53 protein-coding genes and 3 tRNA genes (2 of these 56 cut by a window edge) are annotated in these 57,090 nt (G+C 69.0%); 13 read left to right on the top strand and 43 right to left on the bottom strand.

Translation table 11 applies throughout. The features are described from left to right. The 4 genes in view from HMPREF9056_RS01530 to HMPREF9056_RS01515 are tightly spaced (at most 59 nt apart) and all read right to left on the bottom strand, a layout consistent with a single transcriptional unit that may run on beyond the window. A protein-coding gene (locus HMPREF9056_RS01530) for a lipopolysaccharide biosynthesis protein (protein ID WP_009402200.1) crosses the window boundary here: on the bottom strand, positions 1-867 show its 5' portion. 402 nt of this gene lie to the left of the window's left edge; the window shows 867 of its 1,269 coding nt (coding positions 1-867); its start codon is at positions 865-867; its stop codon lies off the left edge, out of view. A gap of 59 nt (positions 868-926) precedes the next feature. After that, positions 927-1,997: a Gfo/Idh/MocA family protein gene (locus HMPREF9056_RS01525; RefSeq protein ID WP_034513297.1), complete on the bottom strand. Its 1,071-nt coding sequence runs from the start codon at positions 1,995-1,997 to the stop codon at positions 927-929. A gap of 1 nt (position 1,998) precedes the next feature. Further along, positions 1,999-3,132 (bottom strand): DegT/DnrJ/EryC1/StrS aminotransferase family protein, encoded by a 1,134-nt coding sequence (locus HMPREF9056_RS01520; protein WP_009402197.1) that lies wholly within the window; start codon positions 3,130-3,132, stop codon positions 1,999-2,001. Further along, positions 3,132-3,755 carry an acyltransferase gene (locus tag HMPREF9056_RS01515; RefSeq protein ID WP_009402196.1) on the bottom strand — a complete coding sequence of 208 codons (624 nt, stop codon included), beginning with the start codon at positions 3,753-3,755 and terminating at the stop codon, positions 3,132-3,134. The genes HMPREF9056_RS01520 and HMPREF9056_RS01515 overlap by 1 nt, the downstream gene beginning before the upstream one ends. Before the next feature lie 255 nt (positions 3,756-4,010). On the opposite strand from HMPREF9056_RS01515, the gene HMPREF9056_RS01510 reads away from it, so the two are divergent. Together HMPREF9056_RS01510 and HMPREF9056_RS01505 are read left to right on the top strand one after the other, a co-directional pair. Further along, the gene (locus tag HMPREF9056_RS01510) at positions 4,011-4,727 is read left to right on the top strand and encodes a glycosyltransferase family 2 protein (RefSeq protein WP_009402195.1); all 717 of its coding nucleotides are present in this window, start codon (positions 4,011-4,013) and stop codon (positions 4,725-4,727) included. Between the two features lie 46 nt (positions 4,728-4,773). Next, positions 4,774-5,205 (top strand): DUF2304 domain-containing protein, encoded by a 432-nt coding sequence (locus HMPREF9056_RS01505; protein WP_009402193.1) that lies wholly within the window; start codon positions 4,774-4,776, stop codon positions 5,203-5,205. Positions 5,206-5,229: 24 nt separating this feature from the next. Here the strand turns inward: HMPREF9056_RS01505 and HMPREF9056_RS01500 are convergent, their stop codons facing one another. Further along, the gene (locus tag HMPREF9056_RS01500) at positions 5,230-6,123 is read right to left on the bottom strand and encodes a glycosyltransferase family 2 protein (protein ID WP_009402192.1); all 894 of its coding nucleotides are present in this window, start codon (positions 6,121-6,123) and stop codon (positions 5,230-5,232) included. Between the two features lie 277 nt (positions 6,124-6,400). Here HMPREF9056_RS01500 and HMPREF9056_RS01495 point away from each other — a divergent pair, with 277 nt between their 5' ends. Then, entirely contained in the window at positions 6,401-7,660 is a 1,260-nt protein-coding gene (locus HMPREF9056_RS01495) for an LCP family protein (RefSeq protein ID WP_034513294.1), read from the top strand. A gap of 15 nt (positions 7,661-7,675) precedes the next feature. Then, positions 7,676-9,193, top strand: coding sequence for an LCP family protein (locus HMPREF9056_RS01490; RefSeq protein WP_157184975.1), 1,518 nt, complete (start codon positions 7,676-7,678; stop codon positions 9,191-9,193). 83 nt (positions 9,194-9,276) lie between these two features. Here HMPREF9056_RS01490 and galE read toward each other — a convergent pair whose 3' ends face one another. The 3 genes from galE to HMPREF9056_RS01475 form a co-directional block, all read right to left on the bottom strand. Continuing rightward, entirely contained in the window at positions 9,277-10,266 is a 990-nt protein-coding gene (gene galE, locus HMPREF9056_RS01485) for a UDP-glucose 4-epimerase GalE (protein WP_009402185.1), read from the bottom strand. Between the two features lie 69 nt (positions 10,267-10,335). Further along, positions 10,336-10,887 carry a 5-(carboxyamino)imidazole ribonucleotide mutase gene (gene purE / locus HMPREF9056_RS01480; RefSeq protein WP_009402183.1) on the bottom strand — a complete coding sequence of 184 codons (552 nt, stop codon included), beginning with the start codon at positions 10,885-10,887 and terminating at the stop codon, positions 10,336-10,338. 62 nt (positions 10,888-10,949) lie between these two features. Continuing rightward, entirely contained in the window at positions 10,950-12,245 is a 1,296-nt protein-coding gene (locus HMPREF9056_RS01475) for a 5-(carboxyamino)imidazole ribonucleotide synthase (protein WP_034513292.1), read from the bottom strand. A 69-nt stretch (positions 12,246-12,314) separates the two neighbouring features. Here HMPREF9056_RS01475 and HMPREF9056_RS01470 point away from each other — a divergent pair, with 69 nt between their 5' ends. From HMPREF9056_RS01470 to HMPREF9056_RS01460, 3 genes are all read left to right on the top strand, one after another. After that, positions 12,315-13,598, top strand: coding sequence for a hypothetical protein (locus HMPREF9056_RS01470; protein ID WP_034513290.1), 1,284 nt, complete (start codon positions 12,315-12,317; stop codon positions 13,596-13,598). A 40-nt stretch (positions 13,599-13,638) separates the two neighbouring features. Further along, entirely contained in the window at positions 13,639-14,214 is a 576-nt protein-coding gene (locus tag HMPREF9056_RS01465) for a GtrA family protein (protein ID WP_009402178.1), read from the top strand. Between the two features lie 112 nt (positions 14,215-14,326). Next, the gene (locus tag HMPREF9056_RS01460; RefSeq protein WP_009402177.1) at positions 14,327-15,070 is read left to right on the top strand and encodes a VTT domain-containing protein; all 744 of its coding nucleotides are present in this window, start codon (positions 14,327-14,329) and stop codon (positions 15,068-15,070) included. Positions 15,071-15,189: 119 nt separating this feature from the next. Here the strand turns inward: HMPREF9056_RS01460 and HMPREF9056_RS01455 are convergent, their stop codons facing one another. From HMPREF9056_RS01455 to HMPREF9056_RS01440, 4 genes are all read right to left on the bottom strand, one after another. After that, positions 15,190-16,266, bottom strand: a complete 1,077-nt coding sequence (locus HMPREF9056_RS01455) for a sensor histidine kinase KdpD (protein WP_009402176.1) — start codon at positions 16,264-16,266, stop codon at positions 15,190-15,192. 83 nt (positions 16,267-16,349) lie between these two features. After that, the gene (locus HMPREF9056_RS01450; RefSeq protein ID WP_009402174.1) at positions 16,350-17,021 is read right to left on the bottom strand and encodes a response regulator transcription factor; all 672 of its coding nucleotides are present in this window, start codon (positions 17,019-17,021) and stop codon (positions 16,350-16,352) included. 227 nt (positions 17,022-17,248) lie between these two features. Beyond that, complete coding sequence (locus HMPREF9056_RS01445; protein WP_034513287.1) at positions 17,249-18,307, bottom strand: adenylate/guanylate cyclase domain-containing protein; 1,059 nt, start codon at positions 18,305-18,307, stop codon at positions 17,249-17,251. Between the two features lie 192 nt (positions 18,308-18,499). Beyond that, the gene (locus HMPREF9056_RS01440; RefSeq protein WP_009402171.1) at positions 18,500-19,414 is read right to left on the bottom strand and encodes a biotin--[acetyl-CoA-carboxylase] ligase; all 915 of its coding nucleotides are present in this window, start codon (positions 19,412-19,414) and stop codon (positions 18,500-18,502) included. A 34-nt stretch (positions 19,415-19,448) separates the two neighbouring features. Between HMPREF9056_RS01440 and HMPREF9056_RS01435 the strand changes: the two genes are divergently transcribed. Beyond that, complete coding sequence (locus tag HMPREF9056_RS01435) at positions 19,449-20,102, top strand: nucleoside triphosphate pyrophosphatase (RefSeq protein WP_009402170.1); 654 nt, start codon at positions 19,449-19,451, stop codon at positions 20,100-20,102. Between the two features lie 36 nt (positions 20,103-20,138). Here HMPREF9056_RS01435 and HMPREF9056_RS01430 read toward each other — a convergent pair whose 3' ends face one another. The 6 genes from HMPREF9056_RS01430 to HMPREF9056_RS01410 form a co-directional block, all read right to left on the bottom strand. Then, positions 20,139-20,843 carry a MarR family winged helix-turn-helix transcriptional regulator gene (locus HMPREF9056_RS01430; protein ID WP_157184974.1) on the bottom strand — a complete coding sequence of 235 codons (705 nt, stop codon included), beginning with the start codon at positions 20,841-20,843 and terminating at the stop codon, positions 20,139-20,141. A 503-nt stretch (positions 20,844-21,346) separates the two neighbouring features. Further along, positions 21,347-22,177: a MaoC/PaaZ C-terminal domain-containing protein gene (locus tag HMPREF9056_RS13355; protein ID WP_087942153.1), complete on the bottom strand. Its 831-nt coding sequence runs from the start codon at positions 22,175-22,177 to the stop codon at positions 21,347-21,349. Between the two features lie 106 nt (positions 22,178-22,283). Further along, positions 22,284-22,484 carry a 50S ribosomal protein L33 gene (gene rpmG, locus HMPREF9056_RS01425; protein WP_009395479.1) on the bottom strand — a complete coding sequence of 67 codons (201 nt, stop codon included), beginning with the start codon at positions 22,482-22,484 and terminating at the stop codon, positions 22,284-22,286. A 31-nt stretch (positions 22,485-22,515) separates the two neighbouring features. Next, positions 22,516-22,589, bottom strand: a tRNA-Met gene (locus HMPREF9056_RS01420). Positions 22,590-22,627: 38 nt separating this feature from the next. Then, positions 22,628-22,700: transfer RNA gene (locus tag HMPREF9056_RS01415), tRNA-Thr, on the bottom strand. 111 nt (positions 22,701-22,811) lie between these two features. Then, positions 22,812-22,893 (bottom strand) — tRNA-Tyr (locus tag HMPREF9056_RS01410). Positions 22,894-23,052: 159 nt separating this feature from the next. Between HMPREF9056_RS01410 and HMPREF9056_RS01405 the strand changes: the two genes are divergently transcribed. The 4 genes from HMPREF9056_RS01405 (at position 23,053) to HMPREF9056_RS01390 (ending at position 26,695) form a co-directional block, all read left to right on the top strand. Then, entirely contained in the window at positions 23,053-23,550 is a 498-nt protein-coding gene (locus HMPREF9056_RS01405; protein ID WP_009402166.1) for a YajQ family cyclic di-GMP-binding protein, read from the top strand. A 9-nt stretch (positions 23,551-23,559) separates the two neighbouring features. Continuing rightward, on the top strand, positions 23,560-24,612 hold the full coding sequence (locus HMPREF9056_RS01400; RefSeq protein ID WP_009402165.1) for an iron ABC transporter permease: 1,053 nt from the start codon (positions 23,560-23,562) through the stop codon (positions 24,610-24,612). Next, positions 24,609-25,454, top strand: coding sequence for an ABC transporter ATP-binding protein (locus HMPREF9056_RS01395; protein WP_050792963.1), 846 nt, complete (start codon positions 24,609-24,611; stop codon positions 25,452-25,454). Before HMPREF9056_RS01400 ends, HMPREF9056_RS01395 begins: the two co-directional genes overlap by 4 nt. Before the next feature lie 122 nt (positions 25,455-25,576). Next, positions 25,577-26,695 (top strand): ABC transporter substrate-binding protein, encoded by a 1,119-nt coding sequence (locus HMPREF9056_RS01390; RefSeq protein WP_050792962.1) that lies wholly within the window; start codon positions 25,577-25,579, stop codon positions 26,693-26,695. 93 nt (positions 26,696-26,788) lie between these two features. Here the strand turns inward: HMPREF9056_RS01390 and HMPREF9056_RS01385 are convergent, their stop codons facing one another. The 25 genes from HMPREF9056_RS01385 to HMPREF9056_RS01265 form a co-directional block, all read right to left on the bottom strand. After that, positions 26,789-27,433 (bottom strand): response regulator transcription factor, encoded by a 645-nt coding sequence (locus tag HMPREF9056_RS01385; RefSeq protein WP_009402161.1) that lies wholly within the window; start codon positions 27,431-27,433, stop codon positions 26,789-26,791. Then, the gene (locus HMPREF9056_RS01380) at positions 27,421-28,683 is read right to left on the bottom strand and encodes a sensor domain-containing protein (RefSeq protein WP_034513285.1); all 1,263 of its coding nucleotides are present in this window, start codon (positions 28,681-28,683) and stop codon (positions 27,421-27,423) included. Before HMPREF9056_RS01380 ends, HMPREF9056_RS01385 begins: the two co-directional genes overlap by 13 nt. 78 nt (positions 28,684-28,761) lie before the next feature. Continuing rightward, entirely contained in the window at positions 28,762-29,748 is a 987-nt protein-coding gene (locus tag HMPREF9056_RS01375) for a phosphotransferase family protein (protein ID WP_157184973.1), read from the bottom strand. A 24-nt stretch (positions 29,749-29,772) separates the two neighbouring features. Then, positions 29,773-30,315 carry an ATPase AAA gene (locus HMPREF9056_RS01370; protein WP_009402158.1) on the bottom strand — a complete coding sequence of 181 codons (543 nt, stop codon included), beginning with the start codon at positions 30,313-30,315 and terminating at the stop codon, positions 29,773-29,775. Between the two features lie 2 nt (positions 30,316-30,317). Then, positions 30,318-31,187 (bottom strand): zinc metalloprotease HtpX, encoded by an 870-nt coding sequence (gene htpX, locus HMPREF9056_RS01365; protein WP_009402157.1) that lies wholly within the window; start codon positions 31,185-31,187, stop codon positions 30,318-30,320. A 113-nt stretch (positions 31,188-31,300) separates the two neighbouring features. After that, positions 31,301-31,879, bottom strand: a complete 579-nt coding sequence (locus HMPREF9056_RS01360; protein ID WP_009402156.1) for a GNAT family N-acetyltransferase — start codon at positions 31,877-31,879, stop codon at positions 31,301-31,303. A gap of 112 nt (positions 31,880-31,991) precedes the next feature. Then, positions 31,992-33,479 carry an FAD-dependent oxidoreductase gene (locus HMPREF9056_RS01355; protein ID WP_034513283.1) on the bottom strand — a complete coding sequence of 496 codons (1,488 nt, stop codon included), beginning with the start codon at positions 33,477-33,479 and terminating at the stop codon, positions 31,992-31,994. A gap of 470 nt (positions 33,480-33,949) precedes the next feature. Beyond that, positions 33,950-35,527 carry an OmpA family protein gene (locus HMPREF9056_RS01350; RefSeq protein ID WP_253269889.1) on the bottom strand — a complete coding sequence of 526 codons (1,578 nt, stop codon included), beginning with the start codon at positions 35,525-35,527 and terminating at the stop codon, positions 33,950-33,952. A 13-nt stretch (positions 35,528-35,540) separates the two neighbouring features. After that, positions 35,541-36,899 (bottom strand): OmpA family protein, encoded by a 1,359-nt coding sequence (locus tag HMPREF9056_RS01345; protein WP_253269888.1) that lies wholly within the window; start codon positions 36,897-36,899, stop codon positions 35,541-35,543. Positions 36,900-37,303: 404 nt separating this feature from the next. Further along, the gene (locus tag HMPREF9056_RS01340) at positions 37,304-38,410 is read right to left on the bottom strand and encodes a polyprenyl synthetase family protein (protein ID WP_009402150.1); all 1,107 of its coding nucleotides are present in this window, start codon (positions 38,408-38,410) and stop codon (positions 37,304-37,306) included. Beyond that, positions 38,407-40,014: an NADH-quinone oxidoreductase subunit NuoN gene (gene nuoN / locus HMPREF9056_RS01335; RefSeq protein WP_009402149.1), complete on the bottom strand. Its 1,608-nt coding sequence runs from the start codon at positions 40,012-40,014 to the stop codon at positions 38,407-38,409. The genes HMPREF9056_RS01340 and nuoN overlap by 4 nt, the downstream gene beginning before the upstream one ends. Then, positions 40,011-41,615, bottom strand: coding sequence for a NuoM family protein (locus tag HMPREF9056_RS01330; protein ID WP_009402148.1), 1,605 nt, complete (start codon positions 41,613-41,615; stop codon positions 40,011-40,013). The genes nuoN and HMPREF9056_RS01330 overlap by 4 nt, the downstream gene beginning before the upstream one ends. A gap of 13 nt (positions 41,616-41,628) precedes the next feature. Continuing rightward, positions 41,629-43,629: an NADH-quinone oxidoreductase subunit L gene (nuoL, locus tag HMPREF9056_RS01325; protein WP_009402147.1), complete on the bottom strand. Its 2,001-nt coding sequence runs from the start codon at positions 43,627-43,629 to the stop codon at positions 41,629-41,631. Positions 43,630-43,646: 17 nt separating this feature from the next. Next, a complete protein-coding gene (gene nuoK, locus HMPREF9056_RS01320) occupies positions 43,647-43,952 on the bottom strand; it encodes an NADH-quinone oxidoreductase subunit NuoK (protein ID WP_009402146.1) in 306 nt (101 codons plus the stop codon). Next, entirely contained in the window at positions 43,949-44,944 is a 996-nt protein-coding gene (locus HMPREF9056_RS01315; RefSeq protein ID WP_009402145.1) for an NADH-quinone oxidoreductase subunit J, read from the bottom strand. Before HMPREF9056_RS01315 ends, nuoK begins: the two co-directional genes overlap by 4 nt. Then, the gene (nuoI, locus tag HMPREF9056_RS01310) at positions 44,941-45,654 is read right to left on the bottom strand and encodes an NADH-quinone oxidoreductase subunit NuoI (protein ID WP_009402144.1); all 714 of its coding nucleotides are present in this window, start codon (positions 45,652-45,654) and stop codon (positions 44,941-44,943) included. Before nuoI ends, HMPREF9056_RS01315 begins: the two co-directional genes overlap by 4 nt. Beyond that, positions 45,647-47,284 (bottom strand): NADH-quinone oxidoreductase subunit NuoH, encoded by a 1,638-nt coding sequence (gene nuoH, locus HMPREF9056_RS01305; protein WP_009402143.1) that lies wholly within the window; start codon positions 47,282-47,284, stop codon positions 45,647-45,649. The genes nuoI and nuoH overlap by 8 nt, the downstream gene beginning before the upstream one ends. Continuing rightward, on the bottom strand, positions 47,281-50,025 hold the full coding sequence (locus HMPREF9056_RS01300; RefSeq protein ID WP_009402142.1) for an NADH-quinone oxidoreductase subunit G: 2,745 nt from the start codon (positions 50,023-50,025) through the stop codon (positions 47,281-47,283). The genes nuoH and HMPREF9056_RS01300 overlap by 4 nt, the downstream gene beginning before the upstream one ends. Positions 50,026-50,028: 3 nt before the next feature. Continuing rightward, entirely contained in the window at positions 50,029-51,360 is a 1,332-nt protein-coding gene (nuoF, locus tag HMPREF9056_RS01295) for an NADH-quinone oxidoreductase subunit NuoF (protein WP_009402141.1), read from the bottom strand. Continuing rightward, entirely contained in the window at positions 51,357-52,127 is a 771-nt protein-coding gene (nuoE, locus tag HMPREF9056_RS01290; protein WP_009402140.1) for an NADH-quinone oxidoreductase subunit NuoE, read from the bottom strand. Before nuoE ends, nuoF begins: the two co-directional genes overlap by 4 nt. Then, positions 52,127-53,515 (bottom strand): NADH-quinone oxidoreductase subunit D, encoded by a 1,389-nt coding sequence (locus tag HMPREF9056_RS01285; protein WP_009402139.1) that lies wholly within the window; start codon positions 53,513-53,515, stop codon positions 52,127-52,129. Before HMPREF9056_RS01285 ends, nuoE begins: the two co-directional genes overlap by 1 nt. Further along, on the bottom strand, positions 53,515-54,300 hold the full coding sequence (locus tag HMPREF9056_RS01280; protein ID WP_009402138.1) for an NADH-quinone oxidoreductase subunit C: 786 nt from the start codon (positions 54,298-54,300) through the stop codon (positions 53,515-53,517). The genes HMPREF9056_RS01285 and HMPREF9056_RS01280 overlap by 1 nt, the downstream gene beginning before the upstream one ends. Further along, complete coding sequence (locus tag HMPREF9056_RS01275) at positions 54,297-54,911, bottom strand: NADH-quinone oxidoreductase subunit B (RefSeq protein ID WP_009402135.1); 615 nt, start codon at positions 54,909-54,911, stop codon at positions 54,297-54,299. The genes HMPREF9056_RS01280 and HMPREF9056_RS01275 overlap by 4 nt, the downstream gene beginning before the upstream one ends. A 62-nt stretch (positions 54,912-54,973) precedes the next feature. Then, positions 54,974-55,333 (bottom strand): NADH-quinone oxidoreductase subunit A, encoded by a 360-nt coding sequence (ndhC, locus tag HMPREF9056_RS01270; RefSeq protein WP_009402133.1) that lies wholly within the window; start codon positions 55,331-55,333, stop codon positions 54,974-54,976. Further along, positions 55,330-56,631, bottom strand: a complete 1,302-nt coding sequence (locus tag HMPREF9056_RS01265; RefSeq protein ID WP_009402131.1) for a geranylgeranyl reductase family protein — start codon at positions 56,629-56,631, stop codon at positions 55,330-55,332. Before HMPREF9056_RS01265 ends, ndhC begins: the two co-directional genes overlap by 4 nt. Before the next feature lie 327 nt (positions 56,632-56,958). On the opposite strand from HMPREF9056_RS01265, the gene HMPREF9056_RS01260 reads away from it, so the two are divergent. Next, positions 56,959-57,090 carry the beginning of a demethylmenaquinone methyltransferase gene (locus tag HMPREF9056_RS01260; RefSeq protein ID WP_009402129.1) on the top strand. 597 nt of this gene lie beyond the right edge of the window, so 132 of the gene's 729 nt are visible here — the first part of the coding sequence; it begins with the start codon at positions 56,959-56,961; the stop codon falls past the right edge of the window.

Below are 57,090 nucleotides of genomic sequence, written 5' to 3'. Positions count from 1 at the left end.
GACCCGGACCAGCGGACGCATCTGCCCGGGCTCGATCGTGGAGAGCTTCTGGAAGAAGACCCTGGCCACGGCGCCGTTGATGAGAATGAGCGGTGCATCGAGCACCCCCCACGCCATCTGGAACTGCCCGAGGGAGGCCACCGAGTAGCCCGAGATGAGCAGGGCGATGCCGTTGGTCCGCAGCGCGTCCCCCAGGGCGTTGGGGCCGTTGAGCAGCGGCATGCGACGGTATCGGTGGGCCGACCAGCGCAGAGACGGAGCGCCCTCGGGGAGCCGTCGCCACAGGGCCTTGGCCTGACGCCCCAGGTTGGCGAAGGCGAAGATCTGGCCCGCCGTGTGCCCGAGCACCAGTCCGGGCATTCCTCCCAGGCCCGCGATCCCGAGAATGAACTGGCCCCCGGTCAGGCCGATCTGCTGCTCGGCCTGGTTGACCGCGATCGCGCGGTAGTCGCTGTTGCGGTTGAACCAGTACTTGAACAGCTCCACGCCGGACATGAGGAAGGTCGTCAGCCCCACCAGCGGCATCCACAGGGCCACCTCGTGCCCCCACTGCCGGGCGATGACGCCGTTGAGTGGGAAGGAGACCACTGTTGCCAGCAGCGAGACCACGGTCAGGCACACCATGCCCAGGCGGGCCACGCTCAGCGCCTCGGCCTCCTTCTTGGGCAGCATGATCGCCATGTCGTAGCGCAGCGCGGCGACCGCCACCAGGATCGAGGCCACCGACACGTAGGTCCCCAGCAGCCCCATGTCATGAGGGGTGTAGACCCGGGCCAGGACGATCTTCATGAGGAAGGTGACGCCCTGAGCCACCGCCGTGCCCGTCACCAGCGTCAGCACGTGGCGCAGGAACGGCGAGGAGTCCATGACCGACCGGGCCCGGGCGAGCAGCGCTGCCAGCGGGCCCGTCGAAGCAGGCAAGCGGCTCAGAGCTCGACCGTCCGGTTCTCGCTCGCCGAGGTCAGGACCGCCTCGACGACGTCGAGCGTGGCCACGCCCTCGGCCATGGTGACGTGGCGCTGGGCCACGCCGCGCACGGCGTCGCGGAAGCTCTCCTGCTCCAGGGCCAGCGGCTCGCGCTTGGGGATCGCGTAGCGGATGACGTCGCCTTCACTGACCCCCCGGAAGACGGCGACCTGGTCCCAGGTGGAGGCCACGGTGCCGTTGGCGTGAAAGGTGAGGTCGCCGGTGAGGGTGTCGGCCACGAAGGCGCCCTTCTCACCGGTGACGATCGTGACGCGCTCCTTGAAGGGGGTGAGCCAGTTGACCTGGTGACTGACGACGATGCCGCCCTCCAGCAGGCCGGTGGCCACCATCATGTCCTCGGTCTGCCGGCCGGAGCGGTGCGTGACCTGCGCGGCCACGGAGGTGTAGCGGGCGCCGGCCACCCAGGAGGTCAGGTCGATGTCGTGGGTGGCCAGGTCCTTGACGACGCCGACGTCGCTGATGCGCGCCGGGAAGGGGCCCTGGCGGCGGGTGAGGACCTGGTAGACCTCGCCGAGCTCACCGGCGTCGAGGCGCTCGCGAAGCGCCCGCAGGGCCGGGTTGCAGCGCTCCACGTAGCCGACGGCGCCCACCAGCCCGCGCTCGGCGAAGGCGGCGGCCACGCGGCGGCCGGCGACGGCGTCGTGGGCGATGGGCTTCTCCACCATGGTGTGCACGCCGGCCTCGGCCAGGGCCAGGGCGACGTCCTCGTGGTAGACGGTGGGGACGGCCACCATGGCGGCATCGAGCCCGGCGTCGATGAGGGCGTGGACGTCGGGCAGGACCGTCAGGTCCCCGGCCACGCCGAAGCGGTCGCCGCCCGGATCGGCCACGGCCACCAGCTCCATGCCCTCGGTGGCGCGGATGACCCGGGCGTGGTGGCGTCCCATGGAGCCCAGGCCGATGAGCCCCACGCGCAGGGGGCTGTCGGCCGTGCCCTTGTCGGACAGGTAATGGGCCTCGGGAAGGCCGGTGGTTGTGGCCAAGCCGTCGAGGGCAACGTTCTCACACACGTCAGGCACCCGCCTTGACGGTGGCGGCCACGGCCCGGCCGATGCGCTCGAGGTCGGCCTCACTCAGGGAGGGGTGGACCGGCAGGGACAGGCACTCGCGAGCGGCCTGCTCGGTTCCGGGCAGCTCGGGGCCCTCAGCGTAGTGGGTCAGGGAGGCCAGGCGATGGTTGGGGATCGGGTAGTAGACGCCGCTGCCCACCTGCCACTCCTCGCGCAGGGCGGCCTGGACGGCGTCACGCTCGGCGGCAGAGGCCCCCTCCAGGCGGATCGTGTACTGGTGGTAGACGTGCGTGTAGCCCTCAGGGACGTGGGGGGTGACGACGCCGTCCACGCCCCCCAGCAGGTCGTTGAGGCGCGCGGCATTGGCCTGGCGGGTGGCGGTCCAGTCGGCCAGCCTGGTCAGCTGCACGCGGCCGACGGCGGCGGCCACGTCCGTCATGCGGTTGTTGAGGCCCACCAGCTCGTTGGCGTACTGCTGCTCCATGCCCTGGTTGCGGATGAGGCGGCAGCGGCGGGCCAGCTCGGCGTCGGCGGTGGTGATCATGCCGCCCTCGAGGCTGGTCATGTTCTTGGTGGGGTAGAAGGAGAAGGAGCCCCAGGCGCCGAAGGTGCCCACCGGTTTGCCCTCGATGGCGGCGCCGTGCGCCTGGGCGCAGTCCTCGAAGACGGCCAGGCCGTGGCGCTCGGCGATGTCGAGGATCTCAGGCATGCTGGCGGGCAGTCCGTAGAGGTGGACCACCTCGATGGCCGCCGTGCGCTCGGTGATGGAGGCCTCGACGCTGGCGGGGTCCAGGGTGAAGGTCACCGGGTCGATGTCGGCGAAGACCGGCACGGCCCCGCTGATGGCCACCGAGTTTCCGGTGGCAGCGAAGGTGAAGGAGGGGACGATCACCTCCGGGGCACCTTCGGCGCGCTCCCGGAGCTCACTGGCCAGGGTGGCCACGTGCTGGGCCGAGGTGCCGGAGTTGACGGCCACGCACTCGACGCCGTCGACAACCTGGGCGGAGAACTCCTCCTCGAAGGCCTTGACCTGGGGCCCCTGGACAACCATGCCGGAGGCCAGGACGGCGTCGACGGCGTCGCGCTCCTCCTGCCCGATGATCGGCTTGGCGGCGGGGATGAACTCGCGTGACATCAGTGGGTGACCTCTCGGATGGTGGTATCGGACTCAGTGCCTGCTTCTTGGTACAGGGTCCTGGTGACGGGGCAGCGCCAGCGCCGCGCGCCGTCGGGATCGGGCTCGGCGGGAGTGAGCGGCTCGCCGGCGCGTCCCACCCAGCCGATGCGGCGGGCGGGGACCCCGGCGACCAGGGCGTGAGCGGGCACGTCCTTGGTGACGACGGCGCCGGCGGCCACCGTTGCCCAGGCGCCCACGTGCACCGGGGCGACGCACACGGCGCGGGCCCCGATCGAGGCTCCCTCATCGATGGTGACTCCCACGGGCTCCCAGTCGGCGGCCGACTTGAGGGTGCCGTCGGGGTTGACGGCCCGGGGGAAGTGGTCGTTGGTCAGCGTGACCGCCGGGCCGATGAAGACCCCGTCGGCCAGGCGGGCCGGCTCGTAGACGAGGGCGTAGTTCTGCACCTTGCAGCTGTCCCCCATGACCACGCCCTCGCCGATGTAGGCGCCACGGCCCACGATGCAGTCCCGGCCGAGGACGGCGTGCTCACGCACCTGGGCGAGATGCCAGATGCTGGTGCCCTCGCCGAGCACAGCCTCCTCGGAGACGTCGGCGGACGGGGCGATTCGGGTGGCCACGGCAGCTCCTGTGCGGACGGCCCGGGCCGCCCTGACGATCGAGTGAGACCGGTCAACCTGGTGGTTGCCGGGGCCGTGCCGCTCCGGTCGCAGGGACGGTGGCGGACGCTGCACGACCGGCCCCATCCTAGGGGACTCGCCCGCCTCAGACGACGCCTGGGCGTAACCCGGACGAGACCTAACCCACCAGCGACGGTGAGTGCGGCCCCTAGGCAGGAAGGGCGGTCTCCCATCGTCGCGTGCAAGAATGCAGAAGTGACTACCTCCAACGTGACACAGGTCGGCGGGCCCGCCTCGGCGCCCAGGGTCACCGACACCTGGCTCGTCATCCCCCTGTACAACGAGGCGACCGTCGTCCGTGAGGTCATCTCCCAGGCCCGCGAAGTCTTCCCCTACGTCGTCGTCGTCGACGACGGCTCCAAGGACGACTCGGCCCGTGATGCGGCCGCCGCGGGAGCCGTCGTCGTGCGTCACCCGATCAACCTCGGCCAGGGTGCGGCGCTGCAGACGGGCTTCTCCTACGTCCTGGAGAGGACCAACGCCGCCTACGTCGTCACCTTCGACGCCGACGGCCAGCACTCCGCGACCGACGCCGCGGCCATGGTCGCCGCGGCGCGCGAGGAGGGGCTTGCCGTCATTCTCGGGTCGCGCTTCCTGGAGGGGCCCTCCCCGGTGGGATGGCTCAAGCGACTCGTCCTGCGCACAGCGGCAGCGGTCAGCTCACGCACCTCCGGCATGCGTCTGACCGACGCCCACAACGGCCTGAGGGTCATCCGCCGCGACGTCCTGGCACGCCTGGACCTCAAGCAGAACCGGATGGCGCACGCCAGCGAGATCATCCGCCAGATCGGCGCCACCGGGCTGCCCTGGCGGGAGTTCCCGGTGCACATCGTCTACACGGAGTACTCGCGCTCCAAGGGTCAGTCCCTGTGGAACTCGGTCAACATCCTGGTCGACCTGCTCTTCTCCTAAGTACTCCAGCGCTCCCTCCTGAGCCCGGCACGGAAGGCACAGAGCCATGATTCCTCAGATCGCCACCCAGATCGCTCCGACGACGAACCGTCAGTTCCTCATTCAGGCCGTCCTCATCCTGGCCGTGGCGGCCGTGGGCTGGATGATGCTGCGCACCCCGGGAGGGGCTCGCCATCAGGCCGGCCGCCGACTGGCCACGCTGGCCTTCGTCGCCTTCGCCGTCGCGGCGATCGCCTTCCCCTCGGTGATGACCGCGATCGCGCACCGGGTGGGGGTCGGCCGTGGCACGGACCTCCTGCTGTACGCCCTGGTCATCGCGTTCCTGGCGCAGATCCTGTCCTCCTTCCGCCGCAATGGCGCACGCGAGCGGCAGATCACGCACCTGGCGCGGCGCATCGCCCTGGACGACGCCCCCGAGCCGCCCACTGCGGCCAGGCTCACCCCGGAGCAGGAGCACAAGACGCCTCGCACTCCATGAGCCTGCACCACCTGAGCGTCGAGCTCAGCCCCGAGAGGCGCGCACCTCGAGCTCCTCACGCAGGTGCAGCCCGGCGCAGAGCGCCCAGCGCACCGGTACCTGCCACGGGGCGTCGTAGACCCCGGAGAGGTAGTGGCGGGCCGAGGCGTGGTGGGCCCGGATCATCTTCTCGGGGCGGGCCTTCCAGCTGGCCCCCTGCTCGTGGATGACAACGGAGTCGTGGACCTGCACGTTGAGCCAGCCGGCCCGCCCGACCCGCTCCCCCAGGTCCACGTCCTCGAAGAACATGAAGTAGTCGTCATCGAATCCTCCCAGGCGCCGCCAGGCGGCCGCCGGCAGCAGCAGACAGGCCCCCGAGAGCCAGCCCACCGTCCGCGACCCGCCCGAGCCCCCCTCATCGGCGGTGTGGTACGCGGCGGAGAAGGGGTTGGCCGGCCAGATCTTGCCCAGGACGGCGTGGCCGGCGCCCTTGACCAGGGAGGGCAGGGCGCGCCCGGAGGGGTAGACGGTGCCGTCGGTGTTGAGCAGGAGCGGCCCCAGGCACCCGGCGGCGGGGTTGGCCAGACCCGCGTCAATGAGGACATCAAGGCTGCCCGGCCTCCAGATGAGATCGGGGTTGGCCACCACGAGCCAGTCCTCCTGAAGGTCGGCGGCCGCCAGGTTGGCACCGGCCCCGTAGCCGAGGTTGGTCCCGTCACCGACGACGCGGGCCCCGTAGCGCTGGGCGGCGGCGGTGACGACGTCGTGCTCGGTCCCGTTGTCCGCGATGACGACGGTGAGCCGACGCACCGTGGCCGCGGCCAGGGAGGCCAGGAAGCGATCGAGCTCCTCACCGGGATTGAAGGCCACGGTGACCACACGCACGCTCTGCTCATCAGAGGCGGTGGGGAACGGCGCATCCGCGGAGGCCGGACTCAACGGCCCTCCCGATTGGCCGATTCCACCAACCGCGCCACCGGCCTCCCCATCCTCGACAGGGCTGCCGGGCTTGGAGCCGATGGGCTTCCCTACCCGACCCGATGGGACGACGGGAGCAGTTGAGGCACTGGCTGGCGTGGGTTTCACAACATTGGTCACGGAGAGAGCCTAGCGCCGTGATCCACGTGAGAGGCCTCACTCCTCTCAGGCGAATCTCATGCGTCAGGTGTAGGAAGACCCATATAGATCTCCTCAATGATTCCCTATCATCACTCCCGTGCCTCAGCTCAGTAAGCCGCGCGCGCGGCACTCCTCCAAAGAACTCGGACGCCGCCTGGCCCGCCGAGCAGGGCTCAGTGTCCTCGCGGTGGCGCTCTTCGTCGTCTCCGGCGCAGGCTTCGCATGGCACAACATCCAGTCGCGGATCACCTACTTCAACGTCGACAGCATCCTCTCCGAGGAGGGCCGCCCCGGCACCAAACCACCGGACAGCTATGACGGCCGCGCCGTCAACCTGCTGGTACTGGGCACCGACTCCCGCTCCGGCAACAACAACGTGGACGGCTCCGAGGGCAGCGACGAAGTCTCCGTGGCCCGCTCGGACACGGCGCTGGTCATGCACATCTCCGCCGACCGCAAGCGGATCGACGCCGTCTCCATCCCCCGGGACACGGAGGTGGACATCCCCGAGTGCAAGAGCCTCGACGGCGAGACCGCCGAGGCTCAGGAGAATCAGCAGTTCAACTCCGCCTTCGCCAACGGAGCCGGCACCGGCAGTGACAAGAAGGCCGTCGCCTCCGGGGCCGCCTGCACCTGGAAGACCGTGGAGACGCTGATGGATATCCGCATTGACGACTTCGTCGTCGTGGACTTCAACGGACTGTCCAAGGTGGTCGACTCCCTCGGAGGAGTCCACGTCCAGGTCGATGAGGCGATCGACGATCCCGACTACACCGGCTTCCAGCTCGATGCGGGCTGCCAGAAGCTCGATGGGCAGGCCGCACTGCAGTACGCCCGTGTCCGCCACGGCGTTGGCGACGGCTCGGACATCTCCCGCATCTCCCGTCAGCAGAAGCTCATGAGCGCCATGGCCTCCAAGGCTCTGGCCAGTAACGTGCTCACCCAGTCGGGTTTCCTGACCAGCACCCTGGAGACCCTCACCACCTCGGAGCGCATCGGTCAGATCGGCAACCTGTCAGGCCTGGCCTACTCCGTCCAGGGCGTCGGCATGGACAAGATCAACTTCATCACCATGCCGCATGAGCCCTCTGAGAACGACCCGAACCACGTGGTCCCCACCGAGAACGCCAAGAAGGTCTGGAAGGCCCTCAAGGAGGACAAACCCGTTCCCGCCGACGCCGTAGCCCCAGCCACAACCGACGCGGGCACCGCCACGGAGGACTCCTCCTCGCAGGAGGAGACCAGCGAGCCCGCTGAGGAGGAGGCCACCACGCCGGCACCTCAGACGCAGGCACCGCAGACGGGATCCTCCCAGCAGCCCGCCGCGAAGCCCACCACTCAGACCTGCCCCGCCTGAGGCAGAATCGTAGGCGTGACCCCGACAGACGACTCGCTGCCGCCCTCGATCACCCCCGGCTCCGGCGGAGGGAGGCCTTCGCGCCGGCAGCGCCCCATCGACGCCGTCAACCGGCGCAGCCGCGAGCGTGCAGAGGCACCCGGCGGCGAGGCCGGTACCCAGCCCGCCGACGTCGCCGGCGGCTCCCCACGACGTCCGGCGTCGCCGTCCCCCACCCGGTCGTCGGCCTCCGCCCGGCAGCCTCAGCGGCACTCGGTCCTGGGCCGTCAGGACGGTGGTGAGTCGGCTTCGTCTCCACCGGCATCTGAGCGGGCGGCTCAGCAGCCCCCTTCGGTCCAGCCCCGTCGTTCCGCTGCTCCGTCTCAACGCGGCAGTCACGCTCGGGCCGGGTCGAGCGCGGTACCTCTGGAGCCGGGGGCTGACGGTCGCAGCGGCGCAGCCGGGCCTGAGCGTACTCGGGCGATGCCGGCTCGGCGCGGAGCCTATCCCGTCGGCACTCAGGGTCTTCAGTCCCCGGAGGAGCCGGTTCCGGGCAGGCCGGCGCTCGAGCCCGAGCCGTCCCGCAGTCCGAGGCGTCCCCGGCCGAGCTGGCGCCGGATCCTGCGCTGGACAGTCATTGCCATCGTCGTCATCCTGGCCCTTATCGCGGCCCGGGTCGCCTGGCTGTGGAATGACGTCTCCTCCCAGCTCCACCGCATCGATGCTCTCTCCGGGGCTGCGGACACGCCGGGCGAGACCTGGCTCATCGTGGGGTCGGACGCGCGCGGCGGCGTCATCCAGGATGACACCGAGGGAGCCCGCGCCGACTCGGTCATGCTGTTGCACCAGGCGGAGAACGGGCAGACGAGCTTGACCTCCCTGCCACGCGACACTTTCGTAGACATCCCCGAGTACGGTGAGAATAAGATCAACGCGGCCTATTCCTTCGGCGGCCCCAAGCTGCTGGTCCAGACCGTCGAGAAGCTCTCCGGCCTGACGGTGGACCACTACGTGGAGGTCGGCATGACCGGCGTGTCGCAAATGGTCGACGCCGTCGGCGGGGTCGACGTCTGCCTGGACTACGACGTCGCCGACGAGGACTCGGGACTGGTCTGGGACACCTCCCAGGGCCAGTGCCAGACGGTGGACGGGACGAAGGCACTTGCCTACTCCCGGATGCGCAAGTCGGACCCGACCGGTGACGTCGGGCGCGGTCTGCGCCAGCGCGCCGTCATCTCCGCAGTGGTCTCCAAGGCGGCCTCACCGACCACCGCCATCTCCTTCTCCCGTCAGGACGCGCTGGTCGACGCTGGCACGAATGCCCTCACGGTGGACGAGAGTGCCGGCACCATGAGCATCGCCAGGATGGTGCTGGCCTTCCGGTCGGCCTCCGGCGACGGCCTGACCGGCGCCCCGCCCATCGAGGACACGGCCTACTCCCCTGAGGACGCCGATATCGGTGAGACGGTCCTACTGCAGGACACGACCGCGCCCGACTTCTTCTCCAGACTGCGCGACGGAAAGCTGACGGCGGCCGACTTCAACCAGTCCTGACGCCGTATACACCGACTGCAAACAAGTGAGGGCCGGCTCCCCGGGAGGGGGAGCCGGCCCTCACACAGTGGTTTCAGGACCGCTCAACCGAAGTGGGGCCGGTTCGGATCCGCCTGCCAGGAGGTGTAGGAGGAGGTGACGATGTCGTCCAGGTCGTGCTCGGCCTTCCACCCCAGGACCTCACCGATGCGGGTGGCGTTGCCGATGAGCTGGGGCGGGTCACCGGCGCGGCGGGCAAGCTCCTCCGGCTCCAGGTCCAGGCCCGTGGAGGCGATCACCTTGGAGACGACCTCGCGCACCGAGGCGCCCTGACCGGTGCCGACGTTGAAGACGTGCTCGGCCATCTCCTGGCCGCCGGCCAGGTAGTCCAGGGCGGCGATGTGCGCGACGGCCAGGTCCTTGACATGGATGTAGTCGCGCACGCAGGTGCCGTCGGGGGTGGGGTAGTCGGTGCCGAAGATCTTGGGGGTCTCGCCCTTGGAGAGGCGGTCGAGGACCATGGGGATGAGGTTGAGGGTGGCCATGTCGCCCAGGTCGTCCCAGCCAGCGCCGGCGACGTTGAAGTAGCGCAGACCGGCCCAGCGCAGTCCCCAGGCCTTCTCGGCGTCGGCCATCATCCACTCGCCGATGAGCTTGGTCTCGCCGTAGGGGTTGATGGGGCGGCAGTCGATGTCCTCGGGCACGACCTCCACCGGCGGCATGCCGTAGACGGCCGCCGAGGAGGAGAAGATCATCTGGTTGACGCCGGCGGCCTCCATGGCCAGCAGCATGTTCGCCAGGCCGCCCACGTTCTGCTGGTAGTACCAGGCCGGGCGCTCGACGGACTCGCCCACCTGCTTGCGGGCGGCGAAGTGGATGACGGCGACGACTCCGCGCGAGCTCATGACCTCGGCGAGAGCCTCAGGGGCCCGGCCACTGGCGACGTCGAGCTCGACGACATCAGCACCCTTGACTCGCTCCGGTGTCCCGTAGGAGAGGTCGTCGACGACGACAACCTCCTCCCCACGCTCGAGGAGAAGTCGGACCACGTGCGCGCCGATGTAGCCGGCGCCTCCAGCAACGAGAATGCTCATGCCCTCAGTCTACACACGATCGCCCAGAATCGAACAGAAACGAACTTCAGAGAGATGGTCGACGGTGGCTCAGTCGCTTAGGCGCTCGCGCAAGACGGCGCCCTTGGCATGGGCTACCTCCCCCAGGTCCTTCTGGAAGGCGCGCATCGCGGCGGCCAGACGGGCGGCCTTCTGCCCCTGACCGGACGCGAGGATGCGCACCGCCAGCAGCCCGGCGTTGCGAGCCCCGCCGATGGAGACGGTGGCCACCGGCACCCCTGCGGGCATCTGCACGATGGAGAGCAGGGAGTCCATGCCGTCAAGGTACTTCAGCGGCACCGGCACCCCGATCACCGGCAGCTCGGTGACGGCCGCCAGCATCCCGGGCAGGTGCGCCGCTCCCCCGGCGCCGGCGATGATGACCCGCAGTCCCCGCTCGGCGGCGGCGCGCCCGTAGTCGATCATCTCAGTGGGCATGCGGTGGGCGGAGACGACGTCGGCCTCATAGGCCACGCCGAACTCGTCGAGGACCTCGGCGGCGGCCCCCATGACCGGCCAGTCCGAGTCCGAGCCCATGACGATGCCGACCACCGGCCGAGCAGCGTCTACCGCGTTCTCCGCCGTTTCACTGACCTCGCTCATGCGCTGTCTCCTTGTCTGTTCCGTATCTGCTCGTGCTGCTTGCCGTTGGTGGTGTTCCCGACTCAGGCGTCCCCGCGCAGGATGGCGACGGCCTCGCGCGCCTGCTCGACGACGTCGGCGACCTCCTGCCCCTGGCCGACCGTCATGTTGACGTGCCCGAGCTTGCGCCCGGAGCGCCACTGCTTGCCGTAGAGGTGGATCCGGGCCTCGGGCTGGGCGGCCATGGCCCGTGCCAGCGCATCGGCTCCCGGCTCGTGCTGACCACCGATGAGGTTGACCATGACGGTGGTGGGCGCCGTTGTGTCGGTCGCCCCCAGCGGCAGGTCGAGCACCGCCCGCAGGTGCTGGGCGAACTGGCTGGTGACGGCGCCGTCCTGGGTCCAGTGCCCGGAATTGTGGGGGCGCATGGCCAGCTCGTTGACGTATAGGCGCGTGGGTTCCCCGAAGGTCTCGACGGCGAAGAGCTCGACGGCGAGCACCCCGGTCACCCCGGTGCGCTCCGCCACCGTCCGGCCGATGAGCTCGGCCTCCTCAACGGCGACGGAGTCAAGGCCGGGCGCCGGGGCCAGGACCTCGGCGCACATGCCGTCATCCTGGACCGTCTGGGCCACCGGCCACACAGCGATCTGCCCGCTGGGACGACGTGCCAGCAGAACCGCCAGCTCGCGGGTGAAGGGGATGGCCTGCTCCACCAGGAGGCTGGTCACCGCGGCGCCACCGAGACTGCCTCCTCCGCCGGTTCCCCGACCGTCACCCTGACCGGCGCGCGCACGAGCCACCGAGGCGAGCCACTCGGCAGCCTCCCCCTCATGCAGGGACTCGGCGCTGCGCACGAGCAGGACCCCGTGGCCGTCGTAGCCACCGCGCGGCGTCTTGAGCACCACGGGCCAGCCGTGCTCGACGGCGAAGGCCTCGACGGCGTCGGCCATCTGCTCGGCGGTCTCCTGGCCGGGTCCGCCGACCTCCGCCCAGGCGGGCTGCGGCAGTCCGGCCTGGCTCATCGCCCGGCGCATGGCCAGCTTGTCGCGGGCCAGCTCGAGGGCCTGGGGGGCGGGCTGGACGCTCACGCCCTCGGCCTGGAGCCGTTCCAGGAGGGAGGCATCCTGGTGCTCGTGCTCGAAGGTGACCACCGCTGCCGGCTCGCCGCCGGGTCCTTGAGTACCGTCACCGGCGACGACGGCGCGCACAGCCGCCTCGTCGTCGGCGGCACCGACGAGGGCGTCCGGGGTCACCTGGCCGGTGGAACCGTCGGCGGCCTCCACCAGGGCCCTCAGGTGGATGCCCAGGGCGCTGGCCTCCTCCTGCATCATGCGGGCCAGCTGCCCGCCTCCGATCACGGCAACGATGGGTGCACTCACGACCTCAAGGCTACCCGCCCGCAGCCGGCCCTCACCGCAGGCGTGGCGCAAGACCGTAGGCTTGAGGCCGTGACGCCACCCGCCGCAGAGTCCTCCACGTCCTCCACCGCCCAGCAGCCCCTCGCCTCGAACACAGCCTCCCCACCGCTGCATGGCATGCTCTCCCGCCTGCCCCGCCCGCTCCAGGCCCTGGCGGTCTGGGCCACGGCGAGCGCCCTGACCTTCCTCATCCTGCGACTGGGCGCCCAGGACACACCAGCCACCCCGTGGGGCGGGGCCGCACCGTCCTGGGAGGAGCACATGCGCTTCTGGGACGCCGGCTGGTACAACCGGATCGTCGAGGAGGGCTACCCCGACCAGCTGCCCGTGAGCGCCGATGGGCGGGTGACGCAGAACACCTGGGCCTTCATGCCGCTGCTGAGCGGTCTGGCCTCGCTGCTGGCCTGGACCGGCTGGTCCTTCTACGTGCGCGCCGCGATCGTCTCAATCCTGGCCTCGGCGGGCGCGGCGCTCGTCATGGACCGCTGGCTCTCGCCGGTCACGGGACGGCGGACCTCCCTGTGGGCCGTGGCCCTGGTCTGGTCCTCGCCGTGCGCGGCGATCCTCCAGGTCCCCTACGCCGAGTCCCTGGGGCTGGCCCTGGTGGGGCTGACGCTGTGGCTGGCGAGCCGCGGACGGGCACTGGCAGCGATCCCCGTGGCACTGGCGGCCTGCTTCGCCCGCCCCGTCGGTGTCCCGCTGGGGGCGGCGCTGGGGCTGTGGTGGTCCTGGGAGGTGGCCTGCGCCCGCGGCTGGCTCCCGCCCATCTGGTTCTCCCGTCTTCTTCCGGGGCGCAGCCCTCAGGGCCCGGGCGGGCGCTGGCGGCTGCTGGCCCTGGCACTGTCCACCTGCGCAGCCGCCCTGACCTGGCCAGCGATCGCCTGGCTGACCACAGGCCGTCAGGATGCCTATACAGCCACCGAGACCTCCTGGCGCGGTGCCGACCTGGCCCCCTTCGTCCCGTGGCTGACCCGGTTGGGAGACTGGGTGGGCCCTCATCTGGGACTCATCCTGCTCGCCGTCGTTCTGGTCATCGTCGGGCTACTGCTGAGTGCTCCGAGCCTGCGCTCCCTGGGCCCGGTCGCCTGGTTCTGGTGCCTGGGCTACCTGCTCTATCTCCTGGTCTTCTTCGATCCGACGACGTCGGTGCTGCGCCTTCTACTCCCCCTGGCCCCGGCGGGATGGGCTCTGGCCACAGCAGCCGGCACCACCCGTCGACGCCTGGCGCTGCTGGCGGCCTGCGTCGTCGGCCAGCTCGTGTGGGTCTCCTGGGTGTGGGACTTCGGCAGCGTCAGTGTCCACTGGGTGCCATGACTCACGTCCGCTTGCACAACCCGACTCATACCGGCATAGGATGCCCGTCATGACGCGCGCCCCCGATAATTCCCTGACTCAGCGGCTCATCGCCCTGGTCAAGGAGTTCATGCAGTTCGGCATGGTGGGCGCACTCGCCTACGTGATCGACGCAGGCCTGTTCAACCTGTTCCAGCACGGCCCGGTCGGGTTCCTCTCGGGCCACCCGAACTCCGCCCAGCTGCTGGCCTCCTCGATCGCGACCGTTTTCTCCTGGCTGGCGAACCGCTACTGGACCTACCGGGACCGCACCCAGAAGAACGTGGCCCGAGAGGCCACCCTGTTCGTCATCGCCAACCTCGGCGGAATCGCCATCACCCAGTTCTGCCTGCTCTTCACCCACCATGTGCTGGGGCTGACCTCACCGTTGGCGGACAACATCGCGGCCTACGTCGTCGGCTTCGGCCTGGGGACCGCGTTCCGGTTCGTCTTCTACCACTACATCGTCTTCACCGGGCACAAGGACCACGGAACCGGCGATGACGGCACTGACGGATCCGGCAGCAGCGCCAGCAGCGGAGGCTCGATTGGCGACAATGTCGAGCCCCGAACCGCCCCTGTCGTGGTCCGCCCCTGAGCATGGAGCGGACCGGCACCATCCGAGGCACCGACTGAGGGTGCCCGATTCCACAATCCGGAGAGGACCACTCTCACGGCATTGCCGCCGGAGCACCGCTTAGCCTTGCACGGTGACTGCCCTGACCGCCTTGGCCCCGGCACTGGACCTGCCCGCCGCCCATCTCGCCTCCCTCCCCGCCACCCACGCCCCGGTGCTCGGCCCCGAGTGGCTCGACGCCACCTTCATCATCAAAGCCTTCGTCGGGTGGATCGGCCCCTGGGCCATCCTTGGCGTCATGCTCGTCGTCTTCGCCGAGACGGGCCTGCTCATCGGCTTCTTCCTGCCCGGCGACTCCCTGCTGTTCACCCTGGGGATGTTCGTGGCAATCGGCGAGACCAACCCGGCCGATGGCGTCCCCGTCCCCATCTGGGTGGCGGCCCCCCTCGTGTGGCTCGCCGCCATCGCCGGTAACCAGACCGGTTACCTCATCGGCCGCAAGGCCGGCCCAGCGATCTTCAACAAGCCCGACTCGCGACTGTTCAAGCAGGAGTACGTGGACCGCACCTCGGAGTTCTTCGAGCGCCACGGCGGCAAGGCCGTCACCCTGGCCCAGTTCGTGCCGATCGTGCGCACCTTCACCCCCGTCATCGCCGGTGTGGGCAAGATGCGCTACCGCCACTTCGTCACTTTCAACATCCTGGGCGCCACCCTCTGGGCCTTCGGTATCACCTGGCTGGGCTACTTCCTGGGAACGATCAAGTGGATCCAGGACAACATCGACGCCATGATCCTCGGGATCGTCTTCGTCTCGGTGGCGCCGATGCTCATCTCCGGCATCTCCCAGTTCATCAAGTCCCGCCGCCAGAAGTCCTGACGCCTCTTCCGTTTCATCCCCCGTGGACGCACCATAGCGCTCGTGGACTGCTTCCCAGGTTCAGTCCTCGCGCGACTCATACTGCGTCCTCGCGTTCCACAGGCGTTCAGCGGCGAGAGTCAGAAGCGACGACGGCGTCCCACGGAGACCAGTGCGCCCTGGGGCAGGACGTTGTTGGGGTCCAGGGACTTGGGGACGGCGTTGAGCAGGATGGAGAAGATGGCCGGGCTGCGCTGGGACAGCTCGATGCGGCCGCCGTCGGCCTCGACGAGGTCCTTGGCCAGCGCCAGGCCCACACCGGTGGAACCATAGCCGGAGACGTGCCGCTCGAAGACGTGCGGGGCGATGTCCTCGGCCACGCCCTCTCCCTCGTCAGCGATGTCGATGAAGACGGCGTGGCCTCCGCTGGCGCTGCGCACACTCACCGAGGTCGCTCCGGCCCCATAGCGCAGGGAGTTCTCGATAACAGTGGCCAGGACCTGGGCCAGGGACCCGGGGGTGGCCAGGACCGGGTGACTGATCTCGTCAGAGAAGGTGAGGGGGCGCCCGGCCTGCTCGAAGGCCGGCCCCCACTCCTCTCTCTGCTGGGCGAAGATGTCCTTGAGGTGGAGGGCCTCCGTGGTTCCGCCGCCGGTCCGGCGTGAGACCTTGAGCAGGTCCTCGACGACGCCGGTGAGCCTCTCGACCTGCTCCAGGCAGGCGTGGGCCTCGGTACGCACCGCCTCGTCACCGGCAAGCAGTTCGATCTCCTCCAGGCGCAGGGAGAGGCTGGTCAGCGGCGTGCGCAGCTGGTGGGAGGCGTCGGAGGCGAACTGTCGCTCGGCCGCGATCCGCCCTGCCACGCGCTCGGCCGAGCGCACGAGCTCGGCCTGAACCAGGTCGATCTCCTCGATCCCCGAGGAGCGCAGCCGCGGACGCACCTGCCCGCTACCGAGCTGCTCGGCCTCGGCCGCCAGGTAGATGAGGGGTGCGGAGATGCGCCTGGATACACGGGAGGCCACGACGGAGGCGGCCGTCAGGGCGGTACCGGTGAGCACCAGGACCGTGAGGATGACCGTGCCGACGATGGTGACCCGGTCCCCACCCCCTGCGGTGCGCAGCGCACTTGCGATCCAGGCTCCCCCCAGCGGAAGCCCCAGGAGAAGAACGGCCACGGACACCGCCGCCATCGTCATCGTCATGGCGTAGCGGCGCATGGCTGTCCTCCTTCAGACGCGATCAGTTCTGCGAGGCGGCTCCCGGACTCAACGGCATCCGGTGGGCCGTCCCGATCAGCGGCTCAGCCGATGGCCAGGCGGTATCCGTCCTCCTGAGCCAGCAGGAGCGTGGGCTGCTCCTCGTCGTCACCGAGCTTGCGGCGCAGCCAGGTGGCGTGCATCTGGAGGGTCTGAGGACTGCCGGTGGGGTCCTCGCCCCAAACCTCCTTGAGGATGTCCTCGCCAGAGGCGACCTCGCCTCCGGCACGCACCAGGACCCGCAGCAGCTCGAACTCGCGCGTCGTCAGCTGCAGCTCGCGCGGGCCGACGAAGGCCCGGTGGGCAGCGACGTCGACGCGGATCTCTCCGACGCTCAGCTCATCCTCCGTGGCCTCCCCTGAGGCGCGGCGCACCTGGGCCCGCACTCGGGCCAGCAGCTCGGCCAGGCGGAACGGCTTGGTCACGTAGTCATCGGCTCCGGCATCGAGGCCGACGACGAGATCGGAGTCCTCGCTGCGTGCGGTGAGCATGAGGATCGGGATGGTCAGGCCCTGGGCACGCACCTGACGGGCCACGTCCAGACCGTCAATGTCCGGCAGCCCCAGGTCCAGGACGATGATGTCAGCAGCCGAGACCTCCTCGAGGGCGCCCTTGCCGGTGCCGTGGGTAAGGACCTCATAGCCCTCGCGCCCGAAGGCGCGGGCGAGGGGCTCGGAGATAGCGGGGTCGTCTTCGACGAGCAGAACAGTTGTCACATCCGCGATGTTAGGCGACGACGCAACAACCCGCCATCGTCCCGGGGGCGGAGAAGATACCAAGACGAGACCCGAATCGAGTGGGTTGAGCGCCCCACGCTCGTGGGGCGGAGCGGTTTTCTCATGAGATACAGCGGTAAACCGCGATGTCGATGTGACATCTCAGCGGCTGGAGAACCGAAGAATAACGAGATGGTAACAGAGACCTCAGGCTCTACGGACCGCCCTCAGGGCCGGGTCGGGGAGGTCCTCTCCAGGGACCAGGGCACGATCTGTCCCAGCCCCTTGGCCACGACCTCATGGCACTGCCCCACCCGGTACCTACCGGCCTGAGGCGAGTGGAGAATAGCCATGGCAGTGGCCTCATCCAGGCGGATGCCGCCGGGCTCGGCCGCGTCCACGAGCCGTGAGGCCAGGTTGACGGTCGGACCGAAGACGTCCCCGGAGCGGGAGATGACCCGCCCCTCAACGAGGCTGGCTCGGACCCGGATGGCGTCCGGCCCCTTCTGCAGCTCATCAACCAGGGCAGTGACGACGTCGGCGGCGATCAGCAGGTCGTCGGAGATGTACATGACGGCGTCACCGATTGTCTTGACCACCCGCGCGCCCCGCGAGGTGATGACGTCGCGGGCCGTGTTCTCGAAGTCCTCGAGCATGTGGGTCAAGGCGGCCTTGGTCATGCCCTGGGCCCGCTGGGTGAAGGAGACGATGTCGACGAATCCCAGGGATCGGATGAGCGGGTAGAGGTCGGGGCCGGTGTCCTCCCGCCCGCGGGCGGAGACCTCGGCGTCGGTGCGCCCCAGGATGGAGACCATGTGGCGGCGCCACACGTAGGTCAGCTGACGCGACAGGAGCTCCACAAGGTCGTCGATGCGGTCGAGGGCGACCAGCCGCGCGGAGGTGTCATCCAGGCCGAGACGCTCACTGAGGTCGGTCACGAAGGTCTCCAGCTCCCACAGGACCAGGCGGTCCATCGTGTAGGACTGGGCCCTCAGGAGCTCGAGCACGCTGGCCGAGGCCAGGGGGGAGTCACTGGTCTCATCGAGCAGCGCCACAGTGTCTTGAAGCGCGGCGACATCCTGCTCAGTGAAGTGGACCGTATCGGGCTTGACGTCGGCGAAGCCCATGGCGCGCCAGAACTTCTGCGCCACCTCCAGGCTGGTGCCGGCCCGCTGGGCCACCTCGGTCAGAGTGAGACTGGGAGCCTCTCCCAGCAGCAGGTGCTCGTGTCCCGCCAGCGTGGCCCGCTCCGCGGGGTCCGCCCCGACAGCGGTCTCACCTTCCACACGTTGGGCACCCGCGTGAGCCTTCTGCTGGACGCCCTCCCGGACCCCGGATGGGTCCGGTGCGCGCCCCTTGCTCGCTTGGCTGTCTAGTATCACCCTGCCAGAGTAGCGGAGATCACACGCCAACGCCTGTCGGGAGGCTCTCCGCCCAGGACAGCAACCCGTCCGCAACTCTCATCACCCTTCGCAGGCTCAGCCTGTAACACGCACCAGAGAGACGTCGCCCGCACGCACCTCGGTGTCACCGGCCTGATTGCGCAGCACCAGGGCGGGTGTGACATCGATGGCCAGGCCGTTGAGCTCACCGTCAGGCGCCTGGACACTGACCTGCTGCCCCAGGGTGGTCAGCGCTGCGCGCAACTCGCTCCCGAGGACTCCGTCCCCGGCATCGACGTCACCGCAGGCATCCTCCCACTGCTCCAGGCGCCGGACCAGCTGACGGCCGATCCCGTCGAGGACGACCTCTGCGACAGCCGCGTGTGCAGGTTTACCGTCCACGTCAACCGCACCGAGCGTGCGCAACGAACCCGCCCAGGCCACCGGCAGGTCACCTGCCTCCTGAGCGATGTTGACACCGATGCCGAGGATGACCATCGGGGCCTCGTCACGTCCGGCCGGTACCTCGTCGGGTGCGAGCCGCCCATGAGCACGGCCCCCGGAGGGCTCTGCAGTGACGAGCTCACTGAGGACGCCGGCGATCTTGCGGGTGCCGGCCCACCCGGGCACCGCAGCGACCACTGCCGGATCCTCGGGCACGGCGACGACGTCATTGGGCCACTTGGTGCCCAGCTGCCAGGGCAGGTCGTCGACGAAGGACGTCAGGGCGTCGCGCACGGCCAGGCCGGCCAGCAGCGGCAGCCATGCCAGGTGCTCAGCGGGGACGAGGGGCCGCAGGACCACGGAGACCAGGAGGGCTCCCTCGTCGGGAGTGACCCAGGTGCGCCCGGACCGCCCTCGACCGGCGGTCTGCCTCAGCGCCCGAAGAGCCGACAGGTGCGGCCAGGATCCGGCCTCGGGGCCCGTGAGGACGCCGCGCAGGTCATCCTGGGTGGAGCCTGTCACGGGGACGGTGTCAAGACGCGAGAAGGGGCTGCTGCCTGAGCTCATGAACCGAGCCTACCTGCCCGTATAGGGTGGCGGCGTGATTCTTCTGGCTTCGAAGTCCTCCGGCCGCCTGGCCACCCTGCGCACCGCCGGCGTGGAGCCGCGGGTAAGGGTCTCCTCCGTCGACGAGGAGGCCGTCCTTCACGAGCTGACCCAGCGGCGTCGGACCGCCGGGCTGGCCGCCCCGAGCGCCGCCGAGCAGGTCCAGGCCCTGGCCCGAGCCAAGGCGCTCGACGTCGCAGCCCACACCGACCCGCAGGAGACCGAGGTGGTGGTGGGCTGCGACTCCATGCTGGAGATCGACGGCCGGGTGGTCGGCAAGCCCGCCGACGCCGCCGACGCCCGCGAGCGCTGGCGGACGATGAGCGGAGGAACCGGTACCCTGCACACGGGGCACTTCCTGGTACGCACCGCTGACGGCGCCATCGCCGAGGGGGTCAGCTCGGCCACCATCCGCTTCGGCTCCCCCTCCCCGGCTGAGGTCGAGGCCTACATCGCCAGTGGCGAGCCGCTGTGGTGCGCCGGAGCCTTCACCATCGACGGACTGGGCGGGGCCTTCATCGAGGGGATCGACGGCGACCCGCACGGGGTCGTTGGCATCTCTCTGCCGCTGCTGCGCAGGCTCCTGGCCGATCTGGGGGTGCGCTGGACAGACCTATGGGCGCCGCCCGCCGACAGTGGAGCCGGCTGACGACGCCCACCGATCTGCGGACGGTCACTCAGGGGGTCAGGACGGCGACGAGGCCGATGCAGCAGAGGCCCCGCAGGAGGACTCCGGGGCCTGGGCCACGGCCTTCATGAGCTCGGCCAGGGCGACCTGCTGCTCGCGGCTGAGGCGGTCGATGACGTGGCGGCGCACGCCGTCGAGATGAACCGGCGCGGCCTCACGCAGGAAGTCGAGACCGACCTGAGTCAGTGTGCAGTTGACACCGCGGCGGTCCGAGTCGCAGGAGCTGCGCTCGACGTAGCCCACGTTCTCCAGGCGACGAACCGTGTGGGTCAGCCGGGAGCGGGAGTGGGAGACGTGCTCGGCGAGGGTGGACATACGCAGCGTCTGCTCGGGCGCCTCGGACAGACGCACCAGGATCTCGTACTCGTGCATGGAGATGCCGCACCCGACCTCGAGCTCGCGGTTGAGGCGCGCGGTGACAGAGGTGGAAGCGGCCAGGAAGGAGCGCCAGGCGTCCATCTCGATCTCGTCGAGCCGACGGAAGCCCTCCTGCCACTGGGAGGAGTCATTCTGGCCGCAGGTCTGAGCAGGCTCCTGACCACACGCATCGGACGACCTCCGGCCGTACTCGGTCGAGCCGGCCACAGCCGACTCCTGGCTGTAGGTGGCTTCGACGGCTTCCTGATCGCTCTGAGTCCACTTCATCTCGACGTCCTCAGTGTAGGCCGTCGGCTTCACCATCGTCCGCTCTGCGGTAATCACCTTATCGACTCCTCTCAGCACCGACCCGGATAGGTCGCGAACCCTTAAGCGCTCACTTGCCGTCTGCCTTTGGCTTTCCTACAAGTGCAACTCTGGTTCATTTTTATCACACTCGGTCAGACCGACAGCATGTCGGCACCGCCGCTCAGAACATCCAACAACCGCCACACCATCTCCATCGTCGACACCTTTCACTGACATAGCGCGAAACGCGGCGGACACCACCTTCCCGGGAAAGAAATTTCCGCACCACCTCGGCGTCACCCTGACATCCATCAGATTGACAATATAATTACCCACCTTTGTTACGCTATCATCCCCACTGACCGATGATCGGAGGGGGTCAACAATTCGTTTCCACCTTCTCATCTCGCCATCATCAAGACAACAGCGAATCGCCGTCAGAATTACCTTCAGTGGTAATCATTATTTCCTCATACGGCGATAGGAGATCGATCAGCGCCCACAACCGTCCTCTTGTGCCCGACGCGGTCCGGGCACCGTTACCCGCGCCGCAGAACAGGGCATCGATCCTGGATGACGACACCGGTGCCAGGCTCGACGGCGACCGTCGCCCACGCCTCCACCCCACTGCGAGGTGACGCAGGAACATCAACAGAACCAATGAATCTCAAGGAAATACGCCGATCTGTCGAAGGCTGAACGACAGCGAGGCTGAGTGCAGCGATGAGGAGACCGTGAGCCACGACGTCGTCGGGACCGGTTCGCAGCCCTGCCTCGACCGCCCCGCCAGGTAGGAGGTGGATGGGGTTGCGGTCCCCGGTTGCCTCCGCCCAGGAGCGGATGTCGCGGTATGCCAGTCGGTAGAATCTGCCACCGGACGGCAGATCAAATCCATCCCCGGGATCCGTGAGTTTTCCCGCCCCAGTCGCGGCCGCCCAATGCACCGAGGTGCGGCGGGCGAGGTCATGGGTCACCTGCCAGTGGCACCCTCCCGCGCTCACCTCAGTTGTTGCCCGCAGGAGCTCCCACCCGGAGCGGTCAGCCCGCCGAACCGTGGTCCCCCCGACGCTGAAGGGCGGCCCAGCAGCATCGACACGCAAGGGGGTCGGAACCATGACACAGCGACGGTGCAGCAGGCCGCCCCAGGCGACTCCCCCGCGGATCCGAACCCACTCCTGGACCTGTTGCATGGCCAGGACGGCGGGGAGAATCGCCGCCGCACCGCGCAGGGCCAGACGGCGAACCTCGGCCCCAGATGCTTCAGACGGCTCAGATGGACTGGAGGGATCGGGCGATCCTGTCGCAAGAACCTCGGCCAGGACCGCTGCGAGCCGCTCGACGGCGTCGTCGGAGAGACGGGAGGCGTTCACGTCACCGATGCTAGGCGGCGCCCGTCTCGGATACGACGAAGCCCCGCCGAATCATGTCGACGGGGCCTGCTCCCGAGCCGCTACGACCGGGATCGGAACGCGCTGCTCAGCGGGTCTCGCGGTGCTCGGTGTGCTTGCCGCAGCGAGCGCAGAACTTGGCGATGCTGAGACGGTCGGGGGTGTTCCGACGGTTCTTCTTGGTGATGTAGTTGCGCTCCTTGCACTCCGAGCAGGCCAGAGTGATCTTGGGGCGAACGTCGGCGGACTTGCTGGCCACGTTTGTCTCCTCGTGTCGATCCTCGAGCATGCGACGGGTGCGCTGTACTCGAAAACTTGCGTAGCGGGGGAGGGACTCGAACCCTCGACCTCACGATTATGAGTCGTGCGCTCTAACCAGCTGAGCTACCTCGCCATAGGAACACAATGGGGGCCAGTGGCCCCCGCTGCGAGAGCCCCGAAAGGGAATCGAACCCTTGACCTTCTCCTTACCATGGAGACGCTCTGCCGACTGAGCTATCGGGGCAACGAGCCGAATCGTAGGCAGATCCGAACCTCTCTGGCAATTCGGTCCGCCGTGGCTTCGCTCACTGCGGGTCTCGCCGGGAGGCGAGGTGCGATCAACGAGTGATCAGCGTGGCGGGTGAGGGATTCGAACCCCCGTAGCATTACGCGGCTGATTTACAGTCAGCTCCCATTGGCCGCTCGGGCAACCCGCCTTGGCTCCGCGCTCCGGCCTCTCGGCCATCGCTTGGCGCCGTGGAAGAATAGCAAGGCGGCGACGCGCGGCGCCAATCGCCCCTGTAGGACCCTCCTCACAGAACAACCCGCCTAGACTCGGGTCGACTGAAGTCCCTACCCCGGAAAGGACTACCGCCATGGCCAACGACTCCTCCTTCGACGTCGTCTCCCGCCTCGATCGCCAGGAGGTGGACAACGCCGTCAACCAGTGCGCCAAGGAGATCTCCCAGCGTTATGACTTCCGCGACGTCGACGCCTCCGTGAGCCTGTCCGGCGACACCATCATCCTGGAGGCCAACACGGCCGAGCGGGTCCTGGCGATCCTGGACGTCCTGGAGTCCAAGCTCTTCCGCCGCGGCGTCTCCCTCAAGGCCCTGGATCTGGGAGATAAGGAGCCGCGCCCCTCAGGCAAGATCTACCGCCTGGCCTGCCCCCTGCGCGAGGGGCTCACTCAGGAGGTGGCCAAGAGGATCACCAAGGCGATTCGGGACGAGGGCCCCAAGAGCGTCAAGGCCACGATCCAGGGCGACGAGGTGCGCGTGACCTCCAAGTCCCGCGACGACCTCCAGTCGGTCATCGCCCTGCTGAAGAACCTCGACGTCGACGCCGCTCTCCAGTTCATCAACTATCGCTGAGTCGGGCCGATGCGTGTGCCATTTGCCCCGCCTGCGGCCAGCGGCCACCTTCTCAAGCACCTGACGCTCACTGTCGTCAGTCTCGTCCTTCTCGTCGCCGTCGCAGTGGGAGCCATGGCGGTGGGCCGGGCGATGCTCTCACCCGGCACCGTCATCGACGTCCTGTGGCAGTCGGCCACCGGCGACGGCCACACGCCCCTCATATCGCGCAATATCGTCCTCAACATCCGCCTGCCCCGCGTCATCGCGGCGGCCGTGATCGGAGCCGCCCTGGCGGTCTCGGGAACCACCTATCAGGGTCTGTTCCGCAACCCCATGGTCTCCCCCGACATCCTGGGTGCGAGCACAGGCGCCTCTTTCGGGGCGGCCCTGGCGCTGCTGTTCTCCCTGGGGCACCTGCCGGTTCAGGCAGCGGCCTTCGGTGGAGGACTGGCTGCCGTCTTCGTCACCTGCGCGGCAGCCCGGAGCATCGGGCGCGGAACCAACCAGGTTCTGCTGCTGGTCCTGTGCGGCATGATCGTCTCGGCCCTCTTTCAAGCCTTCGTCTCCACGATCAAGTACACGGCGGACCCCGACTCCAAGCTCCCGGAGATCACGTACTGGCTCATGGGATCCATCGCCAAGGTGACATGGAGCGACCTGAGGCTCTTCGCGATTCCCTTCATCCTGAGCGTCGTCCCGCTCCTGGCCCTGAGGTGGCGCTTTAACATCCTGGCCTTCGGGGACGAGGAGGCCGAATCGCTGGGGGTCAACGTCGCCGCGCTGCGCCTGGTCTGCATCGTCTGCGCGACCCTGCTCACCGCTTCCTGCGTAGCGATCTCGGGCGTCATCGGCTGGATCGGCCTCATCATGCCGCACGTGGTGCGCTTCGTCGCGGGCCCGGACAACCGGATCGTCGTCCCCCTGTCCGTCATCTTGGGCGGAGCCTTCCTCATCGCGGTCGATACGGTATGCCGCTCCGTCATGCCCTCCGAGATCCCGCTGGGTATCCTCACCAGCGTCATCGGCGCCCCGCTGTTCTTCATCATCCTTCTGCGCACCCAGCAAGGGGGCCGAGAGTGAGTCGTCCCGAGGACCGAGCATCAGGCAAGGACCGCCCTGAACCTCCCGAGCGCCCCACCGTCACAGCGAGGAACCTGTCCTGCGGTTACCGCAGCAAGGCCATCCTGACCGGAGTCGACCTGGAGGTCCGCACTGGTGAGGTGCTCTGCCTCCTAGGGCCCAACGGCGTCGGCAAGACGACCCTCTTCCGCACGCTGCTGGGTAGCCTACCGCCGGTCGAGGGCCGGGTAGAGATCAGCAGCCGAGAACGATCGCGCCTCTCCCGCCGCGAGATGGCCCGCCACATCGCCTACGTCCCACAGCTGCACGAACCGCCGTTCGCCTTCTCCGTGTTCGACGTCGCCCTGACGGGCTGCGTCTCACGCCTGGGCCTGCTCGACTCCCCCTCCCGTCGGGACCGCCGGCGAACCGAGGAGGTCCTGGACAGGCTGGGAATCGCGCACCTGTCCGCGCGCCCCTTCACCGAGCTCTCCGGCGGCGAGCAGCAGATGGCGCTCATCGCCCGCGCCCTGGTCCAGGACGGGAGGATCCTGGTCATGGACGAGCCTGCGGCAGCCCTCGACCTACGCAACCAGGCAACGGTTCTGCGCTGTGTACGAGACCTGGCCGATGAGCGCCACGGAGTTCTCATGACCTCGCACAACCCGGATCATGCCTTCCTGGTGGCGACTCGGGCCGTTCTCATCACCCGGGACCGGGAGATTCTCTCCGGCCCGGTCGACGAGGTGCTCACCGAGGACAACCTCCGGGCCGCTTACGGCACGCGAGTACGGGTCCTGGAGGCCACAAGTCCCGACGGTGAGGCAATGCGAACCTGCCTACCCTCCCTCTACCTCGTCTGAGCCCCCATGTCTCACGGCGGATTGATCACGATCCCACCTTATATCTCATATAGTGAATTACAGGAGGGCGCGGGTTCACCGAACCGATCGCGTCAACCTCCGCACTCCCCCAAGGAGTATCTATGACCTCACCTCGTCCTTCATCCGTATCTTCATCCTCCTCACCGCTGTCCCGCCGCGACCTGCTCAGGCTCACCGGCGCCGGGGCGGGGAGCGCCGTCGGGCTGAGCCTGCTGGCCGCCTGCGGCTCCAAGTCTCCCAAGACGGGCGGCAGCGCCTCGGCCTCAGCGGGCACCCAGACCATCACCGATATGAACGGCACGCAGGTCGAGGTGCCCACGAACCCGACCGCCTATGCGGACGGCTGGTACGCCCACAACGAGGTGACGATCATGCTCACCGGAGCCAAGGGGCTTGTCGCCACGCACTGTGATCCCAAGAAGTTCCCCTGGATGTACAAGGTCTGCCCGAACATGTCGAAGGCGACCTCGACATTCGGGGACGACTTCAACTTCGAGGACCTGGCAGCGCTGAATCCTCAAGTCATCTTCGACTCCAAGGAGACCCTGCGGGACAAGGCCACGGAGGTCGGCATCCCGGTGGTCAACTGCATGTTCCAGACCTATGAGGACATGAAGAAGTCCATCACGATGACCGCGCAGGTCTTCGGCGGGGACGCCCCTAAGATCGCCGAGAAGTACAACGCCGAGCTGGATCAGGCGGTCAAGGATGTCAAGGCGAAGACCGACGGCCTGAGCGATGACCAGCGCCCCACGGTTATGCACGGCGGCAGTGTCTACACCCTGAACCTCGACGGCACCGGCACCATCATGGACGAGTGGATCAAGACGGCCGGTGCGAGGAACGCCGTCGACGTATCGACGAAGGGCAACGCCCAGGCCCAGTTCACGATGGAGCAGATCCTTTCCTGGAACCCCGATGTCATCATCACGGGCAAGGCCGGGGAGGCCGAGCAGATCCTCGCCGACCCGAACTGGGCGAGTATCAAGGCAGTCCAGGATCAGAAGGTCTACGTCAACCCCAAGGGTGTCTTCGGCTGGGACCGCTACGGCGTTGAGGAGCTTCTTCAGGTGCAGTGGGTCTCAGCCCTCCTCCACCCGGATCTCTTCCCCGACCTCAAGATCGAGGAGAAGGTGAAGACCTTCTACAAGACCTATCTCAGCTACGACCTGACCGACGACGAGGTGAAGCTCATCATAGCGGCCAAGGATCCCCAGTAGCGACTCCGGCGTCGTCCCCGACGGCACTGACGCTCTCGGAAGCTGCTCGCGGCCCCGATCCCACCGGGTTCGGGGCCGCGTATTGCACGCTGTTCAGGCCGACAGCAGCGCCAGGACGGCCTTGACGCGGCGGTGGACGGCGGCGTCGGGTAGCAGGCCGAGCTTGGCGAAGATCCGCTGGGTGTGCTTCTCCACCGCCCCCTCGGTGACCACCATGATCTCGGCGATGCCGGCGTTGGTGCGCCCCTCGGCCATGAGCGCCAGCACCTCCCGCTCGCGGGGCGTGAGCTCCTGCAGAGGGTCGTCGCGCCGGCCTCGCTGGAGGACCTGGGAGACGACGTCGGGGTCCAGGACGAGCTCACCGCGCGCCACCCGCTCGACCGCTCCGAGGAAGGCGTCGATGTCGCCAACCCGGTCCTTGAGGAGGTAGCCCAGGGACCCGCCGCCGTCGGCCAGGAGGTCGGGCAGGTAGCCGGCGACGACGTACTGGCTCAGCAGCAGGATGGGCGCGCCCGGCCACTGGGCGCGGATACGGGTGGTGGCGCGCAGGCCCTCGTCGGTGTGGGAGGGCGGCATGCGGATGTCGGCGACGACGACGTCGGGCCGCAACCGCAGGGCCTCGCTCACGAGGGCCTCGCCGTCCCCCACTCCTCCGACGACCTCGTGGCCGCCGTCGGTCAGGATGAGTGCCAGTCCCTCGCGCAGGAGGACGGAGTCATCAGCGATCAGAACGCGCACGGGATCATCGCCTCCACCATGGTCGGCCCGCCGGTCGGGGACGTGACCGTGAGCCTACCGTCGACACCGCTGATCCGCTCGACCAGACCGGCCAGGCCGTGGCCCTTGGCGGTCGAGGCCCCGCCTATGCCGTTGTCGCTGATCCCCACGTACAGGGCGCCGTCGACGACGCGGGCATCGACGCCGGCGGCCGTGGCCCCGGAGTGCTTGTTGAGGTTGGCCAGGGACTCGCTGACGACGAAGTAGGCGGCCTGGGAGACGTGGTCGGGCAGGTCCACCCCGGACAGCTCGGTGCTCACCGTGACGGGCACGGAGGAGCGGGTGGCGGCCTCGGTGATGGCGGCGGCCAGGCCACGGTCGACGAGGACGGGTGGTGCGATGCCTCGGGAGAGCTGGCGCAGCTCGTCGAGGGTCTGCTGGGTCTGATCCATGGCACCCTGGATGATCGCCGAGGCCGCCGCCGGGTCCTTCTCGGCCTGGCGCTGGGCACGGGCCAGGTCCATACGCAAGCGCACGAGGCGCTGCTGGGGACCATCGTGGATGTCGCGCTCGAGGCGGCGGCGGGTGTCGGCCTCGGCGCGCTGGACGGCGGCCCGGGAGGTCTGGAGGCGGCTGACCTCACTGCGCCAGGAGAGCATGCCTCGGATGAGTCCCGTCTGCATGGCGGCCAGGCCCCGTAGGACGAAGGGGGCGGTCAGGGAGAAGATGACGCCGCCTACGAGATCGATGACGACGTCCCAGAGCAGGGGCGGATACAGGCCCAGAAGATCGGACAGACCCTGGCGCTGGTCTCCAAGGATTGATTCGGTAATGACATCGGCGATAGGGGCGAGGAGGCCGCCCACGGCCAGAGCCAGCCACACGACGGTGAGGATCCAAGTGACCAGGGAGACCGGGAAGTAGACGATGGTCCACAGCAGGTCCATCCAGCGCTGAGGATCACGCAGGCGCCGGAAGAGCCGACGGCGCGCAGAGGTTCCTGGCTCTGAGATGAGGTAGCCGCCCGGCACCGGCTCGCGTCCGTCCACACGCGCCACGGCGAGGCGGGCCATATTGGCGAAGCCCCCGGCGATGCTCAGGTCGATGACGAGCACCAGTAGTCCCACCCAGATGATGACGGTGCCCGCGCCGAGGACGGTCAGCGGCACGGCGAGGCAGAAGGCGAGCAGGCTCAGTGGCCAGCTGAGGAGGAGGAAGACGGCATCCCTGCCGAGGCGACGGTAGCGCACGGCCCATACTGATCGGTTCATGCCTCATATCCTCCTCAGGCCTGGAATCACGCCCAATCCTGCCACCTGGCGAGGCCTTGGTGGGGCTAGCCCGACATGTCAGTCTGCGAGCCGATCGGTCAGATTGCAGGCGAGATCGTCGGCCCATCTCCCGTAGCGGGCTTCGCCGGGGCGGCTGAGGCAGTACAGGAGGTTGCCCAAGCGGTCGAGGAGCTCGTAAACGTCGCGGCGGGCGAGCAGCTGCTGCGGGTCGATGGCACCAGCGTGACGAGAGTACCGCGAGTACTCCGTGACGAGGGCGGCGACGTCGTCGGGCGTCATGGGCAGGTACCAGGGCCCGCCGGTCACCCGGCCGCCGATGAGGGCCAGGTCCTTCGCGGTATCGCCGGGGCCCGACCACTCGAAGTCGATGAGTCGTGGAACGCCGTCGGGGCCGAGGATCACGTTGGTGGCGACGACGTCGCCGTGGATGAGCGGGTGGGTGGGGACGGCCTCGAATGCCGGGGCGAGTCGGGTGAGCTCACGGAGCCAGGCGGGCAGAAGCGCACTGACGCGTGGATCGGTGAGTGTCTCCGGGTGGTACCTGCCCCACCAGGTCAGCAGCTCCTCCCCCTGCTCACTCGCGCTCGGCACGCTCGCGGCCGACGGCGCGGGACCGGCCGCGAAGGCCACATGCAGGCGGGCGATCTGATGGGCGAGGGAGGTCGCGAGCCGCGGGTTCCAGTCTGCGGCTCGCAGGGCCCGGCCGGGAACGTGGGTGGTCACCATGTAGGGGGCGCCGAGCGGGCTGTCGGCTCCGGTCTCCAAGGCGACGGCGCTGGTGCCGAGCTCGGGCGGGACGCGCCTGAGGACCTCGAACTCGGCCTCCATGGAACGAGGCATCTCATGGGGAGGACGGCGAGGAACGCGCAGGACCCGGGCCTGGTCGCCGGAGCCGATCCGCCAGGCGGTGTAGCTCTCGCCGGATCCGAGCGGCGCGATCTCAGGATCCCCCGGCTCGGCCGTCACTCCGTGCAACTCACCGGCATCGACGGCGGCCCGGATGCGTCGGGCGAGATCATCGTCGGGCAATGGAGGGCTGTGCACTCCCCTATCCCACCATTCCCACCGTCACCTGGCCCCGCCTGTGAGGCCGTGGCAGATGATGGTCCGAGCGGCCTCGGTGGTGGTGAGCCGGGCGGTGCCCAGGCGGAGGTCGGCCTCGGGCCAGGGGGCGTAGTCGCGGCGTTCTACAGCCTGCCAGTCCGGCGGCTCAAGACCCTCGATGTCGCTGACCCGCTGCTGGGCGCGGCGGCGGTGCTCGGCCCTATCGGAGCAGATGAGCTCGACGGCGAGGAACCGGCACCCCCGGACCGAAGCCGTCTCCTCCCACAAGCGGCGGGTGACGGGCAGCGGGTTGACGCACTCGACGAGAACGTCACCGCCCGAGGCCAGGACGTCTCGGGCGACGGCGGCGGCCGCGTAGTATCCGGCACCTCCAGGCATTCCGGGGAGCATCTCGGCGCTGTCCCGCAGTGCCTGTTCAATGGAGTCGATGCGCAGCCAGGTCGGCGGCCCATCCGGCGACTGCGACTCTGCCCGCAGGCGCAGGAGCTCCCGGCACACTGCGGTCTTGCCGACCGCGGGCAGACCGCCGACGACGGTCAGGGTCACCGTCAGTACCCGGCCATCTGCTCGAGGCGGGCGATGCGCTTGTCCATGGGCGGGTGGGTGGAGAAGAGGTTGCGCAGGCTCCCGAAGGGGTTGGCGATCATCATGGAGGAGACCGGCTCGAGGCGCGGGTCCTGCCCCATGGGCACGCTCGAGATGCCCGACTCGAGCTTGCTGAGCGCGCTGGCCAGGGCGAGCGGGTCCTGAGTGAGCTCGGCGCCGTCGTGGTCGGCGTCGTACTCACGGGTCCGGGAGATGGCGAACTGGGTGATGGCGGCGGCCAGGGGCGCCAGGAGGGAGAGCAGCAGAACGGCGATGATGTTGCCGCCGTCCCGGTCGCGCCGGTTGCCGCCGCCGAACCACATGGCCATGGTGACCATCGAGGAGATGACGCCGGCGATGCCCGCGGCCACCGAGGAGGTGAGGATGTCGCGGTTGTAGACGTGGGAGAGCTCGTGGCCCAGGACGCCGCGCAGCTCGCGCTCATTGAGAAGCTGGAGGATGCCCTGGGTGCAGCACACGGCAGCGTGCGAGGGACTGCGTCCGGTGGCGAAGGCGTTGGGGCTCATCGTGGGGGCCACGTAGAGGCGCGGCATGGGCTGGCCGGCGGCGGCGGAGAGCTCACGCACGATGGCGTACATCTGGGGCTGTTGGTCCTCGGTGACCTCGATGGCGCCCATGGAGCGCACCGCGATCTTGTCGGAGTTCCAGAAGCCGAAGGCGGTCTGTACCAGGCCGATGACCGGCGCAATGATCAGCCAGATGTAGGAGCCCGTCCCTCGGGCCAGTACGTAGCCGATCAGGAGGAGCAGGCTCCACATGCCGCCCAGGAGGACGGCGGTCTTGAGACCGTTGTAGTGGTGAGTCCTTGTCATGGGGGGAGACTATGGGATGAACCTGTGTCCCACCTATGTCCACCGGCGCGTGCGGCCATTGGCGGATCAAGGAATAACGGCAAGGCTCCGCGCGGCTCAGACGGGGCGCGGGCTCAGCCGCGCGGGACCACTCGAGCGGTACTGAGGCCGTAGTCCAGGTAGCGCAGGGCGTCCCTGAAGTCGTCGGGCCGGAAGGTGGATCCCGGTGCCTCGCGCACGAGGGTCCAGTACTCCCCCATCGAGTCGAGGACCGCGTACCCGGTGTCGCGGAAGCCGGCCCGCTCGTAGAAGGAGAGCCGGCGGCGACGCTGCTCGGCGTTGTCGGCCTCGGCGATGACGGGCTCGATGTCCAGGACGATGGTGCAGCCGGGGTGGCGGCGCTCAACCTCGGCCAGGAGGCGGGTCCCGAGGCCTCGCCCGCGGGCGGCGTCGTCGACGGCGAGGTAGAAGAGGTAGAGCAGCCGGGAGCCGGGGCGGCGCACGGTCCAGGTCAGGGCTCTGGGGGCCGGCGAGGCGTCCGAGGACGGGCCGGAGGGCTCGTCCCACCAGGCGACGAGGTCGATGCCGCGACGCAGGCTGAGCAGGTGGATGAGGGCCCAGGACAGGCGCTCCTCCTCGGGGAAGGCACGCCGATACAGGTCGTGCGCCCAGCGATCCGTCCCGCTGGCGAAGCGGATGTGTCGGATCCTCATAGGGCTTCTTCCTCTCCATCTCGGTGACGACGCCGTCCGGCACCGGCCGTGGGGACCGGTGCCGGACGGGTGATGCGACGTCGGCTGGGCTGAGCCTTAGACCGTGCTCGGCTCAGTCGGCCAGGCGGTGGGCGACGCGCTCGGGGACGCGGTCCGCCTCGGGTCGGCCGATGAGGTCCTCGGGAACCTCGGTGGAGCGGGAGATCGCGGTCATGGCGTCACGGGAGACGACCTTGACGCGCTCGCGCGGCTTGGAGTCCCCGCCGGTGACGACGACCTCGCCGTAGTCCTCGCCGAGCTCGCGCTCGTAGGCGTCCAGCAGCTCCCAGCCCTCCCAGCTGGTGAAGGGGATGCCGCGGGACTCCAGCAGGGCGATGAGGGCGTCGTGGCCGACCTGGGCCTCGTCGTCGGTCTCGGCGTGCAGGAGGCCGGCGTTGGCATCAGCCACGAGGTTCGTGATGGTCTCCTGCGCATCGGACTTGGTGGAGCCGATGAGGCCCACGGGGCCGCGGCGGATCCAACCGGTGGCGTACAGGCCGGTCAGCGGCTTGCCGTCCTCGCCGAGCACGCGGCCGCCCTCGTTGGGGACGACGTGCCGCTCGGCGTCGAAGGGGAGGCCCTCGATGGCGCTGGAGGCGTATCCGACGGCGCGGTAGACCGCCTGGACGGGCCAGTCCCGGTACTCGCCGGTACCGGTGACGCTGCCATCGCCGGTCAGGCGGGTGCGCTCGGTGCGCAGGCCCACGACATGGCCGTCGTCGTCGGTGAGGACCTCGTGAGGGGCGGAGAAGAGGTGGATGTGGATGCGGTGGGAGGCGGTGAGGTCCTCCGGCTCCTGCATCGCGTAGCCCTCGAGGGCCTTGACCACCTGGCGCTGCTGGTTGGAGGACGCCAGGGCCGCCTGCGAGCCCTCGTCGTACTCGAAGTCCTCCTCGTCGACGATGACGTCGACGTCGGGCTGCTTGCCGAGCTCGCGCAGCTCCAGCGGGGTGAACTTCACCTGAGCGGGGCCACGGCGGCCGAAGACGTGCACTTCGGTGACCGGCGACTCCCTGAGGGTGGCGGCGACGTTCGCGGGGATCTCGGTGGTCATGAGGTCGTCGGCGTGCTTGGCCAGGACGCGGGCGATGTCCAGGGCCACGTTGCCGACGCCGATGACGGCGACCTCCTTGGCACTCAGGTCCCAGGTGCGCGGGTGGTCGGGGTGACCGTCGTACCAGGAGACGAAGTCGGCGCCGCCGTGGCACTCGGGGGCGTCGACGCCGGGGATGTCCAGCGGCGCGTCGGTGTCAGCACCGGTGGAGAAGACGATGGCGTCGTAGTGCTCATGGAGCTCGGCCACCGAGATGTCACGGCCGACCTCAACGTTGCCGATGAGCCGGATGTCCCCGCGCTGGAGGATCTTGTAGAGGGCCACGATGATCTGCTTGATGCGCGGGTGGTCGGGGGCGACGCCGTAGCGCACCAGCCCGTAGGGCGCAGGAAGCCGCTCGAACAGGTTGATACAGACCTCCATGCCCGACTTCGAGAGGATGTCCGAGGCGTAGATGCCTGCGGGGCCAGCTCCGATGACGGCGACATTGAGAGGACGTGCGTTCACTGTTCTTCGTTCCTGATTCAGGGGACGTGGACGTGGTACCCACGCGCCCGCAGCTGGGGAGGCCGGTGATCCGGGCCCGGGACAACGGCGATGACGGCGGGGCACCGCGGAACAGTCTATGGAGGAAGGCGGGGACTCCCCCAGGGCGCGGGCAACATTGCCGCTTTGAGCCGCGTCACGTCGACGAGGTGCCGACGGGACCGGTCGGTGAGTCCTCCGCCGGGGAGCCGATCAGTACGGCGCGGTACGGAGCGCCGACTGGCCACGATGGCGCGTTCGGTCGTCCACACAGTGGACACCAATGCCGCATAGGCATCGTAGGCTGAGTGTAAACGCGGAATTCTAGGATTTCCCGTCAGCCAGGCAGGTTGCGACGACGACCACGTCACTCCATAGACACTGAAACTGCTCGCTCCCCAGCCGTGTCACCTCTCATCGGCAAGGCCATACCCGTCAGAGCAGACGAGACGCTAGGCGTTGGTGACCGGGATGTCGGTGAGGCGGGCGACAATACGGCCGCTGAGTCGCGCTTCGCCTTCCGGCAGGTCAATGGTGACCGAGTCCCCACCGGGATCCGGCCAGACGACCGGAAGGCGCACCGGCACGCCAGGCTTCACTGAGGAACCGAAACTGGTCATGGCTATAGGTAGCCGGTCCCCGGCCGGAGGTTCACAGTCAGTCTCCATGTAGCGAGTACTCCCACTTAGGAGGGTCAAGCTGTACACACCACCGATCACCCAGCCCCCGTGCACCTTCTGCATCGTCTCCGGCAGCGCGAAGGACGCCCCTGAAATCGATACATCCTGGTCGGAGCTCAGCTCCACGGAGCCGGTCAGGTACTTCCCGATCCGAACCACGCGGTCAATCGACATGTGCAGGGTCTTACCGTCCACGTTCACGTCCACGCCCTCAGGCCCCTTGCCCACCGGGCCGGTAGCCTCCGGCACCGCGGTCGACGACGAAGCCGCGCTCGCGCCCTGAGCAGAATCACCCTCCTGAGGCTTCGACGGCTTCAAAGTGACCTCCACGCGGCGGTTGGCCTGCTTGTTCTCCTCAGAGTCATTGGGCACCCGAGGAGACGACTCCCCCTTACCCGACACCGCCTCCTTCCACGCCGACAGATCCGTCAACGTCTTCAACCGGCCCGACACCGCCTTGGCCCGCCGCTCCGACAGATCCTGGTTATGAGCATCATCGGCCACATCATCAGTGTGACCCGTGATCGTCAACTCCCCTCCGGAAGGGTACTTCTTGATCTGCTCCACCACACCAGCCAGCACACTGTCAGCCTGAGCCGAGAGCTGATCAGAGTCCACCGCAAAAGTCACATCCCCAGCCACCGTCACCGTCGTCGACGCCTCATCGCGCTTCACATCCGACGAGCCATCAGCAGCCACCGTATGACTCTGCAGCCTACAGGGACCCGGATCACTCGTCGTGAGCTCCGCCTTGGCCAGCACGTCGGCAGCGGAGTACCCAGCCTTAGATTCCTCCGCGACCGGCACCCCAACAACCACTCCCATATGCGGCAGAAGAACCTCCACAGTTTTAACGCCGCCACCCACGGCAGCGAACACCGGGAACAGCTCCACCGGATCATCCTTTGTCACATCCTGATAGAGCCCCTCATGGCTAAGACTGAGCTCAGGGAACACCAGCCCCTTATCCAACGAAAGCATCTGCACATCAAGCAGCGTGATCGGCGCACGCGTCGTCCCGAACATGCTAGAGACCATGATGTGTCCTTCAGCCTGGCTGGTGGACACCACCAGCCTGACCACCGTGCGCTCACCAACTACCACAGCCGGCCCCACCTCCACCGAAACCGGCTTACCCTCGATTCCCGCCTCCAGCACCACACCACCATGAGGCCCAGTCGAAGCCGCCACCGCCGCATGAGCAGAGGCGGCGGAGCCCGAGCCCTTCCCCGAGGCGGAGCCGCCCTTCTTGAGGACCCCGCAGCCACCCAGAACCACGCCAGCACTGGCAACCGCAGCCACCGACAGGACTGCACGACGAGACATCACCACAGGACTCACCACACTCACACCCACAGACTCCTCAGACATTGACAACAGGAATATCGGTCAGGCGAGCAGCGACACGTTCCCAAATGCCTCCACCTCCAGGCAAATCCAATGTAACGGAGTCCTCCCCCGTATCTGGCCACACAACTGGAAAACGTGTTGCTTCACCGGGCTGGATCTCAAACACGAAATCATTGGAAAGCATCACCCAGGCCCCATTACTATAGGAATAGTCAACCCCCAGGTATCGCTGACCAGCACTCAGAAGCGTGAGGTTATAGACACCCATCATCCAACCAGCCCAGGAATGAGGTCCCTCAATCTCCGGCGGCATCAAGAACTCCCAGACGTCAACGTAGACTTTCTCCGATGCTGTCAGCATGAGAGTTCCCGCGAGATACCCTCCTACACGGAAGACGCCATCAATCGACATGTGCACGGCCTTACCACCGACTTTCACATCGACCCCCTCGGGCCCCTTGCCCACAGGGCCTGCCGGGTCAGGCACGGTCGCTGATGACGGCACTGCACTCGCGCTCGGCGACGCACTGGCCTCGGCGGGCTTCGAGGGCGTCAGCGTGATCTCCACGCGGCGGTTGGCCTGCCTGTGTTCATCGGAGTCATTCGGTACCCGCGGCGAGGACTCCCCCTTGCCTGAGACCGACTCATTCCACGTGGACAGGTCCGTCAGCTTCTTGAGCCGACTCGACACCGCCTTGGCACGCCGCTCTGACAGATCCTGATTGTGTGCATCATCAGCCACGTCGTCGGTGTGACCCGTGATCGTCAGATCCCCTCCAGAGGGGTACTTCTTGATCTGCTCCACCACATTGGCCAGTACGGCATCAGCCTGGGCAGAGAGCTGATCGGAGTCAACCTCGAAGGTCACATCCCCATCCACCGTCACCGTTGTCGACTTCTCATTCTTTTTCGTATCCGACGAACCGTCGGCAGAAAGAATAATACTATTCATTGCAAAGGGGCCGGGATCCGCCTCATCGAGCTCCGCCTTGGCGAGGACATCATCAACCGAGTAATCGACAGCACTTGCTTCCACCACCGGAAGCCCGATCGCCACTGTCATCTGCGGCATAAACAGTTCAACCGTCTTCACTCCGTCACTGGGGGCTTTGAAGACCGGAAACAACTCCACAGGCTTGTCCTTCGTCAGGGAGTCCGTAAGCCCATCCGTCCTGGTGCTCAGCTCCGGGAACACCGACCCTTTCTCCATCGACAGCATCTTCAGACCTCGCATCGAAGACCAGGCATCTTTGGTTTCGAACGTCTGATTGACAGTCAAATCTGTCGGCACCTTCTTGGCCTTTGAACTCACCACAATGCCCAGGCGTATGATCGTGTACTTGTCTTTGATGACGGCAGGCCCCACCTCCACCGAGAGGGGCACTCCTTTCCATCCCGCCTCCAGCATCACTCCGCCATGGGGACCAGTCGCGGTTGCGACGGCAGCTCGCGGGGACGCAGTCCCCGAGCCCTTCCCCGAGGCGGAGCCGCCCTTTTTGAGCACCCCGCAGCCTGCCAGAACAACTCCTGCACCGGCCAGGGCGGGCAGGGTCAGGACACCGCGTCGGGTCATTCGGGCACAGGCATCAGGCGACAGCGGTGTAGAGGACGGCATGTCGGGGACCTTTCGGCACATCGGGAACATGTGCCTGACACGCTATGCACTCCACGCCGTCGCGCACGATGGGGAGGTACCCGTCTCTCCCCATCGGCTCCCCACCATCCCATGGGGAGTCATGGGTAGTTGCGAACCCTCTTCAGTCCCCAGGACGACCTTCAGGCAGCCCGGTCCACGAGGATGCGGGCGAAGTCCTCCATGGCCGCACGCACCTGCGCCACCCGTTCACCGGCGTCGGCCAGTGCCGCCGCAGCGGCCTCATCCTCGATCCCGGCCTCGGTCAGGCGCTGCCGGGTCCCGTCAAGAACAGCCTCCTCCAGGCCCTCCAGGCCCTGGACGGCCTCGGCGGCCCAGGCCATGGCCATCTCGCGAGTGCGGGCCAGGACGGGATGCTCACGCAGACGGGCGACGACGTCGGCCAGGAAGGCGTCATCGGACAGGTCGCCCGTGGACAGGCGCGAGAGGATCGCCTGGCCGGCGGCGTCGAGCTCACCGGCCGCCAGGGCCTTGCGCAGGAGCAGCACCGGCATGGTGTCCACGCCCTCGCGCAGGTCGGTGCCGGGAGTCTTGCCGGTGGTGGCCGAGTCGCTCATGAGGTCGATGACGTCGTCGGCCAGCTGGAAGGCCACGCCGATCTTCTCACCGAACTCCTCCACGATCCGCTCGGTGCGCACCCCGGCACCGGTGAGCATCGCCCCGTAGCGGGCGGACACCGCGATGAGGGAGCCGGTCTTGTCCGCCAGGACCTGGATGTAGTGATCCACCGGGTCGGTGCCGGACGGACGCGGCAGGGTCTCATGGAGCTGGCCCATGCACAGGCGCTCGAAGGTCTTGGCGTGGGCCATGACGGCCTCCGGGCCGAGCGCCGCCACGAGCTGGGAGGCGCGGGCAACGAGGACGTCACCGGTGAGGATGGCGGCGGAGTTGCCCCACACGGTCTGGGCGCTGGGGGCACCGCGGCGCAGCGGAGCCTCGTCCATGACATCGTCGTGGTAGAGCGTGGCGATGTGTGTCAGCTCCACGGCCACGCCCGCATCGCGGATCTGCTCGCCGGCGGCCAGGGCCGGGTCACCGAGCTGGGCGGTCAGCAGGGCCAGGACCGGCCGCAGGCGCTTGCCCCCGGCCTCGGCCAGGTGCGAGGTCGGCGGGTTGATGGTCTCGTCAGCGCTGGTGACCACCTCCATGAGGCGGTCCTCGATGGCCTGGAGGGCGGGGACGATGCGCGCCTCCAGCTGGGGCGCGCTCAGCGGCAGAGATCCGATCACGGAAGGAGCATAGCCGTCCGGTCGAACAGGTCGAAGGCGGCCTGCGGCAGAATCCCCAAGCCGATTGTGGCCATCACCGCAACACTGACCGCCAGGATGATCGGGCCGTTACTGGCCACGACCACAGAGCGCTCGCCGTCGGGCTCGTGGAAGAACATGAGGACGATGAGCCGCATGTAGAAGAAGGCGGTCACGGCCGAGCAGACGACGGCAAGGATGACGAAGGGCACCCCGTTGCCGCTCAACCCGGTGGCGAAGAGCCGGAACTTGGCCATGAAGCCGGCCGTGAGAGGCACGCCCGCGAAGGACAGCAGGAAAACGGTCATGGCGCCGGCCGCCCAGGGACTGCGGCGTCCCAGGCCCTTGAAGGCCTCCAGGTCGCCGTCCTCACCGCCCACGGAGCCGCCGCGGTTGGAGCGCACCAGGGTGATGATGCCGAAGGCGCCCACGGTGGCGATCCCGTAGGTCAGGGCGTAGAAGCTGAGCGCGGAGATCGCTGCCTTGGAGTAGGCGAGGATCCCGATGAGCATGAAGCCGGCGTGGGCGATGGCGGAGTAGGCGAGCATGCGCTTGACGTCACGCTGGACCACGCCGACGACGGTGCCCACGAGCATGGTCAGCGCCACCACAGCCCACAGGGCGGGGGCCAGGTCCCAGCCCATGGCACCGGCGATGACGTAGTAGAAGCGCACGAGGGCCAGGAAGGCGGCGGCCTTGACCCCAGCGGCCATGAAGCCGGTGACCGGGGTGGGGGCGCCCTGGTAGACGTCCGGGCTCCATGCGTGGAAGGGCACGGCCGCCACCTTGAACAGCAGGCCGACGATGACGAGCATGACACCGGTCAGGATGAGCCGGTCCTGCCCCTGCACGGTGCGCACGGCCTCGCCGAGGGCCTTGTAGTCCACGGCGCCGGCCACCCCGTAGAGCAGGGCCGACCCCATGAGCAGGAAGGCTGAGGCGAAGGCCCCCAGTACGAAGTACTTCAGCGCCGCCTCCTGGCTGAGCAGCCGGCGGTGACGAGCGGTGGCCGCCAGGACGTACAGCGGCAGGGAGATCATCTCCAGGATGACGAACAGCGTGATGAGGTCGCTGCTGGCCCCGAACAGCATCATGCCGCCCAGGGAGAACAGGGTCAGAGGGAAGATCTCGGTGGTGGTCCACCCGGCCAGGAGGGACTCGCTCTCCTCCGCGCTACCGGGACGGTCGGCGGCCTGGGCCGCGAAGGCGCCGTCGCCGACGGCGGTGCGGTCGGCCATGACCAGGACGGCCAGCAGGCCGATGAGCAGGAGGACGCCCTGGGCGGCGATGGAGAAGGGGTCCTCAGTCAGGCCCGCGGACATGCGGGCGCCCGGTAGGAAGTCCTGGGCTCCCTGGTAGGTCGCCTCGACGGCGGCCCCGGCGGCCTTGACCTCGCCCCAGCGCAGGAAGAGGGAGACCCCGGAGGCCAGGATGGCCAAGAGGCTCAGCGTGGCCTGCACGGCCAGGCGTGCGGGGCGGGCGATGAAGGCCTCCACGAGGACACCCAGGACACCGGCGCCCAGGATGATGAGTACCGGCGTCAGGGCGTCCCAGTTGACGATCGGGTCAGTGGCTGAGGGGCTCACTTGGCGTTCCCTTCCGTAGCGGTGGAGGCGGCGGGCGCATCGGTCGCGCCGTCGGCATCGGAGCTGTCACCGGGGACGACGGCGGAGGCGACGGCCCCCGGAGTCCGGCTCGCCATGAGCGTGACCTGCCGGGCGACGTCGTCGAGCGCGTGGGTGAGCGTGGCCGGGGCCAGGCCGAGCGCGAGCATCGCGGCGATGATGGGGACGACGACGAGCCGCTCGCGCCCGTCGAGGTCGGGGCTGCCCACGCGCTCGGGCGCAGGTGCACCGGTGAAGACCCGCTGGTAGGGCAGCAGCATGTAGACGGCGGCGATGATCACCCCGACGACGGCCGCGCCGCCCAGGGCCAGCGAGACCGAGAAAGTGCCGGTGAGCACCATCCACTCGGGCACGAATCCGCTCAGGCCCGGCAGGGCGATGGAGGCCAGGCCGCAGACCAGGAACGTGCCGGCCACCAGCGGCATGACCCGGGCGATGCCACCGAGCTCGCTGATGGCAACCGTTCCGGTGCGCCGGGCCATGAAGCCGGTGACCAGGTAGAGGCCGGCGATGGACAGGCCGTGGGCCACCATGTAGACCATGGCACCGTTGGCGGCCACCTGGTTGCCGATGAAGATCCCCAGGACCATGAAGCCGAAGTGGCTCACGGAGGTGTAGGAGATGAGGCGGTAGAGGTTGTCCTGGGCGATGGCGGCCAGGCCCCCGTAGATGATGGAGACGACCGCCAGGACCAGGACCACCGGGGCGGCCCAGCGCGAGGCCTCCGGGAAGATCGGCAGGACCAGGGTGATCATGCCGAAGGTGCCGATCTTGTCCAGGATGCCGATGAGCAGCACCGAGGTGCCCGGCGTGGCCTGCTCCGCGGTGTCGGGCAGCCAGGTGTGGACCGGCACCAGGGGCGCCTTGATGGCGAAGGCAATGAAGAAGGTCAGGAAGATCCAGTGCCCGGCACCGGTGGACACGTGCAGGTTGGCGGCCACCGAGTCGATGAGGAAGCTGGGGCTGCCGTCCTTGGCGGAGTGCAGGGAGACCGCGATGACGCCGATGAGCATGACGAGCCCGCCGGCCAGGGAGTACAGGAGGAACTTCAGGGCGGCACGCTGGCGATTCTGCCCGCCGAAGCATCCGATGAGGAAGTACACCGGGATGAGCATCGCCTCGAAGCACAGGTAGAACAGCAGCAGGTCGCGGGCCGAGAAGATGACGACGACGAAGAACTCCAGAGCCAGGACGAGCCCGGTGAACAGGCCCTGGCGGTCGGCGGGGACCTCGCCCCAGGAGGCGAGCAGCACCAGAGGCGTGACGAAGGCGGCCAGCAGCACCATGGCCAGCCCCAGCCCGTTGACGCCCAGGGCCCAGGAGGCGCCGATGGCGGGGATCCAGGGCTGGGTGTGGGCGAGCTGGATGGTGCCGGCGTGGCCGAGGTCGAAGGCGCTCAGCGCCCACAGGCCCAGGGCGAGAACGGCCAGGGAGAACACGAGGCCCACGGCGCGGGCGTGGAGCCGGCGCAGCGGCGGGACCAGCCACAGCAGGAGCGCCCCGGCCAGTGGCACGATCGCCATGACGGTCAGGACGGGCAGCGATGCGGGAAGAGTCGGCATGTGTCGTGTCCTCTCAGAACCTGGCAGCCAGGACGGCGATGAGTACGAGGACCGTTCCGGCCAGCATGTAGCCGGCGTAGGAGCGCACGTACCCGGACTCGGTGCGGCGGGTCAGGCGCCCCAGGGCGCCTGTACCCGTGGCGGCGCCCTCGACGGCGCCGTCGACGACGTAGCGCTCGACGGCGTCGGTGGCCAGGACCAGTCCCTGGCCGGTACGCATGGCCAGGGCCTCGTTGACGGCGTCCTGGTACATGTCCTTGCGGGCGGCCTCCACCAGCGGGTTGGTCGGCTGGAGGACAACGGGCACCGGGCGGCGCACGTACATCCACCAAGCCACGACGGCCCCGACGACGACCAGGGCGAGGGTGGCGCCCATGATGACGGTGGCCGGCAGGACCGGCTCGCCGTGCTCGGTGTGGCCGGTGACCGGCTCCAGCCAGGTGACGAACATGTCGTCGTAGGTCAGCAGCCCGCCCAGGCCGGCGGAGAACACGGACAGGACGATGAGGGGCAGGGTCATGAGCCAGCCGGACTCGTGGGGGTGGACCTCACCCTCCAGGTCCTCGTCCGTGGTCCAGCGCTGCCTGCCGTGGAAGATCATGAAGAACAGGCGGGACATGTAGAAGGCGGTCAGGCCCGCGCCCAGCAGGGCGATGGTTCCCAGGACCCAGGGCTTGGCGCCCTCACCGACGAAGGCGGCCTCGATGAGGCGGTCCTTGGACCAGAAGCCGGAGAAGGGCGGGACTCCCAGGATGGCGAGCCAGCCGATGCCCATGGTGACCCAGGTGATCGTCATGGCGCCGCGCAGGCCGCCGAAGCGGCGCATGTTGACCTGGTCGCTCATGGCGTGCATGACCGAGCCGGCCCCCAGGAAGAGCTGGGCCTTGAAGAATCCGTGGGTGAGCAGGTGGAAGATGGCGAAGGCGTAGCCGATCGGGCCGAGCCCGGCGCCCAGCATCATGTAGCCGATCTGGCTCATGGTGGAGGCGGCCAGGACCTTCTTCATGTCGTCCTTGGCGCTCCCGATGACGGCCCCCAGCAGCAGGGTGATGGCACCGACGACGGCGACGGCCGCCTGCGCGTCCGGGGCCCCCTCGAAGACGGCGGCGGAGCGGACCATGAGGTAGACGCCGGCGGTGACCATGGTGGCGGCGTGGATGAGGGCCGAGACCGGTGTGGGGCCGGCCATGGCGTCACCCAGCCAGGCCTGGAGCGGGAACTGGGCGGACTTGCCGCAGGCCGCCAGGAGCAGGAAGAAGCCGATGGCGGTGAGCCAGCCGGTGGTCACCGAGCCGTCGCCGGCAGCGGCGGAGACGGAGTCGAAGGAGACCGCTCCGACCTGGCCGACCATCGTCATCATGGCCAGCAGGAGGCCGACGTCGCCCACGCGGTTCATGACGAAGGCCTTCTTGGCCGCAGCGGCGTTCTCGCGGCTGGTGACCTGCTCACCCTGGGGGGCATCGGCGTCGGCCGTGTTCCAGAAGCCGATGAGCAGGTAGGAGGCCAGGCCCACGCCCTCCCAGCCGACGAAGAGCACGATGTAGGAGTCGCCCAGCACCAGGGTGAGCATCGCGGCGATGAAGAGGTTGAGGTAGGCGAAGAACCGGCGTCGGTCGCGGTCGTGGGCCATGTAGGCCACCGAGTACAGGTGGATGAGGAAGCCGACGCAGGTGACCAGGGTGACGAAGGTCAGCGAGAGCGGGTCCAGACGCAGGCCGACGTCGATGCTCAGGTTCCCGGCGGAGAACCAGTGGTAGAGGGGCAGCCCGATGACGCGTTCCTCGGCGGGCAGACCCAGGACCTGCACGAGGATGCCCACGCCCAGACAGGCGGTGGCCAGGGAGGCGGCCAGGCCCAGCCAGTGGCCCCAGGTGTTGGAGCGGCGTCCGGCCAGCAGCAGGAAGGCGGCCGAGACCGCGGGCACGGCGATGAGCAGCCAGGCCCAGGAGGCCGGACCGGTGGCCTCGGCCACAGGCGTCACGACGGCGGGGGCGGTGACAGGAGCGGGAAGCATGTCGGTGGCCTCTCCCCTCAGTTCTTGAGCAGGTTCTCGTCGTCGACCGACGTGGACCTGCGGGTGCGGAAGATGGATACGACGATGCTCAGCCCCACCACGACCTCGGCGGCGGCCACCACCATGACGAAGAAGGCGAAGACCTGGCCGGTGAGGTTGCCGTGGATCCGGGAGGAGGTCACCAGGACGAGGTTGACGGCGTTGAGCATGAGCTCAACGCCCATGAGCTCGATGATGGCGTTGCGGCGCAGCAGCACCGTGAGCGCCCCCAGGGTGAACAGCACCCCGGCCAGGATGATGTAGACGGTGATGGGGAGACTCACTTCTCCTCCTTCTGCTCAGGGGCTGCGTCGTCGGTGCTGCGGACGGGCTGCTTGACGACGGGGGCGGCGGCGCCGGGCATGGCCGGCATGCCGGAGCGACCGGTGTCCCGGGAGCCGATCGCGCCGACGCCACCTACGCTGTCCTGGCGGGAGACGATCGTCCCGGAGCGCTGGGCCAGTCCCATCTCCGGGGAGACGTCGGACAGATCCAGGCCCTGGCCGCGGGCCCGCAGGACCCGGGGAACGGATTCCTCGACGGCCTCGCCGTCGGCGCCGAGGGCCGGGGCGGCGGCGGAGTTGGTGGAGGCGTAGACGCCGGGCATCGGCTTCTGGCCGGGGTGGGCGCCCTTGGAGGCGTAGTCCTGCATCTTGTTCGCGGCCACGCGGCGCTGGCTGAGCCGGGCCCGGATGCGCTGGCGATGGGTGAGGGTCAGGGCGCCGACGGCGGCGACGATGAGCAGGATGGCGGTCAGCTCCATGGTGACGACGTGGTCGTTGTAGAGCGTGACGGCCAGCAGGTCGGGGGCGGCCTTGGCACCGTCCTTGAGCCCGGCCGGCGTCGGCAGGGCGGCGCGCCACACGACGGCGGCCAGGAACCCGGCCAGTCCCAGGCCCAGGAGGATGAGGACCGGGCGTCTCATGACCGAGCCGGCTGCGCCCACCGGCTCGTCGCCTCCGACGCCCACGAGCATGATGACGAACAGCACGAGGGTCATCACGGCACCGGTGTACACGACGACCTGGGTGATCCCCATGAAGGGCGACTCGTTGACGATGTAGAGGACGGCCAGCGAGATCATGATGCCGATCATGTTGATGGCGGCGGTGACGGCCCGCTTGGCGGTCAGGACGCCGATGCCGCAGGCCACGGTGACCAGGGCGACGACGCCGAACACGATGGCCTCGCCCAGCCCCAGACGGCCGTCCGAGGTCAGGGCGGTGGGAACCGCGGGAGCGGCGGAGACCGCGCCGGGCAGCAGGAGGACGCTCATCGCACGGCTCCCTTCACGGTCTGCCGGCTGCTCCAGCCGGAGGCGGTCGGGGCCGCCTTGGCACGGGCGCCGGACAGGCTGGGGTCGTCGGGCCGGTGGGCGCGCACCCAGTCGATCTGGGCCTGGGTGGAGCCGGTGACCCGCCCGCGGTAGTAGTCGCCGTCCTCGGTGTCCTCGACCATGGGGTGGGGGGCGCCGACGGCGCCGTCGGGCACAGGGGCCAGGAGGTCCTCCTTCTCGTAGATGAGGCCCTCGCGGCCGGGGCCGACGAGCTCGTCGAAGTCGGTGGACATGGTCAGGGCCCGGGTGGGGCAGGCCTCGATGCACATGCCGCAGAAGATGCAGCGCAGGTAGTTGATCTGGTAGACGCGCCCGTAGCGCTCGCCGGGCGAGTACTGGGCGCCGGGCTCGTTGGAGGCGGCCTCGACGTAGATCGCGTCGGCGGGGCAGGCCCAGGCGCACAGCTCGCAGCCGATGCACTTCTCCAGGCCGTCGTCGTAGCGGTTGAGCTGGTGGCGCCCGTGGTAGCGGGGCATCACCTGGGGCGGCTCGAAGGGGTACTGCTCGGTGACCACTGGGCGGAACATCGAGGAGATGGTGACCCCGTATCCGGCCACGGGCGCGAAGGCCCGGGCCACGGCGGAGGGGGCGTCGCGCAGCCAGTCGTCGTGCTGGGAGCCCCGGGAGCGGTTGGGGCGGCGATCAGTCATCTTTTCCCTCCTGGGGTACCTCAGCGGCCTCGTCGGTGGCCTTGTCTGTGGCTGTGTCACTGGCCGAGTCGGCCTTGAGGCCAAGGGTGAAGGTGGGCAGGGCGGTGGCCGAGTCCGAGCCGGAACGGTTCGGGGAGGCGGACTCGGGCGAGCCGGCTGAGGCGGCCGACTCGACGACGTCGTCGGCATCGTCATCCTCGCGGTCGACGTCATCCAGGACGCCGACGGCGGTGACCGCCCCGCCCTCGGCGTCCTCCGCGCCGTCGGCGTCGGAGGCCAACGCGGCGCGGCGGGCGCGCGGCGAGGGCGGCAGGGACTCCCCCGGCAGCGGCGGGACGGGGAAGCCCTCGAGGAAGGCGATGTGGTCGTCGTCGGCACTCATGATCTCGACGTCGTCATCGGCCTCGCCGTACTCGTCATCGTCATAGTCGTAGAGCTCCTCCTCGTCCTCCTTGTCGGGCATGAGGAAGAGGATGAGCATGATGATGCAGAAGACGACGGCCATCGGCAGCAGCAGGGCCTGCGCGGAGGCGCCGGAGAAGGTACGGAAGGCGCGCACCACCGCGACCAGCACGAACCACACCAGGGAGACCGGGATGAGGACCTTCCAGCCCAGCTTCATGAAGTGGTCGTAGCGGATGCGCACCAGGGTGCCTCGGGTCCAGATCATGAAGAACATGACGGCCCAGACCTTGCCGATGAACCACAGCATCGGCCACCACCCGGAGTTGGCGCCCTCCCAGAACAGGCTGAGGACGGTGGAGCGCCAGCCACCCAGGAACAGGGTGACGCAGACGGCCGAGACGTTGAACATGTTGATGTACTCGGCCAGGAAGTACCAGGCGAACTTCATCGAGGAGTACTCGACCATATGGCCGGCGACGAGCTCGCCCTCGGCCTCGGGCAGGTCGAAGGGGAGGCGGTTGACCTCACCGACCATGGAGATGACGTAGATGATGAAGCTGGGCAGCATCGCCACGGCCCACCAGATGCGCTGCTGGGCACCGACGATCCCGGAGGTGGACATCGTCCCCGAGGCCAGGAAGACCGTGAGGATGGACAGGCTCATGCTCAGCTCGTAGGAGATGACCTGCGCGGCGCTGCGCACGGCGCCGAAGAGCGGGTAGGTGGAGTGGGTGGACCAACCGCCCAGGATGATGCCGTAGACGCCGAAGGCGGTGATGGCCAGGATGTAGAGGACCGCCACCGGGAAGTCGGTCAGCTGCAGAGGCGTGGAGTGGCCGAAGATGCTCACCTGCGGCCCGAAGGGGATGACCGCGTAGACCATGAAGGCGCTGAAGGCGGCGATGAGCGGCGCCAGGAGGTAGATGACCTTCTCGGCCCCCTTGAGCCAGAAGTCCTCCTTCATGATGAGCTTGCCGGCGTCGGCGACCGCCTGCAGCAGGCCGAGCGGTCCGTTGACGTTGGGGCCCAGGCGGGTCTGCATGCGGGCCAGACCGCGCCGCTCCACCCACAGCGCCATCATGACGCTGACGATGAGGAAGGCGACGATGAAGACGGCCTTGATGAGGGTCAGCCACCAGGTCTCGGCGGAGAAGTCGGCGACCACGCCCCCGTTGGAGACGGCGTCGTCGGCGGCGGCCGCCTGAGCCGCGTAGATCGGGTTCACCTCAGTACCTCCGCTGCATGGGTCAGGGTGACCTGGGAGCCGTGCCCGGCGCCCAGGGTTTGGTGGACAGTGGATCCGGCCGAGCACTCGGGCAGCCACACAGTTCCATCGCTGACGCCGCCGACGACGGCCGGCAGGGTGATCGATCCGGTGGCGGTCGACACGGTCACCTCCTCACCGCCGCGCAGCGACAGGCGCTGGGCGAGGTCGGTGCCCACCCGGGCGATGGGACGCAGGGCGGTGGCGGCCAGGAAGGGCTCGCCGTCCTGGAGGCGTCCGGCGTCGAGCATGGGCTTGTGAGTGGTCAGACGCGCCTCCACGCCGCCGCCGACGGACGCCTCGGCGCCGGTCACCGGGGCGCGACCGAAGGCGACCGGCATGCGCTGCCCGCGCCACAGGCCCAGGTCGGCGAGCTGCTCGTGCAGCACGACCAGGTCGTCGACCTGGAGGTCGGCCCCCATCTCGTCGGCGAGCATCCCCAGGACCTGGCGGTCGGTGCGGGCGCGTGAGACGTGGGCCTGGCCGAAGGGCCGCACCCGCCCCTCCCAGTTGACGAAGGTTCCGTTCTTCTCCACGGCCGGGGCGACGGGCAGGACGACGTCAGCATGCTCGCTGACCTCGCTGCGACGCACCTCGAGCTGGACGGTGAAGCCGCTGGCGGCCAGGGCCGCACGGGCCAGGCCCGGGTCGGGGAAGTCGCGCAGGTCGACGCCGCCGACGACGGCACCGGCGAGCGTCCCGTCCAAGAGGGAGGAGAGGATCCCGGTGGTGTCGCGGCCCAGCGACGTGGGCAGGAGGTGCTCGGAGCCCATGCCCCAGGCCCGCTCGACCTCGGCGCGGGCCTCGGGGTCGGCCACGGGGCGTCCGCCGGGCAGCAGGCCGGGCAGGAGGCCAGCCTCGACGCCGCCGCGCTCACCGCTGCGGCGTGGAACCCAGACCAGGTGGGCACCGGTGGCGGTGGCCAAAGCGTCGGCGACGCTCAGCAGGCCGGGCACGCAGGCGGCGCGCTCGCCGACGAGGATGGTGGCGCCGTCTGCGCGCAGGGCCTCGACGAGGTCGGGGTGGGTCTGGCTGAGGTGGGCGACGACGCGGGCCTCCTCACCGGGCGGGGTGAGGATGGCCTGGGCGGAGAGCTTGCGGCTGCCGGCGCTCAGGCAGGTGGTCACGGTGGCCACCTTGACACCGCCGGCGCGCACGCCCTTACGCAGGCGCAGGAACAGGGATCCGCACTCGTCCTCGGGCTCCAGGCCCAGGAGCAGGACCTGGCCGGCCCTCTCTAGGTGACGGTAGGTGACGGCACCCAGCCCGGTACCGGCCACCCGGGCGGCCAGGAAGGTGTCCTCCTCCAGGCTGTGGGCGCGCACGCGCTGATCGATGTCGTTGGTGCCCAGCACGGTACGGGCGAAGCGGGACCAGGCCCAGGCGTCCTCCAGGGTGAGACGGCCGCCGGGCAGGAGCCCCACTCCGCCGTCGGAGGCGGCGCGGGCCAGCCCCTGGGCGGCCACGTCCAGGGCGTCGGACCAGGAGGTGGTGACGAGCTCACCGGTCTCCTCGTCGCGCACGAGCGGCACGGTGAGACGGTCGGGCTGGGAGGACCAGGTGAAGGCGAAGCGGTCCTTGTCGGTGATCCACTCCTCGTTGACCTCGGGGTCGTTGCCGGCCAGGTGGCGCAGGACGACGCCGCGGCGCATGTCGACACGAATGGCCGAGCCCGAGGCGTCATGCTCGGTGACGGAGTCGGTGGAGACCAGGTCCATGGGGCGGGCCCGGAAGCGGTACCTCGCCGAGGTCAGGGCGCCCACGGGGCAGATCTGGATGATGTTGCCCGAGAAGTAGGAGGCGAAGGGCCGCCCGGAAGCGTCCAGGTCCTCACGTCCGGCACCCAGGTCGGGGCCGTAGTCGGTGCCGTCGGAGGCACCGGGCTCACCGCCGGGGCCGGTCAGGTCGCCCAGGGCGCTCAGCGAGGGCACACCACGGATGGTCTGAAGGTCGGCGTCAATGGACTGCTCGGCCGAGCCGGTGGAGAAGTCCAGGACCCGGGCGTCGAAGCGCCCGATCTGCTCGGAGTACAGGCCGCCGGCGTGCTCGGGGTCGCCGTCCATGTCGAAGGAGGGGTGCCCGCCGCCGCGGCCCTGGAGGGCGATGAAGGGGTCACCGGGGATCTGGTCGGCGAAGCGCACGCAGCGCTGGCACAGGATGCAGCGGTCACGGTCCAGCAGGATGTTGCTGGTCAGGCGCAGCGGCTTGGGGAAGGTGCGCTTGACGTCGGTGAAGCGGGTGGCGGACTGGGCGCCGGAGGCCATGAGCTCCAGGGCCTGGTTCTGCAGGGGGCACTCGCCGCCCTTGTCGCACACGGGACAGTCCAGCGGGTGGTTGATGAGGAGGAACTCCATGGTCCCGGCCTGGGCCTTGGCGGCGACCTCGCTGGTGGCCTGGGTGGAGATCTCCATGCCCTCCATGGCGGTCATGGCGCAGGAGGGCTGGGGCTTGGGCATGGGCCGTACGACGCCGTCGCGCCCGGGCATGGCCACCTCCACCAGGCACTGGCGGCAGTTGGCCGACGGCGCGAGCAGCGGGTGGTCGCAGAAGCGCGGGATGCGCACGCCGACCTGCTCGGCGGCGCGGATGAGGAGGGTTCCCTTCTCGACCTCGACGGGAAGCCCGTCGATGGTCATGTGGACCATCTCGGGGGCCGGAGGCGCCGCGGGCGTGGAGCTCTTGGTGGTCGTCTCAGCAGTCATGGCTCACCGTGCGCTTTCGAAGACGGAGGAGGCGGCATAGGGGAAGAGCTCGCAGGCCGCGGCGGTGTAGCCGGCCTCGAACTCCTCGCGGAACCGCTTGATGCCGGTCAGGACCGGAGTGGCGGAGGCGTCGCCCAGTGCGCAGAAGGAGCGCCCGGCAATGTTGGAGGCGATGGACTCGAGCTTCTCGACGTCGCCGGGCAGTCCGCGTCCGGCCTCCAGTCGCAGCATGATCTGGCGCATCCAGTAGGTGCCCTCGCGGCAGGGGGTGCACTTGCCGCAGGACTCGTGCTGGTAGAACTCGGTCCAGCGGGTCACCACGCGCACCACCGAGACGGTCTCGTCGAAGACCTGCAGGGCGCGGGTCCCCAGCATGGAGCCGGCCTCGGCCACGGACTCGTAGTCCAGGGGGACGTCGAGCTCGTCGGGGCCGAAGATCGGCGTCGAGGAGCCTCCCGGCACCCAGAACTTCAGCTCGTGACCAGGGCGGATGCCACCGGAGAGCTCGATGAGCTCGCGCATCGTGATGCCGAAGGGGGCCTCGTACTGGCCGGGGCGGGCCACGTGCCCGGATACGGAGAAGATGCCGTGGCCCTTGGACTTCTCGGTGCCCATGGTGGAGTACCACTGGGCGCCTCTGGCCAGGATCGCCGGGACCGAGGCGATGGTCTCGACGTTGTTGACCACCGTGGGCCGGGCGTAGAGGCCGGCGACGGCGGGGAAGGGCGGCTTGAGGCGGGGGTGGCCACGACGTCCCTCCAGGGAGTCCAGCAGGGCGGTCTCCTCACCGCAGATGTAGGCCCCGGCGCCGGCGTGGGCCGTGATGCGCAGGCGCTGCTGGCCGTCGAGCCCGAAGCCGGTGTCCAGCAGGCCGGACTCGGTGGCCTCGCGCACGGCGCCGAGCAGGCGGCGGTAGACATGGGGGACCTCGCCGCGCAGGTAGACGAAGGCGTGGTCGCCACCGATGGCGCGCGAGGTGATGGCGATGCCCTCGATGAGCGCCTGGGGGTTGGACATGATCGTGGGGATGTCCTTGCAGGTGCCCGGCTCGGACTCGTCGGCGTTGACCACGAGGTAGCGCGGGCCACCGTCGACCGGGGGCAGGAAGGACCACTTGAGCCCCGTGGGGAACCCGGCGCCGCCGCGTCCGCGCAGGCCGGAGTCCTTGATGAGGGTGATGAGGTCCTCACTGCTGAGGGTCTTGGCCTTCTTCAGGCCCTCGTAGCCGCCGTGGTCGAGGTAGGCCTGCAGGGTCCAGGAGCGCTCCTGGTCCCACAGGTCGCTCAGGACCGGGGTGAGGGTGCCCGGCGCGGTGTAGGTGGCGGTGGCGCTCACTTGGTCTCCTCCTTCGGCGCGGTCCAGCCCTGCTCGCGGGCGATGCGCAGGCCCCGCAGGGTCGGCTCGCCGGGGCCGCGGCCCTCGTCGGTGCGGCCGTCCTCGAATCCGGCGAGCAGGCGCTCGTTCTCACGGAAGGTGGGCACGGTCTCGGGGCCGCGGGTGGGGGCCACGTCCTCGCCGCGCTCGAGGGCCTTGATCATGGCGACGGCGGAGTCGGGGGTCTGATTGTCGAAGAACTCCCAGTTGACCATGACGACGGGGGCGTAGTCGCAGGCGGCGTTGCACTCGATGCGCTCGAGGCTGATGGTGCCGTCCTCGCTGGTCTCCTCGGCGCCCAGGCCTGTGTGCTCGGTGACGGCCGACCAGATCTCGTCCCCGCCCATGACGGCGCACAGGGCGTTGGTGCACACGCCCACGTGGTAGGTGCCGGCCGGGTGGCGGCGGAACTGGCTGTAGAAGGTGGCCACGGCGCTGACCTCGGCGCGCTCCAGGCCCAGCCGGGCGGCGCACAGGGCGATGCCGGCCGGCGAGACGTAGCCGTCCACGGACTGGAAGAGGTGGAGCATCGGGATGAGGGCGCTGCGCTCCTTGCCCGCCGGGTAGCGGGCGATGATTCGCTCGATGTCGACCTGGAGGCCCTGGGCGACGTCGGGGCTGTAGCCGGCGGCGACGGCGGCCGCCGCGACGGTGCCCACCGGGCCGACCGCGCTGACGGTGGCGATGGTCTCGACGGCGGGATTGACTGCGTTCTCGGTGGTGCTCATCAGCGGTCCACGCCTCCCAGGACGGGGTCGATGGAGGCCAGGGTGGGCACGAGGTCGGCGATCATGCCGCCCTCGCCCATCAGGGCCAGCGACTGCAGGTTGGAGAAGGAGGGGTCGCGGAAGTGGACCCGGTAGGGGCGGGTACCGCCGTCGGAGACGGCGTGGATGCCCAGCACCCCCTTGGCGTGCTCGACGGTCTGGTAGACCTGCCCGGCCGGGACCCGGAAGCCCTGGGTCACCAGCTTGAAGTGGTGGATGAGGGACTCCATGGACGAGCCCATGATCTCGCGCACGTGCTCGAGGGACTGGCCCTGGCCGTCGGTGGCGATGGCCATGCGGGCGGGCCAGGCAACAGTCGGGTCGGCCACCATCGTGGTGTTGGAGGGGTCCTCGCCACGGGCGGAGATCTCGTCGAGGCGGTCCAGGCACTGGGAGACGATCTTGAGGGACTCGTAGGACTCGTCCAGCCGGATCCGCAGGCGGTTGTAGCAGTCGGAGACCTTGTAGGTGGGGACCCGGAAGTCGTAGGTCTCGTAGCCGCAGTAGGGGTTGGAACGCCGCAGGTCCAGGGGGTAGCCGGCCGCCCGCAGGCACGGCCCGGTCAGGCCCAGGGCGAGCCCGCCGGCCAGGCTGATCTCGCCCACACCGATGAAGCGGGACTTAAGGATCGGGTTCTCCAGGAGCAGCAGCTCGAGCTCGTGGATGTCCTGCTTGATGTCGGGCATCACCGAGCGCACGAACTCGGTGAAGCCCTCGGGGATGTCCTGGGCCAGGCCCCCGGGGCGGACGTAGGCGTGGTTCATGCGCAGCCCGGAGACCATCTCGAAGGCCTTGAGGATGTTCTCGCGGCAGCGGAAGGCGATGGTCATGAGCGTTGTGCCGCCCATCTCGTTTCCCCCGGTGCCCACGGCCACGACGTGGGAGGCGATGCGGTTGAGCTCCATGAGCAGCACACGGGTGACGGTGGCCTTCTCGGGGACGTCGTCGGTGATGCCCAGGAGCCTCTCGACGGCGAGTGCGTAGCCGACCTCCTGGAAGAAGGGGGCCACGTAGTCCATGCGGGTCACGAAGGTCTCGCCCTGGACCCAGGTGCGGTACTCCATGTTCTTCTCGATACCGGTGTGCAGGTAGCCGGTACCGACACGGACCTCGGTGACGACCTCGCCGTCGGCCTCCAGGACCAGGCGCAGCACCCCGTGGGTGGAGGGGTGGACCGGGCCCATGTTGAGCACGATGCGGTCGTTGCGCAGGCGGTCGGCCTCGTCGCGCTCGGCGATCTGGGCGACGACGTCGTCCCAGTCCCCACCGCTGACGGTGAACTGCTCGGCGCCGGCGGACAACTCGTCCGTGGCGGGGCCGGAGGCGCGGAAGGTGCTTGTGGTGCTCATCAGCGGTAGGACCTCCGGGTGTCGGCGGGCGGGGTCTGGGCGCCCTTGTACTCGACGGGGATGCCGCCCAGTGGGTAGTCCTTGCGCTGGGGGTGGCCCACCCAGTCGTCGGGCATGGCGGTGCGGGTCAGGTGGGGGTGGCCGTCGAAGACGATGCCCATGAGGTCCCAGGTCTCGCGCTCGTGCCAGTCGTTGCCGGGGTAGACCGAGACGATGGAGGGCACGTGCGGGTCGGTCTCGGGGCAGGCGACCTGGAGGCGCAGCTGGCGCCCGCCGTGGGTCAGGCTCATGAGCTCGATGCAGGCGTGCAGCTCACGGCCGGCCAGCTGGGGGTAGTGGACGCCGCTGACGCCCAGGCACAACTCGAAGCGCAGGTCCTGGTCGTCGCGCAGGGGGCGCACGACGTCGAGCAGGTGCTCGCGGGCGATGAACAGGGTGAGCTCATCGTGCTCGATGACGACCTTCTCGATGGCGGCGGCCGGGTCGACGCCGGCGTCCTGGAGGTCCTCGATGAGGGCGTCGACGACGCCGTCGAACCAGCTGCCGTAGGGGCGCGCGGCGGCGGGGGCCAGGGTGACGATGCCGCGGTGCTCGCCGTAGCCGGTGGTGTCGCCGGCATCGGAGGCGCCGAACTGGCCGGTGGGGGCGGCGATGACCTCCAGGCGCAGCTCGGGGCGCACGGGGGTGCCGGCGACCTCGGGCACGTCGGGAACCGCCGAGACCTCTGGGATCTCGGGCAGGGCGTCCGAGCCGGAGCCGTTCGCCGGAGCGTTCTTCTCACTCATGCCAGCTGGCCCTTCATCTCATGGGTGGGGGTGGCGGACAGGGCGGCGGCCTCAACGGCGCGGGCGATCTCCTCGCGGTGCTTGAACAGCGGCTTCTTCTCGATCTGGCGGGTGAGCTCGAGCATGGCGTTGAGGAGCATCTCGGGGCGGGGCGGGCAGCCGGGCAGGTAGATGTCCACCGGGACGATGTGGTCGCAGCCCTGGACGACGGCGTAGTTGTTGAAGATACCGCCCGAGGAGGCGCAGGCGCCCATGGAGATGACCCACTTGGGCTCGGGCATGGAGTCGTAGACGTTGCGCACGATCGGCGCCATCTTGTGGGAGACGCGGCCTGAGACGATCATGACGTCGGCGTGGCGCGGGGAGGCGCGGAAGACCTCCCAGCCGAAGCGGGCCATGTCGAAGCGGGGGGTGCCGGCGGCCATCATCTCGATGGCGCAGCAGGCCAGGCCCATGGTGACGGGCCACATGGAGCGGGCCTGGGCCAGGCCCGCGAGCCTCTCGACGGTGGTCAGCAGGAAGCCGGGGCTGTCCACCTCGGCGGCAGCGGCTGCGTAGGGGTCGTTGCGCTTGGACGGGATGGACGCCATGAAGGCGTTGTGCTTTTTCATGCTCTTCACTGCTGTGTTCTCCTTAAGATCATCGCGGCCGGTTCTCGCCGGTCAGGGCCGCCTCAGTCCCAGTCCAGCCCGCCGCGGCGCCACTCGAGCACGTAGGGCACGGTGATGAGGCCGATGAACAGGACGGCGGCCCCCAGCCCGAAGAACCCCAGGCGTCCGAAGGCGGTGGCCCAGGGGTAGAGGAAGACCACCTCGACGTCGAAGATGATGAAGGTCATGCCCACCAGGTAGAAGGAGACGGGAAAGCGCCCGTGCTCGGTGTTGGCCGGAGTGGGGTCGATGCCGCACTCGTAGTTGGCGACCTTGACCCGGTTGCGCCGGGCGGGGCTGACGATGGCGCTCAGCGCCAGGCCGCCGATGGCGACCACGAGGGCCAGGGCGGCCATGATGAGCAGGGAGGCGTAGGGGTTCATGCTTCCGGCACCATCCTTGTCAGGAGCTGGATGAAGTGGTCGATTCCGTCGCCGCCGCGGCGCTCCCACCCGTCGGACAGGAGCTTGGTGACGAGCCTCATGAGGCGCTTGCGGGGCAGCCCGTAGCGGGTGCACAGGCGCATGACCTCGGGGTGCTCGATGAGGGCGACGAAGACGCGTCCGAGCGTGTAGTAGCCACCCATCTCAGCGCTGAGGGCCTTGGGGTACTGGGCCAGGACCTGCTCACGGCCCGACGTCGTGGAGCGGGCGGCGGCCTGGGCGGCGGCCTGGGCGGCCAGGCGACCGGACATGAGGGCCTGGGCGATGCCCTCGCCGTTGAAGGGCGAGACCATGCCGCCGGCGTCGCCGAGCAGCATGAGGCCCTCGGCGTAGTGGGGCTTGCGGTTGAAGGCCATGGGCAGGGCGGAGCTGACCAGGCCGCCGACCTGGTTCTCCTTGGTGAAGCCCCAGGAGGCCGGGACATTGTCCATCCAGCGGTTGAACACGGCCCGGTAGTCGATGGCGGTGGCCGAGGCGCGCGACGACACCGAGCCGAGCCCGACGTTGACCAGCCCCTCCCCCACAGACCAGATCCACCCGTAGCCGGGCAGGAGGTCGGACTTGCCGGGCTTGCCGTCCCACAGCTCGAGGCGCGACTCCATCCAGGCGTCCTTGGCGCGCGGCGAGCGGAAGTAGGCGCGCACGGCCACTCCCATGGGGCGGCGCTCGTTCTTGGTGCGTCCGACGGCGGTGGCCAGGCGGGCCGAGACCCCTCCTGCGTCGATGACCAGGGGGGCGGTGAAGGTGGTGGGGCCCTCGATGCCGGGGAAGGCGACCCGGTTGGTAGGGCGGGCCTCGACGCCGGTGACCCGACCGGCGGGTGAGGTGACGGGGCCGGTGACGGTGACGCCGGTGAGCAGGCGAGCGCCGGCCGCGGCGGCGTGCTCGGCCAGGTCCCGGTCGAGCAGGGCGCGGGGACGGGCCATCCCGTAGGAGGGGAAGGAGGCCTGCTCGGGCCAGGGGAAGTGGAGGAGATGGCCGCCGCCGATGACGCGCAGTCCGCGGTTGCGCTGCCAGCCGGAGGTGTCCACGCCCATGGAGACGAGCTCGCGCACGGCCGAGGGCGTCAGGCCGTCGCCGCATACCTTGTCGCGGCCGAGTTCCTGCTTCTCCAGGAGGATGACGTCGAGGCCGAGGGTGGCCATGTGGAAGGCTGCTGAGGAACCGGCGGGACCGGCGCCGACGACGATGACGTCGGCCGTGGCGGAGGCGCTGGACTGGGCAGCTGCCTGAGTCACTCGGGCTCCCCTCCTCGGTGCATCTGGTACGGCAGGTGTTGTCGTAGGCATCACAGTTGGCACCGTAATGCAGGCCCCGCGCTCGACGGAGCCTGCGCCGACTGTACCCAGGGGGCGCACACCTCTTGAACGAGACCGCCCCAGATGGTGCACATCAGAGGTTTTCGTTGCTGTGGCGGCAATGCGGGAGCAAGGTCCCGCAGAGGCCGGAGGGCGAGCCGCTCCAGAATTACGCTGCAAGTGAGTGACGAATTTCAACGTCGTCGGACGGGACCTGGGTCCTAGGCGGCTCGAGGCGCCTCGGTCAGGATTTGCGATGATGCTCCTATGAGCCGATCGCCTCTTCGAGCCACCCTCACCAAGGACCCGCGCGAGGTCGCCGGGATGTTCGACGCCGTCGCACGCCGGTACGACCTGTCCAACGACGTCATGAGCCTGTTCCAGGTGCACATGTGGCGC

It is taken from the genome of Actinomyces sp. oral taxon 170 str. F0386 (genome assembly GCF_000195595.1).
Lineage (GTDB): Bacteria > Actinomycetota > Actinomycetes > Actinomycetales > Actinomycetaceae > Actinomyces.
Note: the sequence above shows the minus strand (reverse complement) of the source record. Positions and strands in the feature narration are given on the sequence as shown.

What these genes read in the sequence shown, in the direction of transcription:
- HMPREF9056_RS01520 (WP_009402197.1), bottom strand. Translation starts at nt 3,132, where the DNA reads ATGTCACGCGAGTTCATCCCCGCCGCCAAGCCGATCATCGGGCAGGAG.
- nuoL (WP_009402147.1), bottom strand. Translation starts at nt 43,629, where the DNA reads ATGCTTCCCGCTCCTGTCACCGCCCCCGCCGTCGTGACGCCTGTGGCC.
- HMPREF9056_RS01390 (WP_050792962.1), top strand. Translation starts at nt 25,577, where the DNA reads ATGACCTCACCTCGTCCTTCATCCGTATCTTCATCCTCCTCACCGCTG.
- HMPREF9056_RS01360 (WP_009402156.1), bottom strand. Translation starts at nt 31,879, where the DNA reads ATGAGGATCCGACACATCCGCTTCGCCAGCGGGACGGATCGCTGGGCG.
- HMPREF9056_RS01285 (WP_009402139.1), bottom strand. Translation starts at nt 53,515, where the DNA reads ATGAGCACCACAAGCACCTTCCGCGCCTCCGGCCCCGCCACGGACGAG.
- galE (WP_009402185.1), bottom strand. Translation starts at nt 10,266, where the DNA reads ATGAGCATTCTCGTTGCTGGAGGCGCCGGCTACATCGGCGCGCACGTG.
- purE (WP_009402183.1), bottom strand. Translation starts at nt 10,887, where the DNA reads ATGAGCGAGGTCAGTGAAACGGCGGAGAACGCGGTAGACGCTGCTCGG.
- HMPREF9056_RS01455 (WP_009402176.1), bottom strand. Translation starts at nt 16,266, where the DNA reads ATGCGCCGCTACGCCATGACGATGACGATGGCGGCGGTGTCCGTGGCC.
- HMPREF9056_RS01315 (WP_009402145.1), bottom strand. Translation starts at nt 44,944, where the DNA reads ATGAGCGTCCTCCTGCTGCCCGGCGCGGTCTCCGCCGCTCCCGCGGTT.
- htpX (WP_009402157.1), bottom strand. Translation starts at nt 31,187, where the DNA reads ATGACAAGGACTCACCACTACAACGGTCTCAAGACCGCCGTCCTCCTG.
- rpmG (WP_009395479.1), bottom strand. Translation starts at nt 22,484, where the DNA reads ATGCTCGAGGATCGACACGAGGAGACAAACGTGGCCAGCAAGTCCGCC.
- HMPREF9056_RS01400 (WP_009402165.1), top strand. Translation starts at nt 23,560, where the DNA reads ATGCGTGTGCCATTTGCCCCGCCTGCGGCCAGCGGCCACCTTCTCAAG.
- HMPREF9056_RS01465 (WP_009402178.1), top strand. Translation starts at nt 13,639, where the DNA reads ATGCCCGTCATGACGCGCGCCCCCGATAATTCCCTGACTCAGCGGCTC.
- HMPREF9056_RS01380 (WP_034513285.1), bottom strand. Translation starts at nt 28,683, where the DNA reads ATGAACCGATCAGTATGGGCCGTGCGCTACCGTCGCCTCGGCAGGGAT.
- HMPREF9056_RS01330 (WP_009402148.1), bottom strand. Translation starts at nt 41,615, where the DNA reads ATGCCGACTCTTCCCGCATCGCTGCCCGTCCTGACCGTCATGGCGATC.
- nuoE (WP_009402140.1), bottom strand. Translation starts at nt 52,127, where the DNA reads ATGAGCACCACCGAGAACGCAGTCAATCCCGCCGTCGAGACCATCGCC.
- nuoI (WP_009402144.1), bottom strand. Translation starts at nt 45,654, where the DNA reads ATGACTGATCGCCGCCCCAACCGCTCCCGGGGCTCCCAGCACGACGAC.
- HMPREF9056_RS01440 (WP_009402171.1), bottom strand. Translation starts at nt 19,414, where the DNA reads ATGAGCTCAGGCAGCAGCCCCTTCTCGCGTCTTGACACCGTCCCCGTG.
- HMPREF9056_RS01300 (WP_009402142.1), bottom strand. Translation starts at nt 50,025, where the DNA reads ATGACTGCTGAGACGACCACCAAGAGCTCCACGCCCGCGGCGCCTCCG.
- HMPREF9056_RS01280 (WP_009402138.1), bottom strand. Translation starts at nt 54,300, where the DNA reads ATGAGTGAGAAGAACGCTCCGGCGAACGGCTCCGGCTCGGACGCCCTG.
- ndhC (WP_009402133.1), bottom strand. Translation starts at nt 55,333, where the DNA reads ATGAACCCCTACGCCTCCCTGCTCATCATGGCCGCCCTGGCCCTCGTG.
- HMPREF9056_RS01505 (WP_009402193.1), top strand. Translation starts at nt 4,774, where the DNA reads ATGATTCCTCAGATCGCCACCCAGATCGCTCCGACGACGAACCGTCAG.
- HMPREF9056_RS01405 (WP_009402166.1), top strand. Translation starts at nt 23,053, where the DNA reads ATGGCCAACGACTCCTCCTTCGACGTCGTCTCCCGCCTCGATCGCCAG.
- HMPREF9056_RS01275 (WP_009402135.1), bottom strand. Translation starts at nt 54,911, where the DNA reads ATGAAAAAGCACAACGCCTTCATGGCGTCCATCCCGTCCAAGCGCAAC.